At 67.5% G+C, this 56,367-nt stretch carries 52 protein-coding genes (1 of these 52 only partly in view); 25 read left to right on the plus strand and 27 right to left on the minus strand.

What is annotated here, in order from left to right; translation table 11 throughout:
- Positions 1–141: 141 nt before the first annotated feature.
- Positions 142–342 carry a hypothetical protein gene (locus tag ACP7EY_RS12165; RefSeq protein WP_426193833.1) on the minus strand — a complete coding sequence of 67 codons (201 nt, stop codon included), beginning with the start codon at positions 340–342 and terminating at the stop codon, positions 142–144.
- A 252-nt stretch (positions 343–594) separates the two neighbouring features.
- On the opposite strand from ACP7EY_RS12165, the gene ACP7EY_RS12170 reads away from it, so the two are divergent.
- Together ACP7EY_RS12170 and ACP7EY_RS12175 are read left to right on the plus strand one after the other, a co-directional pair.
- On the plus strand, positions 595–1,002 hold the full coding sequence (locus ACP7EY_RS12170; protein ID WP_426193835.1) for a hypothetical protein: 408 nt from the start codon (positions 595–597) through the stop codon (positions 1,000–1,002).
- Positions 1,002–2,009: a helix-turn-helix transcriptional regulator gene (locus tag ACP7EY_RS12175; protein WP_426193837.1), complete on the plus strand. Its 1,008-nt coding sequence runs from the start codon at positions 1,002–1,004 to the stop codon at positions 2,007–2,009. The genes ACP7EY_RS12170 and ACP7EY_RS12175 overlap by 1 nt, the downstream gene beginning before the upstream one ends.
- Here ACP7EY_RS12175 and ACP7EY_RS12180 read toward each other — a convergent pair.
- Entirely contained in the window at positions 2,000–2,143 is a 144-nt protein-coding gene (locus tag ACP7EY_RS12180) for a hypothetical protein (protein WP_426193839.1), read from the minus strand. The two genes, ACP7EY_RS12175 and ACP7EY_RS12180, sit on opposite strands and share 10 nt — an antisense overlap.
- A gap of 185 nt (positions 2,144–2,328) precedes the next feature.
- Here ACP7EY_RS12180 and ACP7EY_RS12185 point away from each other — a divergent pair, with 185 nt between their 5' ends.
- The 4 genes from ACP7EY_RS12185 (at position 2,329) to ACP7EY_RS12200 (ending at position 7,170) form a co-directional block, all read left to right on the plus strand.
- Entirely contained in the window at positions 2,329–2,571 is a 243-nt protein-coding gene (locus ACP7EY_RS12185) for a hypothetical protein (RefSeq protein WP_426193841.1), read from the plus strand.
- A complete protein-coding gene (locus tag ACP7EY_RS12190) occupies positions 2,568–4,424 on the plus strand; it encodes a PcfJ domain-containing protein (RefSeq protein WP_426193843.1) in 1,857 nt (618 codons plus the stop codon). The genes ACP7EY_RS12185 and ACP7EY_RS12190 overlap by 4 nt, the downstream gene beginning before the upstream one ends.
- Positions 4,403–5,233, plus strand: coding sequence for an SIR2 family NAD-dependent protein deacylase (locus ACP7EY_RS12195; RefSeq protein WP_426193845.1), 831 nt, complete (start codon positions 4,403–4,405; stop codon positions 5,231–5,233). Before ACP7EY_RS12190 ends, ACP7EY_RS12195 begins: the two co-directional genes overlap by 22 nt.
- A 242-nt stretch (positions 5,234–5,475) precedes the next feature.
- Positions 5,476–7,170, plus strand: coding sequence for a hypothetical protein (locus ACP7EY_RS12200; protein ID WP_426193847.1), 1,695 nt, complete (start codon positions 5,476–5,478; stop codon positions 7,168–7,170).
- A gap of 135 nt (positions 7,171–7,305) precedes the next feature.
- Here ACP7EY_RS12200 and ACP7EY_RS12205 read toward each other — a convergent pair whose 3' ends face one another.
- The 11 genes from ACP7EY_RS12205 to ACP7EY_RS12255 all read right to left on the minus strand — a co-directional run bounded on the left by ACP7EY_RS12205 (position 7,306) and on the right by ACP7EY_RS12255 (position 17,816).
- Positions 7,306–8,082 carry a PP2C family protein-serine/threonine phosphatase gene (locus ACP7EY_RS12205; protein WP_426193849.1) on the minus strand — a complete coding sequence of 259 codons (777 nt, stop codon included), beginning with the start codon at positions 8,080–8,082 and terminating at the stop codon, positions 7,306–7,308.
- A 270-nt stretch (positions 8,083–8,352) separates the two neighbouring features.
- A complete protein-coding gene (locus tag ACP7EY_RS12210; RefSeq protein ID WP_426193851.1) occupies positions 8,353–10,026 on the minus strand; it encodes a 2-isopropylmalate synthase in 1,674 nt (557 codons plus the stop codon).
- 12 nt (positions 10,027–10,038) lie between these two features.
- Positions 10,039–10,800, minus strand: a complete 762-nt coding sequence (locus ACP7EY_RS12215; RefSeq protein WP_426193853.1) for a class I SAM-dependent methyltransferase — start codon at positions 10,798–10,800, stop codon at positions 10,039–10,041.
- A complete protein-coding gene (locus ACP7EY_RS12220; RefSeq protein ID WP_426193855.1) occupies positions 10,797–11,789 on the minus strand; it encodes a TauD/TfdA family dioxygenase in 993 nt (330 codons plus the stop codon). Before ACP7EY_RS12220 ends, ACP7EY_RS12215 begins: the two co-directional genes overlap by 4 nt.
- A complete protein-coding gene (locus tag ACP7EY_RS12225; protein WP_426193857.1) occupies positions 11,777–12,400 on the minus strand; it encodes an alpha/beta hydrolase in 624 nt (207 codons plus the stop codon). Before ACP7EY_RS12225 ends, ACP7EY_RS12220 begins: the two co-directional genes overlap by 13 nt.
- Positions 12,397–13,110, minus strand: a complete 714-nt coding sequence (locus ACP7EY_RS12230) for a phytanoyl-CoA dioxygenase family protein (RefSeq protein WP_426193859.1) — start codon at positions 13,108–13,110, stop codon at positions 12,397–12,399. Before ACP7EY_RS12230 ends, ACP7EY_RS12225 begins: the two co-directional genes overlap by 4 nt.
- Entirely contained in the window at positions 13,107–14,642 is a 1,536-nt protein-coding gene (locus ACP7EY_RS12235; RefSeq protein WP_426193861.1) for a class I adenylate-forming enzyme family protein, read from the minus strand. Before ACP7EY_RS12235 ends, ACP7EY_RS12230 begins: the two co-directional genes overlap by 4 nt.
- Entirely contained in the window at positions 14,629–16,275 is a 1,647-nt protein-coding gene (locus ACP7EY_RS12240) for an asparagine synthetase B family protein (RefSeq protein WP_426193863.1), read from the minus strand. Before ACP7EY_RS12240 ends, ACP7EY_RS12235 begins: the two co-directional genes overlap by 14 nt.
- A gap of 9 nt (positions 16,276–16,284) precedes the next feature.
- A complete protein-coding gene (locus ACP7EY_RS12245) occupies positions 16,285–17,241 on the minus strand; it encodes a hypothetical protein (RefSeq protein WP_426193865.1) in 957 nt (318 codons plus the stop codon).
- A 15-nt stretch (positions 17,242–17,256) separates the two neighbouring features.
- On the minus strand, positions 17,257–17,487 hold the full coding sequence (locus ACP7EY_RS12250) for a hypothetical protein (RefSeq protein WP_426193867.1): 231 nt from the start codon (positions 17,485–17,487) through the stop codon (positions 17,257–17,259).
- Between the two features lie 62 nt (positions 17,488–17,549).
- Positions 17,550–17,816, minus strand: a complete 267-nt coding sequence (locus ACP7EY_RS12255) for a hypothetical protein (protein WP_426193869.1) — start codon at positions 17,814–17,816, stop codon at positions 17,550–17,552.
- 284 nt (positions 17,817–18,100) lie between these two features.
- Between ACP7EY_RS12255 and ACP7EY_RS12260 the strand changes: the two genes are divergently transcribed.
- From ACP7EY_RS12260 to ACP7EY_RS12290, 7 genes are all read left to right on the plus strand, one after another.
- Entirely contained in the window at positions 18,101–19,405 is a 1,305-nt protein-coding gene (locus tag ACP7EY_RS12260; RefSeq protein ID WP_426193871.1) for an aminotransferase class V-fold PLP-dependent enzyme, read from the plus strand.
- 10 nt (positions 19,406–19,415) lie between these two features.
- Positions 19,416–20,825, plus strand: a complete 1,410-nt coding sequence (locus ACP7EY_RS12265) for an amidase (RefSeq protein WP_426193873.1) — start codon at positions 19,416–19,418, stop codon at positions 20,823–20,825.
- Between the two features lie 12 nt (positions 20,826–20,837).
- Positions 20,838–22,340: a hypothetical protein gene (locus ACP7EY_RS12270; protein ID WP_426193875.1), complete on the plus strand. Its 1,503-nt coding sequence runs from the start codon at positions 20,838–20,840 to the stop codon at positions 22,338–22,340.
- A gap of 115 nt (positions 22,341–22,455) precedes the next feature.
- Entirely contained in the window at positions 22,456–22,854 is a 399-nt protein-coding gene (locus ACP7EY_RS12275) for a hypothetical protein (protein WP_426193877.1), read from the plus strand.
- A gap of 79 nt (positions 22,855–22,933) precedes the next feature.
- Positions 22,934–23,248, plus strand: a complete 315-nt coding sequence (locus tag ACP7EY_RS12280; RefSeq protein ID WP_426193879.1) for a hypothetical protein — start codon at positions 22,934–22,936, stop codon at positions 23,246–23,248.
- Positions 23,245–24,681, plus strand: a complete 1,437-nt coding sequence (locus ACP7EY_RS12285) for a TolC family protein (RefSeq protein WP_426193881.1) — start codon at positions 23,245–23,247, stop codon at positions 24,679–24,681. The genes ACP7EY_RS12280 and ACP7EY_RS12285 overlap by 4 nt, the downstream gene beginning before the upstream one ends.
- Positions 24,678–26,051, plus strand: a complete 1,374-nt coding sequence (locus tag ACP7EY_RS12290) for a multicopper oxidase family protein (RefSeq protein WP_426193883.1) — start codon at positions 24,678–24,680, stop codon at positions 26,049–26,051. The genes ACP7EY_RS12285 and ACP7EY_RS12290 overlap by 4 nt, the downstream gene beginning before the upstream one ends.
- A gap of 34 nt (positions 26,052–26,085) precedes the next feature.
- Here the strand turns inward: ACP7EY_RS12290 and ACP7EY_RS12295 are convergent, their stop codons facing one another.
- The 3 genes from ACP7EY_RS12295 to ACP7EY_RS12305 form a co-directional block, all read right to left on the minus strand.
- Positions 26,086–26,646, minus strand: coding sequence for a GNAT family N-acetyltransferase (locus ACP7EY_RS12295; protein WP_426193885.1), 561 nt, complete (start codon positions 26,644–26,646; stop codon positions 26,086–26,088).
- A 63-nt stretch (positions 26,647–26,709) separates the two neighbouring features.
- Positions 26,710–27,138: a TerB family tellurite resistance protein gene (locus tag ACP7EY_RS12300; protein WP_426193887.1), complete on the minus strand. Its 429-nt coding sequence runs from the start codon at positions 27,136–27,138 to the stop codon at positions 26,710–26,712.
- 64 nt (positions 27,139–27,202) lie between these two features.
- Entirely contained in the window at positions 27,203–28,165 is a 963-nt protein-coding gene (locus tag ACP7EY_RS12305) for a TerC family protein (RefSeq protein ID WP_426193889.1), read from the minus strand.
- A 118-nt stretch (positions 28,166–28,283) separates the two neighbouring features.
- On the opposite strand from ACP7EY_RS12305, the gene nhaR reads away from it, so the two are divergent.
- On the plus strand, positions 28,284–29,183 hold the full coding sequence (gene nhaR / locus ACP7EY_RS12310) for a transcriptional activator NhaR (RefSeq protein ID WP_426193891.1): 900 nt from the start codon (positions 28,284–28,286) through the stop codon (positions 29,181–29,183).
- A gap of 118 nt (positions 29,184–29,301) precedes the next feature.
- Positions 29,302–30,312 (plus strand): zinc-binding alcohol dehydrogenase family protein, encoded by a 1,011-nt coding sequence (locus tag ACP7EY_RS12315; RefSeq protein WP_426193893.1) that lies wholly within the window; start codon positions 29,302–29,304, stop codon positions 30,310–30,312.
- Positions 30,313–30,330: 18 nt separating this feature from the next.
- Here the strand turns inward: ACP7EY_RS12315 and ACP7EY_RS12320 are convergent, their stop codons facing one another.
- From ACP7EY_RS12320 to ACP7EY_RS12340, 5 genes are all read right to left on the minus strand, one after another.
- Complete coding sequence (locus ACP7EY_RS12320; RefSeq protein WP_426193895.1) at positions 30,331–32,868, minus strand: TonB-dependent receptor plug domain-containing protein; 2,538 nt, start codon at positions 32,866–32,868, stop codon at positions 30,331–30,333.
- A 197-nt stretch (positions 32,869–33,065) separates the two neighbouring features.
- Positions 33,066–33,962 (minus strand): DMT family transporter, encoded by an 897-nt coding sequence (locus ACP7EY_RS12325; RefSeq protein ID WP_426193897.1) that lies wholly within the window; start codon positions 33,960–33,962, stop codon positions 33,066–33,068.
- A gap of 125 nt (positions 33,963–34,087) precedes the next feature.
- The gene (locus tag ACP7EY_RS12330; protein ID WP_426193899.1) at positions 34,088–34,744 is read right to left on the minus strand and encodes a hypothetical protein; all 657 of its coding nucleotides are present in this window, start codon (positions 34,742–34,744) and stop codon (positions 34,088–34,090) included.
- A gap of 114 nt (positions 34,745–34,858) precedes the next feature.
- Positions 34,859–35,077: a TOBE domain-containing protein gene (locus ACP7EY_RS12335; protein ID WP_426193901.1), complete on the minus strand. Its 219-nt coding sequence runs from the start codon at positions 35,075–35,077 to the stop codon at positions 34,859–34,861.
- A 47-nt stretch (positions 35,078–35,124) separates the two neighbouring features.
- Positions 35,125–35,934, minus strand: coding sequence for a class II glutamine amidotransferase (locus ACP7EY_RS12340; protein WP_426193903.1), 810 nt, complete (start codon positions 35,932–35,934; stop codon positions 35,125–35,127).
- 152 nt (positions 35,935–36,086) lie between these two features.
- Here ACP7EY_RS12340 and ACP7EY_RS12345 point away from each other — a divergent pair, with 152 nt between their 5' ends.
- Both ACP7EY_RS12345 and ACP7EY_RS12350 read left to right on the plus strand, forming a co-directional pair.
- On the plus strand, positions 36,087–36,965 hold the full coding sequence (locus ACP7EY_RS12345; RefSeq protein WP_426193905.1) for an EAL domain-containing protein: 879 nt from the start codon (positions 36,087–36,089) through the stop codon (positions 36,963–36,965).
- 54 nt (positions 36,966–37,019) lie between these two features.
- Positions 37,020–37,499, plus strand: coding sequence for an acyl-CoA thioesterase (locus ACP7EY_RS12350; protein ID WP_426193907.1), 480 nt, complete (start codon positions 37,020–37,022; stop codon positions 37,497–37,499).
- An 87-nt stretch (positions 37,500–37,586) separates the two neighbouring features.
- Here ACP7EY_RS12350 and ACP7EY_RS12355 read toward each other — a convergent pair whose 3' ends face one another.
- The 6 genes from ACP7EY_RS12355 to ACP7EY_RS12380 all read right to left on the minus strand — a co-directional run bounded on the left by ACP7EY_RS12355 (position 37,587) and on the right by ACP7EY_RS12380 (position 46,581).
- Entirely contained in the window at positions 37,587–39,110 is a 1,524-nt protein-coding gene (locus tag ACP7EY_RS12355; RefSeq protein WP_426193909.1) for a tryptophan halogenase family protein, read from the minus strand.
- A gap of 50 nt (positions 39,111–39,160) precedes the next feature.
- Positions 39,161–40,159 (minus strand): cupin-like domain-containing protein, encoded by a 999-nt coding sequence (locus ACP7EY_RS12360; RefSeq protein WP_426193911.1) that lies wholly within the window; start codon positions 40,157–40,159, stop codon positions 39,161–39,163.
- A complete protein-coding gene (locus tag ACP7EY_RS12365; protein WP_426193913.1) occupies positions 40,143–40,862 on the minus strand; it encodes a SapC family protein in 720 nt (239 codons plus the stop codon). The genes ACP7EY_RS12360 and ACP7EY_RS12365 overlap by 17 nt, the downstream gene beginning before the upstream one ends.
- Before the next feature lie 22 nt (positions 40,863–40,884).
- Positions 40,885–42,402, minus strand: coding sequence for a tryptophan halogenase family protein (locus ACP7EY_RS12370; RefSeq protein WP_426193915.1), 1,518 nt, complete (start codon positions 42,400–42,402; stop codon positions 40,885–40,887).
- 99 nt (positions 42,403–42,501) lie between these two features.
- On the minus strand, positions 42,502–45,480 hold the full coding sequence (locus ACP7EY_RS12375; RefSeq protein ID WP_426193918.1) for a TonB-dependent receptor: 2,979 nt from the start codon (positions 45,478–45,480) through the stop codon (positions 42,502–42,504).
- 171 nt (positions 45,481–45,651) lie between these two features.
- Positions 45,652–46,581, minus strand: a complete 930-nt coding sequence (locus ACP7EY_RS12380; RefSeq protein ID WP_426193920.1) for a glycoside hydrolase family 16 protein — start codon at positions 46,579–46,581, stop codon at positions 45,652–45,654.
- 346 nt (positions 46,582–46,927) lie between these two features.
- On the opposite strand from ACP7EY_RS12380, the gene ACP7EY_RS12385 reads away from it, so the two are divergent.
- The 8 genes from ACP7EY_RS12385 to ACP7EY_RS12420 form a co-directional block, all read left to right on the plus strand.
- A complete protein-coding gene (locus ACP7EY_RS12385) occupies positions 46,928–48,193 on the plus strand; it encodes an ABC transporter substrate-binding protein (RefSeq protein ID WP_426193922.1) in 1,266 nt (421 codons plus the stop codon).
- Between the two features lie 7 nt (positions 48,194–48,200).
- A complete protein-coding gene (locus ACP7EY_RS12390; RefSeq protein WP_426193924.1) occupies positions 48,201–49,130 on the plus strand; it encodes a carbohydrate ABC transporter permease in 930 nt (309 codons plus the stop codon).
- On the plus strand, positions 49,127–49,990 hold the full coding sequence (locus tag ACP7EY_RS12395) for a carbohydrate ABC transporter permease (RefSeq protein ID WP_426193926.1): 864 nt from the start codon (positions 49,127–49,129) through the stop codon (positions 49,988–49,990). Before ACP7EY_RS12390 ends, ACP7EY_RS12395 begins: the two co-directional genes overlap by 4 nt.
- A 2-nt stretch (positions 49,991–49,992) precedes the next feature.
- On the plus strand, positions 49,993–51,066 hold the full coding sequence (locus ACP7EY_RS12400; protein ID WP_426194158.1) for an ABC transporter ATP-binding protein: 1,074 nt from the start codon (positions 49,993–49,995) through the stop codon (positions 51,064–51,066).
- Positions 51,067–51,090: 24 nt separating this feature from the next.
- On the plus strand, positions 51,091–52,113 hold the full coding sequence (locus ACP7EY_RS12405) for a LacI family DNA-binding transcriptional regulator (protein WP_426193928.1): 1,023 nt from the start codon (positions 51,091–51,093) through the stop codon (positions 52,111–52,113).
- Between the two features lie 97 nt (positions 52,114–52,210).
- Positions 52,211–53,548 (plus strand): GH1 family beta-glucosidase, encoded by a 1,338-nt coding sequence (locus tag ACP7EY_RS12410; RefSeq protein ID WP_426193930.1) that lies wholly within the window; start codon positions 52,211–52,213, stop codon positions 53,546–53,548.
- A gap of 124 nt (positions 53,549–53,672) precedes the next feature.
- Positions 53,673–56,183, plus strand: coding sequence for a glycoside hydrolase family 3 N-terminal domain-containing protein (locus ACP7EY_RS12415; RefSeq protein WP_426193932.1), 2,511 nt, complete (start codon positions 53,673–53,675; stop codon positions 56,181–56,183).
- A protein-coding gene (locus ACP7EY_RS12420) for a glucokinase (protein ID WP_426193934.1) crosses the window boundary here: on the plus strand, positions 56,180–56,367 show its start. The gene runs 802 nt beyond the window's last position; the window shows 188 of its 990 coding nt (coding positions 1–188); its start codon is at positions 56,180–56,182; the stop codon falls past the right edge of the window. The genes ACP7EY_RS12415 and ACP7EY_RS12420 overlap by 4 nt, the downstream gene beginning before the upstream one ends.

The following is a 56,367-nucleotide window of genomic DNA, read 5'->3' on the forward strand; positions in this document are numbered from 1 at the left end:
ACGGACCTGCTTGCCTTGTGCCATGCTGCTCTCCCATCACCTTGGTGGAGCAGGTTTGACCTCAGCAATTCAAATCGGTTCGGGGTCGACCCACAGCAAACGGTGAAAGCGCCAAAAATTTCGGGAGAACGGGTTGCAAACTCAGCTATTCCGAATCAACGACGCCAGGGTATTGCCCGACGACACCCAGCAAAGATGCCGGTCAACTGTCCAGTTCGTTCGTGGGTCGTAATAGCCGATGGTCACGCATTGCGCTGTCTTCGCGGTCTGCTTGCCGCGCGCGTCCGTCTCGATGTAAGCGATTGTTCGGGAATCTGCATCTTTCCAGGTTTCTGTTGCCATCGCTCATCCTTTTTCGCTTTCAGCTCAACCTTGCACTGTAATGGGCACTGCGACAAGCAGCGTCGCAGGATGCGACATCCGTTCCTGCGACACGGATTGTCGCCAGCAAGGGGCATCATGGCCAGCAACAATCGGCCTCAAAAATATCCACATGGCAATGTTTAATTATGGAAATTTGTTAGAATGGCTGGCAGAACAGCCTGCATCCACGCTCCCATTCATTCGCGACGCATTTTTCACCTGCCCAAGGCCATGCCTGCACTGATCGACCATATCGACGCCATCGCGCGCGCCCAGCAACGCGCCGTGCTCTGGCTTGAATTTCATCCGCACGAGGACTGGCGCCGTTATCGCTTCGAGACCGACGCCACGCGCGAGCGCGTGCTGGGCTGGCTCGACCAGCAGCAGTTCGGCTGGCGTGCGTGCGGCCCGTTTGCCGACCCTGACGCGCCCCAGCGCCACCTGGGCCAGGTCTGCCTTGACGTTCCGTTCGATGACAGCGTGCCCGCTTACTGCGCGCTGCGTGACTACCTCGAGTTCGCCGACGGCAGCATGCGCCACGCCGGCGTGCGCTTCAACGTGATGCCGCTCGACTATGCCCAGCGCAATGCGGCGCATGATGCGCCCGGCTTCTGGGAACGCTACTGGGACCTGCCCTGATGGCGACGAATCAACTGTCGCTGCTGCGCCAGTGGAACATGCTGCGCCTGCTGCCGCGCGCGCCGGGCAAACTGTCGGTGCGCCAATTGTGCGAACGGCTGCGCGACAGGGATTTTCAGGTGACCGAGCGCACCATCCAGCGCGACCTGATCGAACTGGCCACGGTGTTCCCGCTCGTCGTCGATGACCGCAACAAGCCGTTTGGCTGGAGCTGGCAGAAAGACGCCGCCAGTTTCGATTTGCCCGGGTTGTCGCTGCCGGAAGCGCTGACTCTCACGCTGGTCGAACAGCATCTGGGCAATCACTTGCCGCCCAATACCATCGCCGCGCTGCAGCCGCATTTCCAGTCGGCGGCGCGGGCGCTCGCGTCGGTCGATGGGGCGACGCTGTCGAAGGCCTGGCTGAACAAGGTGCGCAGCATTGCTCCGCAGCAGCCCTTGCTGCCACCGCCGCTGGACGCCGAGTGCCAGCGAATCGTCTATCTGGCCTTGCTGCACGATCGTCAACTGACGCTGCATTACAAGAAGCGCGAGGCCAGCGCGGCGACGGTGTATGCGGCCGTCCACCCGCTGGCGATCGTCGAGCGGGGTGGCCTGATTTACCTGGTCTGCATGTTTGCCGACTACGACGACGTGCGCACCCTCGCGCTGCACCGCGTCCAGCAAGCCGAGATGCGCCACGACGACGCGCGCAGGAAGCCCGGCTTCGATCTCGATGCCTATATCGCCTCCGGGCAGTTCGGCGTCATCGCGGGCGCACCGATCACATTGCGCGCCGTGTTTTCGCGCGCGGCCGGCGAGCATCTGTTCGAGACCCCGCTCAGTCGTGACCAGGTTCTCAGCAGCGCTGCCGATGGCCGCCTGCAGCTGGCCGCGTCGGTGCCGAACACGCGCGCGCTGGTCTGGTGGCTGCTGGGCTTTGGCGACGGCGTAGAAGTGCAGGCGCCCGCAGCGCTGCGCGAAGAGATGGCCAGCATCGCCCATCGAATGGCCGCTGCCTACGGCTGAGCGCTGGCACGCTGGCAGGCCTTGGCCTTGACCTCGATGAGCAGCAGGCAACCATCGGGCGCCAGCACGGCGACGTCGATTTCGCCGTAGCGGTCGTGCTCGCCGTGCAGCCAGTGCAGCCAGTGCAGCCCCATGCTGTGGAAGACCTCGAACTGGGCCGGTCAATGCTCGCGCAGGCGCTCGAGCACATCGAGTTCGCGAAACCGCCCCATTTTCAGTTTTAAATACTGTTAAACCAACACTACTTTTTGCTGCGACGCAATTTGTCGCGCCCATCGGGTAAGCTACTCTTCGTCAATAATTGCCAGCAAGGATCACCGTGACGCATACCGCCCGCCGTACCGGCATCGTGCCCGACCGCCTCGCCACACGCGCGTGGCGCCTGCGTGCCGCTCATGCTGGCCAGCACGGCTTCCAGGTGATGGCGATAAGGCAGTGCGCGGCCCGCCTGGCCGGCGGTGTGATGTGTCCGATCGACACCGCCACGCTGCGCCAGGCGGTGCTGGCAACTTCGGGGCAAGTGATCGAACTCGCACGTGTTGCGCACCCTGGCGCGGCATGAGCGAGGCACCTGTCACCGATTGGCAGATCCTGCGGCACTGTGCCCGCTGGGACTACCGCTGCTATCCCGACGGACCGCTGGCCCATGTGCTGATGCACGTGGTGGTCGATCCGCGCGCACTGCTCGGTCACGGCACGCACGGCACCGCGCGGGCCAGCGTGCGCTTGATACTGCGCGATGGCACGGCCTGGGGCGCCGTGGTCACCGCGCCCCGGTCTGCACTGGACGAGATGATGGGCATCGGGGACATCGCGGGCATCGCGGGCCTCGCGGGCACCGTCCTGGCCGGGCAGCGTTACGACGAGGCGGCGTTCAAGGAGCGCGATGCCGCCTTGGCAGCGGCGCTGCTCGATGCGGGCCAGGGTGCGGCCAGCATCGCACTCGAACACCGGGCCGGCATGCTGCCGCGACCGCTGCTCACGTCCGCTCAGATGTGCCGGCTGGTGTGGTGCGCCGTCCAGCGGGCAGATGGCGAGGCTGGCGAGGCAGCAGCTGGGCCGGCGCTGCGTGCCAGTATGGATCGGGCTTGCAGTACCGACGATCCGGCCGTGCTGGCCTACCGCGCCGCACTCGACGCCCATGCCTTGGCGTATGGCGCAACGGCGCCGGCGGCGCATGGCATGGAGCCCGACCGCCTCGAGGTCTATAATTTTATTGCAGCCAGTTCAGGGAACGCCCGCAACCGCGCGCAGGCCATGGCGACCCTGCCATGGCTGCTGCCGATGCTGACGTCCCACGCCAGCGGAACGAGTCTGGCCGAAGCGCCTGGCATCCTGGCGGCGATCGACGCGGGATTGCCGCTGCACGACGCCGTCGCGCGCACTTTTGGCGTGCCGCGCGAGGTGGTACGCTGGACCGCTCGCCGCAGCTTGCCGGCCCACTGGCTGGTCGACCCCGGCAGGCTGCGACGATTACTGGCGTTGCTGTCGTGGCTGCCACCAGAACGCCGCCCGCAGACGCTCGCCGCATTCGGCCAGCTCACTGCGCGCGCCGGTGCACTGACGGCGCCACTCGAGTTCATCGCCAGCGAAGACGGACCGGAAGCGCTACACCGGCTTGCACCGTGCATGCGGCGTTGGCTGGCACAGGGGCAGCCCGATGAAGTTGCCGGCTCGGCGTCGGACTTGCGTGACGCGAAGGATTTTTTGGCAGCCCTGTTCGAAGCACGCCAGCGCCTCGATGGGCAGGACGCCGCCGCCGCCGATGCCACGGTGCTGGCCTGGTGCGCCAGTATCCGGGTGGCGCGCTTGCTCACCCTGTCGCGCGCATGGCACGCGGCCATCGCTGCGCAGTCGCCGGCGGCGCAGGGCAGTGACAGCATGGCGCACTGGCCGGCCGTGCTGGCCAGCCCGTGGCAGTTTGAAGCGCGCACGATCGTCGAATTGACCAGCAGTGCCCAGTTGCGCAGGGAAGGGCAGGTGATGTCGCACTGCGTTGCCAGCTATGCCGCGCTTTGCCACAGCGGCAACAGCGTGATCGTCTCGATGGCTACCTTGTCGGGCGTGCCCATGTCAACTGCGCAGCTCCACCTGCACGATCACCTGCCGCTCGTTTGCGCCGGGCAGCACCGCGCCGCTTCGAATGCAGCGCCGGGCGCTGCCTGCGTGCGGGCGCTGCAGGCGCTACTGCACCACCTCAATGGCGCTGGCGAGCAACATCTGCTGCTGCGCCGTCGGCAGTTTCAGCGCGAGCAAGATACGCAGCGCAGCCTCGGGCGCGGCGCGCCTCGCTTCAATGATTTTTCCCAGCGTGCGGCGAGGCAGCTGGGCAGCCAGGCCGCTCGTTTCAGCTGGCCTGAACGTGGCAGCATGGCCGGGACAAGGGAGCAGGGATGCATCACAAGGACATATTGATTGAACAAGCCGCGCGTCTCGTGCGCGACGCCGACGCCATCATCGTCGCTGCCGGCGCCGGCATGGGGGGCGATTCAGGACTGCCGGACTTTCGCGGCAACAGCGGATTCTGGCAGGCATACCCCGCACTGGCGGCGGCCGGCATGGATTTTCAGGCCGCCGCCTCGGCCGATAGCTTTGTCCATGATCCCGTGCGTGCCTGGGGCTTTTATGGGCACCGGCTCGCGCTGTACCGCCGGACGGTCCCGCATGCGGGCTTTGCCTTGCTGCGCAAGTGGGCCAGCGCCAAGGCGCATGGCGGCAGCGTGTTTACCAGCAATGTCGATGGGCAATTCCAGCGTGCCGGCGTCGACCGCGATCACGTCCACGAGTGCCACGGCTCGATTCACCACCTGCAATGCACCACGCCGTGCAGTGACGAGGTCTGGTCGGCCGGTGGTTTTTCGCCCGTGGTCGACGAGCAGACCTGCGCGCTGGTCGGCGCGCTGCCCGTGTGCCCGCGTTGCGGCGCCGTGGCGCGACCGAATATCCTGATGTTTGCTGACTGGACCTGGGTCGACGCGGTATCGGAGGCCCAGCGCGCTCGCCAACAGCGATGGCTCGAGCACGCCCGCAACCCCCTCGTGATCGAGATCGGTGCCGGGACGGCAGTGCCGACGGTGCGCCACTTTAGCGAGCGGATGTGGCGCCGGCATGGCGCGAGCCTGGTACGGATCAACATGCGCGAAGCGGGCGTGGAGGGCGGTCATGGTGTGGGACTTGCCTTGGCGGCGCTCGATGCCCTGCGAGCGATCGACCGTGTATTGTGAATCGCCCACCTGAACCGTGTTCAGATGTAGGAAAGACGATGGTGAATGGTCAAAAGCCATGAAAAATCGTTGAGGCGATGGTCGCTGGCGTGTTTTGACAGGTGTAATTTGTTGGAGTTGCAAAAAATTAATTAGTTGTCGCAATCAAACTAAATAGCAGGCAAGATACGTTTTCGCTCTTGCGGCGGCCCCTTGGTGGCCAAATCGCGCCGTACTTGAATTGGTGGGTCATGGGTCATTTAATGTCTGTCGTGTTTTACGCGCTGCGCCGCAATCTGACGGCGTTCGTCGTCATCGTACTCGTTCTTTGGGCGGGCAATTGGGCGCGCGATGAATGGCACACGATTCAAAGTACCGTGACCGAGTTGCCGTCGCTGGAGCGTTCGCATCGCGAAGTGGTGGCCTATCGAGGCGATATTTCTCGGCAGGTAGAAAGTGCTCTTGCCAAGCTATCGGCCATTTCGCTTGCGCAAATCGACAGCCAGATTGGCATGGTGGACGACAGCATCGCCCGGACCAAACGCGAACAGACGGCATGGATGGCGTTATCGGTCAAACATATCGGTGCCCTGCCTCAGCGCTTGGGCCAGGCAGCAAAATTGGAACTCTTGCTGGAAATACTCGCGCAAGAGCGCAACTATCTGATCGAATTTCGCCCCCGGGCAGAGATGCTGTTGCACCGCCAGGCGGCGCTCGCCAGGCTGGAGCGATTGCGCCTGGCGCAGCTTGCCGCTTCCGCCGCTTATCAAAGTGCATTGGGCAGCCGACCGGTGGGGCAACTGGCGTCTTTATTGTCCCGACTCCCGTGGACGCAAGCGCACGCTGCACAGACCAATCTCGTCAGGCTCAAGCAGCAAAGCGACATGGCACATGCACAATGGACATCGCAGCAGCAGTTGCTCGCTTCGCTGCCGGCATTGAAAACCATGGGCGCCTTCCGGATCGATGCGCAGCGCGTCGACGCCGCTGTCGCCCCGCTGACGGACCAACTTGCACGGGCCCGGCGCCTGGCCACCGGGAGCTTTGCGGTGCGTGCCTATCAGGCTGTTTCGCCCTTGATTCCGGCGGCGCTTGCCGTCCTGGCGGGGGCCTTGCTGGTGCCCCTGGCCATCCGCGCCATCTTCTATTTCTTGTTGGCCCCGGCCGCATCGCGGCTAGCGCCGATCGTCATCGGCATGCCGAATCAACAAACCGCATTTTCGCTGGGCCGGCAGGGCACGCCCCCGCGGGACGGCTCGCGCATTTCCGCAGTCTCGCAAAAAATCAGGCTCGCTCCTTCGCATGAATTGCTGATCCGCCAGGGCTACTGCCAGAGTCAGCCGGCAGACGTGCGCATCGTGACGCAATGGCTTTTCAGCAAACGCTACGTGCTATCGAGTGTGGCCTCCTATCTGTGGCTGCTCAACCGCATGCGCAGCGCGCATGCAGTCGATATTGTCGTGTCCTCGACCGTCGATCCGCTCGAGGAGGTGGCGCTGCTGGACATCGCCGCCGGCGAGTCGTTCGTGCTGCAGCCGCGCAGCCTGGTCGGCATCCTGCACCAGTCGGGCCGCCGTCCGCGCATCCGCAGTCACTGGCGGCTGGGCACCGCGCACGCATGGCTGACACTGCAATTGCGCTACCTTGCCTTCGAGGGCCCGGCGACCCTGATCGTCAAGGGCTGTCGCGGGGTGCGACTCGAAAGTGCCGAAGCGGGCCGCCAGATCAGCCAGGATGCCACCCTGGGGTTCAGCGGCAACGCCGCCTATTCCACGACCCGCGCCGAGCCGTTCATTCCCTATGCCAGGGGCAGGCAAACGCTGCTGCAAGACCGGTTCGCCGGCCAAAACGCTTATTATCTCTACGAAGAGGTTCCCCGCAACGGCCAGCCCGGCCAGGCGCGGCGCAATCCGTTCGAACTACTGGTCGATGCGGGCCTGAAGGCGTTGGGAATTTGATGGTGTGCAGGCGCGGGCCTTCGACCTGTCGACGTATTCGCAGGACAAGCTCGGCTCGGTCATGGGTCGCCACTGGTCGTTCATCTTCCGCACCTCACCTTGCGACAGCATCGGGCCAACACGGTGAACTGGCCCTCAATGACACAGCGTGAGCAGCACCGTCATATTATCCTGCCCGCCATACTGCTTGGCCATCTCGATCAGTTGCGCGCACAGCGATTCGAGCTGGTGCGCCTGCGCCCCTGCCAGCAGCTGTTCGATCTCGCCATCGGCTACGCTGCCATGCAGGCCGTCGCTGCACAACAGCAGCAGGTCGCCCGGCATGACCGTGTGCGCGCGCACTTCCGGGGCCACGCTTGCCGACGGGCCCAGCGCCTGCAGCAGCAGATTGCGCGCGGGCAGGCGGTCGAGCGCGCCCGCTTCCAGCGCTTGCTGGTACACGGTCTGGTCGCGCGTGAGTTGCTCGAGCGCGCCGGCGCGCAGGCGGTACAGGCGGCTGTCGCCCACGTGGAAGGCGATGAGCAGCGCTCCGGCGTCAGCGGGGCGCCAGAAGCCAGTGAGGGTGGCGCCCATGCCACCCTCAAGCTGCTTGCGCGCGCAGTTGCGGGCGTACAGCCGGGTGTTGGCATGTTCGACGGCGGCGTGCAACAGGCGCACGGCAGCGGCCGGGGCGGACCAGGCCGCGTGCACGGCGAGGTAGTCGCGCAGTTCCGTCAGCGCGGCGGCGCTGGCCACGTCGCCGGCGGCGTGGCCACCGAGGCCGTCGGCCACCATCGACAGGCCGAGCGCCTCGTCAAACAGGAAATTGTCCTCATTGCTTTCGCGTACAGGGCCGATGTCGGTGGCGCCGAAGGCCAGCGCCCGGGGCATGTGGTGCAAGCGCATCGGGCACAGGGGAATGGGCATCGTCATCGGCGCTCTTTCAGGGTGGTGTAGGCGAGCCCGCCGGGAGGCGGACGATGACGTCGATCGGGCAAGCGTTATCGCATCGCCAACGCAGTTTTTATCTTACAGCAATGGCGGCGCACCACGGCGCCGCCATTGCTGCACGGGGGCAGCGGCCCCAGTCGGTCACGGCATCGACCATCGGCGCCCCATTGTGTCACCCGTGCGCGCCGCGTCGGGCCAGCGTGGCGCCGGCAAGGGTTGCCGCGCCCGGTCGAAATGACGGGCCCGCCTGCTTCAGCGCGCCGGCGCATGCGCCGGCGGACCCGTAAGAAACCTGTCGGCGATCGAGCGGATGGTGCGCAGGTATTGCGTGTCCAGGCCGGTGTCGGGCAGCGCCTGCCGCGTGTGCGCCTCGATGAAGACAAACAGTTCGAGCATGCCGATCGAATCGATGACGCCGTCCTCGATCAGGTCGGCGTCCAGGCACAGGCTGTCCGTGCGCACGCACGTCATATCGGCCAGGAACTGGCGCAGCAGGGCGATCGAGGAGGCCCCGGCGGCGGCAATGGCCGTCTCCGGCGCGGCGGTCTGGTCGCCCGTCTCGAGCAGGCTGGCGTTGTAGTCGCCGGCCAGCACATGGTTGACGTAGAGGCCGCTGCCACCCAGCACGCGGTAGCTGTGCTCGGCGCCGGCGGGAATCAGCATGGATGCCGGACTGTGCAATTCGCGGACTTCGCCGTCCAGCAGCACTTCGACGCGCAATCCCGTCAGTCCGACTTCCTTGCCGATGAACAGGAACAGGCTGTCGCAGCCATGCCGGTGCGGATCGACATGGGCGGCGGCGGGCGTGTGCTGGGGCGGAATGTCACGGACGATACAGTACTGCCGCGCATCGTCGACGAAGCGGTCGTCGACCATCACATACCGCGAGCCCGGGCCGGCGCGGTGATACTTCAGTTCGGTCGCGCTGATCACCTGCGGCGCCACCACCATTGCGTCGATCGTGCGCGGCGCCGGCGGCGGCGCCAGTTGCACGACGCGGCCGCAGCGCTGGGCATCGAACACGGCATACGAGAGCCCACTGCGCTGCATGGCCTGGGTGTGCAGCCTTGCCGTGTGGGTGAAGGCGTTGCGGCCGACCACGGGACGGCGGTGGTCGGGCGCGGAGCGGGTGGCGGCGGCGACGTAGGCCGACAGATGTTGCAGCGCCTGCGCCTGCCGCAGGGGCTGCTTCGCCTCGAGATCGAGGTTGGCCAGCAGCAGCGCCAGGTCGGTGATGCCGCAGCGTTCGCCGATGCCGTTGACCGAGGTCGAGATCCAGTTGGCGCCGGCCTCCAGCGCGGCCCAGGCGTTGGCCATGGCGAAGCCGCGGTCGTCGTGGATGTGCACTTCCAGGTCGGTGCCGGGCAGGGCGGCGCGGATCGCCGCCACCTTGGCGCCAAACACGCCTGGTGTCATCGCGCCCAGCGTGTCGGCATAGCAGATGCGGTCCGCGCCTTCCTCGACGGCGGCGCGCAGCACCCGGATCACCAGTTCGTCCGGCGTGCGCGAGGCATCCTCGACCGTGTAGCGCACGCCCAGCCCCAGCGACTTCGCATACGCCACACTGCGGCGCACCATCTCCATCACCGAGGCGGCCGGACGGCCGCCCAGCCGGGTCAGGCGCGAGACCCGGTTGATGCCGCAAAAAATGCCCACCCACTGCGCGCCGCTGGCGCTGGCCGCGTCGATGTCTTCGCGTTGCGCGCGGGCGTGCGAGAGCAGGGGCGTGGGCAAGCCGAGCGCGCGGATCGCGCCGATGCGAAGGCGCTCCTGCTCGCTCACGCGCGCGTGGCCGCATTCGATCATGTCGACCCCCACCGCTGCCAGCAGGGTGGCGATATGGCAGGCCTGCTCGACTGAAAATCGGACGCCCGGCGCCTGGTTTCCTTCGCGTAGGGTGGCGTCGACGATGCGGATCGCTTGCATGCTTGTCCCCGATCAGTGCGGATCGATGCGTCCGGCGACGATCGCCAGCGGCATGCTGATGTGCAAGGGGCCATCTGGCTGGAAGCGCGCATGCGCCGCTGCCACCAGCGCGTCCAACTGGCTGGCGACGTTGATGTCCAGCATGGCTTTTTTATACGACGACCAGGTTTGCATGTAGCCGATCAGCTGGGCGACGTCCCAGCGTTCGTCGATTGCCAGCGGCGGCGGCGTGACGTGCTCGAACGGGAAGGCGATGTCGGCATCACGATAGCCGTCCCACAAGATGCGGTTGTTGCTCGCCCAGTAAGGCGCTACCAGCTCGCGCAAGGGCATCACCAGCGCGGCCATCACGTCCGGTTCGCAGTCGAACCAGGCGTAGCCCCAGGCGCAAAACAGCGCGCCCGGCTTGGCCACGCGGCGCACTTCCGGCCAGAACGCGGCATAGTCGAACCAGTGCAGCGCCTGGGCCACCGTGACCAGGTCGAAGCTGTGCGCGGCGAACGCGGTGCGCTCGGCCGGTTGCGCCGAATACACGACATTGGGCGCGGGCAGGCCCTGGGTGACTTGTTCAGCGCTGAGGTCGGTCGCCATCACCTGGTCGTAGTAGCGCGCCAGGTCGACCGCGGCCTGGCCGTTGCCGGTGGCGCAGTCCCAGGCCAGCGCGTGACCGCTGCTGTGCTGGCTCAACCAGTCGAACAGCGCCTGCGGGTAACGCGGACGCGCCAGTGCGTACTGGTCCGAGCGCTGCGCGAACGTGTTGGTGTGCGGTGTCATGGAGTCTCCTTTGAATGGATATGGTCGGTGTTGCCCAGTTGGTTCAGATACGCTGCCCCGCGGCCGACGCCGCCGCGAAAGCTGCCCGCGATGCACGAGCCGGCAAGCGGGTGCAGCGCCAGCGGCAGCGGCGCGCTGTCGAACGGCGCCACCCACGTGCGCAGCGCCAGCCGCCCGGCGTCGTGCGCGGGCACGTCGACATAGGCGCTGCGCGCATGCATGACGCGGTAATTGTCGAGCAGTAGCAATTCGCCCGGGTGCGGGGCGAAGCTGTGCGCCGCCCGCAGTGCCTCGAGCGCGCCATCCCACTGGTCCAGCGCCTGCGTCTGGCGCGCGTCCAGGCGCGGACAATCCGCATGGCGCTGCGAGTCGGCGATGAAGCGGCGGATGTAGTGGCCGCAGATGGTGCCGTCGCGCTCCCACAGGATCGGCCGCCAGTGCCACAGCAGCGACGCGAAAATGCGCTCTTCGCGCAGGTCGACGGGGAAGCCGTCGAACAGCACCTGCAGCGCCGCCGGCGCCTGGACGCGCAGCCGCCCGGCGGCCTGCGCATACGGCAGCACGCTCAGCTGTCCACCGTTGCTGCTGGTGCGCACATACAGCAGCAAGTTGACATCGCAGCGATCGCTGTGAAACGCCAGCGCGTGGTTGGTCTGGTGGCCGCGGGTGCCGGGCAGCGCATAATCGCGCCGCTCGTCCTGCACGTGGGCCAGCTCGCCCTCGGCATACGACTGGGGCAGCACGAAGCCGATCTGGCGCGAGACCAGCAAGAGCAGGTGCTCGAGCCGTGCCAGCGCATGCTGGCCGGGCTGCTCGACTAGCGCCAGGCGCGCCACGCCGTGCCGCGCCAGTGGCGCAGCGACGGCCTCGACGACATTGCGCGCCAGCTCGGCGTCGGCGTCGGCGCCGGCCGCGGACCCTTGCGCGAGCCAGCGCCGGACCTGCGCGCGCAGCGAGGGGGAGGGCAGGGCACAGGTCAAGGCAGGCATGGTTTGCGTTCCCGGTTGGCGGCCTCGATCCAGGCCGGTGAAAAAGCGTGCGGCAGATCGGCCACGACATGGTGGTCGACCGCGCCGATCTCCAGTGAGCGCAGCCATTCGGCGGTGCGCTGCACCGCCTCGTGCGGCACGAACGGATCCGGTGCCGACGAGTACAGCGCCAGCGCCACCTGTGCGCGCCCGCCGGCGTCGGCGCGCGCCATGCGGGCCGCCATGTAGGCCGCCGGCAGGAAGGCGGCGAAGGCGTCGGCGCGGACGATGTGCAGGCGCTGGCGCGCGGCCAGCGCCAGCGCCAGCATGCCGCCCTGCGAGTGACCGACGACGCCGATCGGCGTCTCCGGCGCCAGCCCCTCCCGGCTCAGCTGCTGCGCCACCAGCGCTTCGAGCCGGGGCACGCAGTCGCACAGCGACGCGGCCAGCCGGTCGTGCCGGCCGGTGAAGGCAAACCAGCGCCGGTTGCCGCTGACCGGCTCGGCTTCCAGGCCGTCCAGGAACAGCCGCTCGGGCGCGCCATGGCCGTCCACGGCGTCGGCGGTGGCCTCCCAGTGGGCCTGAAACTGCCGCGCCGAGCTGCCCCAGCCGTGCAAGCAGATCGAGATCATGCTGGCACGATCTGCTCATGCCGGTCGCCCGGGCCGAGCGCCACGGCCGGCTCGTTGAGGTCGGCATGCGCGCAGCGGGCGAACGCCAGTACCAGCCCGATGCGCTCGTGGTCCGAGTTGTTGGGGCCGCTGGAATGGACGGTGCGCCGGTCCATGACGATGCAGTCGCCGACGTCGGCCGTCACCGCTTCCGGTGCCGCCATGGCGCTCACGTCCATGACCTTGTGAAACGGATGGCGCAGGTCCCACCCCAATTTTCCCGGCGGGGCGCGGTGGCTGCCCGGCAGCAATTGCAGGCAGCCGCTGTGGCGCGGCACCGGCGTCAGCGGCACCCACGCCGTCAGGCCCGCCTCGCACGGATGGCCCCACAGGTCGGCGTCGCAATGCCAGCCGACGAAGGTGCTGCTGTGGGGGTATTTGATGAAGGCGGCGCTGCGGATCAGCAAGAACTCCGGCCCCAGCAGCGCGCGCGGCAATGCCAGTACGCCGCTGTCGAACAGGAAGTGCTGCCAGAACACGGGATCGCAGTTCCACAGCTGGCGCAGCTTGATGGGCAGTCGATTGTTCCGGTTCAGCCGATCATGGGTGCTGGCCACGTCGGTGCGATCGCGGTGGGTGACAATCCAGCGCGCGGCGGCGGCAGCGGCGGCGTGGCCGATGGCGCCGTCAAAGCGCGCGTAGCCGCGGTCCTGGTAGTGCTCGGGGCTCATGGTGCCACCCACTGCGCGAGGGTGCCGTCGAGGTGCATGCGCGCCAGATCGTTGCGCAGTATCTTGCCGTTCGCGTTGCGCGGCAGGCCGCGCGCCGACACGTACAGCGCGTTGGGCACCTTGGTGCTGCCCAGGTGGTGGCGTATCCACTGCAACAAGGGCGACGCCGTGGTCGGTGCACCCATCTGCACCACCACGCACAACTCGTCGCCGGACGGCAGGTCGCGGCCCTTGAAGGCGCAGGCGTCGACGACGTCGGGCGCGCGACGCAGGTAGTGCTCGAGCTCGTGCAGGTAGTAGGTGGTGCCGCCCCGCAGCACCACGTCCTTCTGGCGGCCGCGGATGGTGTAGCGGCCCGCGCTGTCGCGCTCGGCGAAGTCGCCGGTCCTGAGCCAGCCGTCGTCCCAGCTGGCGCGGCTGGCGCCTTCGTTGTGCACGTAGGCGCCGGTGGCCATCGGGCCGCTGAGCTGCAGTTCACCCGTGGCCGGTCCATCGAGCAGGCGGCCGTCGGCGTCGGCCAGCCGGGCCGCGATGCCGCGCGCCGGGCCAATGCTGGCGCTGGCCCGGCCATCGTCGCCGCGGCTGCCGAAGAAGACGGCAAAGGTCAGCTCGGTCAGGCCGTAGCAGTTGAACACCTGCACCGGGAAACGCGCCTCGAGCCGCTGCAGCTCCTGCTCGGCGACCGGTGCGGCGGAACAGAAGGCCAGCAGCGTGGCCGCGCCGGCGGGCGGGCGCGGGGGCAGGGTATTGATCAGTCGCACCAGCGGCGGCACCAGGTAGACGAAGTCGGCGCCATCGTCGAGCACGGCGTCCCAGCTCGCTTGCGCATTGGCCAGGGAGAAGCTGGGGAACACGCGGGTGCCGGCGCCCACTTCGCGTGGCAGCAGGAAGCACACGCCCAGCACGCCCAGCGAGTTGATGTCGAACAGGCAGGCGCAGCGCTGCACGGCGCTGAAGTCATGACAGTCCAGGCAATTGCGGTAGGCGCGGCGGATCTGGCGGTGCGTGATCGCCACGCACTTGGGATTGTCGGTGGTGCCGGAGGTGGTGGCATACAAGGCCACCTGGTCCAGGCCGTGCTCGTGCGTGGCGGCAGGGTGGGGCGCGGCGGCCGCGTCCCAGGTGGGAAAGGCGTGCCGGCGCAGGCCTGGCAGCAGGCTGGCGATGGCGTCTTCCGTCTCGGCGAACACGCTGTCGCAGTCCAGCAGCGTCAGCAGATCGTCGACGATGGCGGCGCGCCAGTTGCGGTCCAGTAGCAGCACGCCCGCGCCGATGCGCCACAGGGCGTTGAGCAGCACGTGGAAGGACGCGCTGTTGGCGCAGACCAGCGCCACCACCTGGCCGGGGACGATGGCGCCGTCGAACTGGCGGGCGACGGTGGCGACCGCCGCCTCGAATTCGCGCCAGACCAGGCCGGCACGGCCGTCGGCGCGGCGCAGCGCGCACTGTTCGGGGCGCAGGGCGGCCCAGTGGCCGACGACCTGGTCCAGGCGCAAGGTGGCCGGGGCCCGCGCGCTTTCAGGGGTTTGCATCGAGCAGCTCGCTTTCGAGTAAAAACGTCAGGGACATCAGCAGGCACAGGACATCGGCGTCGAAGCCGCCAGCGGTGCGCAGGCGGTCGAGCGCGCGCGCCACCGCGCCGGCGTCGAACAGCCGGGCGCACTGGCGCACGATGCGCTGCGCCATGTCGTCGCGGGCCAGGCAGCGCAACAGCATGGCGTCGGACGATTTGAAGCGCACCTTCGGGCGCTGGGCGCGCGGGCCCAGCTCGGCGGCGTAGGCCTGGCGCAGGAACGTCTTGCCCAGGCCGCTGGTCAAGGCGCGCCAGTCCAGCCCCAGCGCCAGGTCGGGGATGTGGTTGTACAGGAACGGCACCCGGCCTTCGATCGAGCGCGCCATCAGGCACACGTCGCTGCGCAGCAGCAGCCGGGTCAGCCGCATCTGGGTTTCGATCGCCCGCAAGTCGGGGCAGTCGCCGTATAGCTGGGTAAAGCGCTGCTCGACGGCGCCGCTGGCCTCGTCGCCGAACAGGCAGCGGACCAGCGCGCGCCGGGCGGCGTTGCGGTAGTAGGCCTGCACCGAGGCCGGGTCGTCAACCTTGGCGTAGCTGCCGTAGCCGCCGAAGTATTCGTCCACGCCCTCGCCCAGCAGCATCGCCCGCACGCCGTGGGCGGCGGCGGCGTCGGCCAGTTGCTGATACAGGGGCAGGCTCGACATCGTGGTGGGCTGGCCGAAGGCGCGCGTGGCGCTGGCAAAGCCGGCCAGGAAATCCTGATCGCCGACCGGCACCACGACATGCTTCCAGGTTTGCCAGGCGCCCGGGGTGGGCAGGCCCAGTTGCGCCAGCGTGGCGAGGTCGTCGTCGCCGTCCTCGGTACGGACGGTGACGCAGACCAGGTTTTCCACGCCCTGGGCATTGAGCTCGCAGGCGAGGATGCTCGAATCGAGGCCGCCGCTCAGGGCCAGTCCCAGCGGCCCGGCACCCTGCGCGCTGCGCCGCACCGACGCCGCGATCGCCTGGCGCAGCGCGGCGATGCTAGGCGGCGCCGGCGGGGCCGGGCGCTGCGCGCGCTTCGGTGTGCGCCGCAGGCCGTGGGCATCGATGGCCACGTCGTCTTTCCACACCAGCGACACGCCGGCCGCGCAGGTCTGGTCGCCCAGGTACCAGCCGTAGGCGAACAACTCGGCCAGCGCGCCCTGGTCAATCCGCGCGGGCGCTCCCTGCCGTAACAGCGCCGTCATTTCCGACGCGAAGACGATCTCGTCGGGAAGCTCGCGCACGAACAGCGGCTTGATGAAGTGCCAGTCGGTCGCCAGCGTCAATTGCCCCTGGCGGGGCGCATAGCGCGAGTAGGCGTACATGCCGTCGGCGCCGGGGCTGTGCGCGGCCAGGGCGATTTCATTGTCGAGGCCGTCCACGGCGGTCAGATAGCCGCTCCCGGCGTGCTGCCCGTAGACCTGGCCGTTGTAGGCCGACACGGCGTCGGCATGGTGCACCGGCAGGGCCACCTCGGCGCCGCGAAAACGCAGCCGGTGCATGCCCAGGGCCAGGCGCTGGTGGCGAAACACGCCCACGCCATCGAGGCCACGGTGCTTGATGCCGTCGAAGACAGCGTCGAACACGCTGGCCGAGGCGGTGCCGAATGATCCTGCGATGCCGCACATGGCGCGCTCCTATTGGCAGGTGGTGACGGCGACGGCGCCGCACGAGAGCGGCCCGCACAGGAACAGCAGCACCGCATCGGTGTCGCCGACGAGCTGCGCATGCTGCAAGTCCGCCAGGTTGATCAGCGGATCGAATGGAATATGCCCCAGCTGTCCCACATTTTCCAGGAACGCGCGTTGCGGCGGAAAGCCCAGCAGCCTGGAGTAGGTCAGCGTTGTGCTGCGGTTGTAGTCGCCCAGTACCACCCAGCGAAAGTCGCCGGGCTGCATGCGGCAGGCATCGTAGCAATCGGCCGCGGCGTGCTTCATGGAGCGGAACATCTCCAGCAGCCTGGCCGCCATGTCGGCCCCGGGCACGATATTTTTGTACGGCGACATGCCGATGAAATCGAGGCGGAACGCCGTGCCCGCCGGTGGCGCGGCGCTGACCACGCAGGCCGCCACGCCGTCGCCGGCGATGGAGACCGCCTCGTCCATCAAGCGCGATTCGAGCGTGGCAAAGCGCTCCGCCGCCACCAGCAGCACCTGCCGGGCCAGGCCTTGCTGGACGAGCGAGCTGGCCAGCAGGCTCGCTTGCAGGAAATTCGTGCAGCCGCCATAGGTCGCGCACAGCAGCACCGCCCTGGTGATGCCGAGCCCGTAAAACAGATCGTAGCAGCGGTTTCGTATCTGGCGAAAACTGAGCGCGGTGCGGCCGTCATCGAACAGCTCGGCGAAGCTTTCCGTGACCAGGATGACGCTGTCGATGGCATCGCCGCGCAAGCCGGACTTGTCGAGCGCACCCTGAACGCAGTCGGCGATCACCTGGTCGAGCGGCCGCGCCAGCCGCGCGAACGCCTGCACGCCCTTGTGGAGCAACTCGTCCACCGTTTCGACGGCGATGCCGTGGTCGATCAGGCCCGCGACCGGCACCGCGCAGCCGGCGGCGTAGTCGATCGAATGCAAAAAGGCGCGGTTAGCGGGCATGCGTGACTCCTGGGCTTATTTGGGCGCGCACGATGGCGTCTCCAGCAAGGACACCAGCGCGCCGATGGTGTCGCACTGCGCGACCTGGTCGAGCGTCAGCGACTCGTCCAGCGATTGTTCGAGAAAAAGGAAAAAATCCAGAAACGTCAGCGAATCGAACACATCCGCCAGCGCGGTCGATGGCTGCAAGGCCAGCTCCGGCATGCGCTGCTTGAAAAATGACATCACCGCGTGGTCGTGCAACATGGCTCGTTCTCCGGTAAGACAGACGCTGGCAAGCCAGCGTCCACAGTGCTTGCCTGGCGCGCTTACTTCGTCGCCAGCGACGAGGAGACACCGCGGGCCGAACTGATGACGCCGTTGAGCGACGCCGTGACACCACGCAGCGATGCGTTCAGACCCGCCGTCGATGCCGTCAGTCCCTTCGCTTGCAGCGAAGCGGCGGTGCCGCGCATGGAAGCGATATGACCGCGCAGGGACGCGATATGGCCACGCATCGAACTGGCCTTGCCGGCGGCCGATTGGACTAACTTGGTGAATTCCTGCTCATTCAAATCTCGACTAAATTCAGACATGATTCCTCCAGGGAGTTAAACAATAAAAAGCGGCATCGTGCGGGGCCGGCGTGACACGGTGTCGAGTCAGCCCCAATACTTCCGCGCCATGCCCGGAAGTATTGGGGCGAGATTAAAGCCGTCGAATTTTAATGTCAACATCATTCTTCCGTTTAATCAGACCGGATTAAATAGGATATCAATATTTTCCTGATCGAAATTTCTAGTTGGTAATTTGAATCGGCGCTGCATAATCGGATGGAGATAGGCAGATCTGCACGCAAAAACGTGCTACGGTATATTCATTGACTTCGTTGGCCAATTTTTTAGCGTCGTTATTCGATGGAGATGCAATGGAGACCACGCGCATGGGAAAACGGGCGGCGGACGCCGGCGAAGGGCGGTGGCGCGATATTGCCAGCGCCTTCCATTTCAAACCCGGGTTGATCTACCTGAACTCCGGCTCGGAAGGATCGTTGCCTGTGGAAATGCAGGCGCTGCTGGCCGCCTCCATGAAGCGCTGGGCTTCCAGCCCCTCGCAAGCGTTTTTTGACGACGTCAACCTGGACAGCAAACAGGTGGCCAACCGCCGCCGCGTGGCGCAATTCGTGGGCGCCGATCCGGCTGACCTGGTATTGACCGACAACACCACCATGGGCCTGGCAATGGTATTGCTTGGACTGCCATTAAATGGCCCTTGCGAAATAATAACAACGCAACAAGACCATTTTTCGATGTATTCGCCGCTGTATGTATTATCCAGGCGTCATGATATAAAAATAATAAAAGTTTCGCTGCCGGTGCCGGCCAGGTCGAGCGAGGATGTTATCCGCATATTCCGGCAGGCGATCACGCCGAGAACCCGGGCTTTATGTTTTTCCCATATTAATTATGCAGTCGGCTTGCGCATGCCAGTGCGCGAATTATGCGCGCTGGCACGCGAGCGAAATATATTGACGCTGGTCGACGGTGCGCATGCCCCAGGTATGCTCGATATTAATCTGCGTGAATTGGGTCCCGATTTTTATGCAGCCTCAGGTCACAAATGGCTCAATGGTCCGCCCGGAACAGGGATGCTGTATATCCGTCACGCGCAAGCCAATCCCTGGCACTTGCAAGCCATCGTTTCAGAGCGCGCGATGGATGTCGGCGACGGCCTGACGATTGCCGACGCCCTGCAGGCGCGTGCCAACCTGAACGGGCCGGCGTTCTACACGCTGGCACGGACCGCTGAGTTCTTCGAGGGCATCGGCAAGGCCGCAATCGAACAGCGCATCCTCACGCTATCGGCCGAGGTCGAGCGCAGCGCGGTCGCGCGCTGGGGCCGCGACTGCCTGCTGAGCCCGTCGAGCCAGGCCGCTGCGCTGCGCTGCGGCTTGACCGCCTTCGTGCCTTCGCGCAATGGCGCGCTGGCCTACGACGCCGCCCGCATGCAGCAGATCGCCCAGCGCCTGTGCGACCAGGCCGGCATCTGGGTGCTGTGCACCGCGACGCCGGGTCCGGATGGCGGCCGTGGTCCCCAGATCAACGCCTTGCGGGTATCGACCCACATCTATAACTTTCCCGACCAGATCGACCGCCTGTTTGCCGCGCTCGACGAACTGGTTTGATGGACGCGCCGTGAACACCTGCCTCGAATGGGCCCGCCTGCTGGCGCAGCGGCAGATCAGCTCGGTCCAGCTGACCACGCTTTTTCTGGACCGCATTGCGCAGCTGGACCGGTATTACGGCGCCTATCGGCTCGTCACGGCCGAGCTGGCGCTGGCCCAGGCACGCGCCGCCGACGCTGCCATCGCCGCTGGCATCCGGCTCGGCCCGCTGCAGGGGGTGCCGTACGCCGCCAAGGATGTGTTCGACGTGGCCGGCCTGCCGACCAGCGCCGGCTGCGACTTGCTCAGCGGCCGTCCGGCGCCCGCCTCGGCGCGTGTCATCGACCTGCTGCAGGCGTCCGGCATGGTGTTGTTGGGCAAGACCAACCTCGTGCAGTTTGCCCACGGTTCGCTGGGCGTGAACACCAACCAGGGCACGCCACGCAATCCGTGGTCGCCGGTGTTGCGGCGGGTGGCGGGCGGTTCCAGCAGCGGCTCGAGCGTGGCGGTCGCCACCGGCATGGCCCCGATCGCGCTTGGCACGGACACCGGTGGTTCGGTGCGCGTACCGGCGGCGCTGTGCGGCACCATCGGCCTGAAGACCACGTACGGGCGGGTCAGCCGGGCCGGGGTCTATCCGCTCAGCCCGACCCTCGATTCGGTGGGCATCATCGGCAACAGCGCCGACGACATCGCGGTGCTGCTGCGCCTGATTTCGGGCGCCGCCGCGGATGCGGATGTGCCCGTGGCGGCGCCACCCTCGCTGCAGGGCATGCGCCTGGCGTTCGCCGACAGCCTGTTCGTCGATGCCGATCGCGCCGTCGCCGAGGCGGTGCTGCGTGCCGGCGCCCGCCTCGGCACGCTGGGGGCGGGCGTTTCGCATATCGCTTTTGCGGAAGCGTGCGAGGCCGAGCTGATCAACCCGAACGGCTTGATCAGCAAGGTCGAAGGCTATGCCTACAACCAGGCCTTGCTCACGAGCGGGTCGGCATGGCTGGACCAGAAGGTGGTGGAAAGCTTTGACGGCGGCGCCACCGCGACGGCGACGAGCTACTGTGGCGCGCTCGCCGGCATGGGGCCCTTGCAGCGGCTGGCGGCGACGACGATGGCCCCGTTCGACGCCTTGCTGGCGCCAGCGGCGGCCGTTACCGCGCTGGCACTCGATGGCGTGGCGCAGTCCGGAACGGCCTTCACCAGCGCCAACAGCCGTTACACCGCCTGTACCCGTGCCGTCAACGTGCTCGGCCTGTGCGCCTTGAGCGTGCCGTGCGCGCTGTCGGCGGAAGGCTTGCCGATCGGCCTGCAGATCATCGGCCGGGCCGGCCAGGACGAGCACATCCTGGCCATCGCCCAGGCCTGGATGGCGGCCACCTACCAAGGCGGCATGCCGCGCCCACCGCTAGCGCGCGACGTACACGGTCTCGCTTCCCCTCCCGGCTGAAAGGATTTCATCATGCGTGCATTCTTGTTACTTGCCTTGTTCGTCGTCACCGTGTGCCAGGCGCAGAAGGGGGAAACCACGCCCAACAACATCGGCTACGACATGTACTTCAATGCCATGGTCGTCAACGATGTCAGCTGCGCCATGGCGGCGCCGAACGGGCGCGTCGTCTTCACCGGGCCGGTCACCAATCCCGCCATGAGTTGCCCCGATCTGCTCGCCTGGAAGCTGTATATCGACGTGATCGAGCAGGATTTCATTGGCGCCTGGGTCAGCGCGGACCTGCTCTGGCCCGCCTCGCCCTTGCCGCTGTGTACTGCGGCGGGCCAGAAAGACTGCTGCACGCCGGGCAGCGCCACCAACCCCGGCTACGACAATCCCAGCTATCCCAGCCGCTTCTGTCCCTTCGCGCCCGACGGCAAGGACGGCAAGGTGCTCACGCAAACGCCACGCCCGGGAGCGCGGCGCGACGCCTCGCGCAAAGTGGGACTGCCGGAAATGCACGGGACGAGCGCCGTGGCGACCTTGCCGCTGACCTTTTATAACAAGCCCATGTTCGATTACGTGTTCAAGAACAGCCTGTATCACTCGAACGGACTGATGGCGGTGCTGAACAATGCCAACGCCGACCTCGACAGGAACTCGCCGTTTCACCGGGTGAGCACCAGCGGGCATCTGACCTCGGTGAACTTTCCCATCGATGGCTGGATGATGCGTTCCCAATGGATCAGCAAGAAGGCGGCGCTGGCGGCCGGACTGGCCGACGATCCGGCCGCGCCCTTCGTCAAGATCCTGGTCGGCGATCGCCATCAGTACAACTTCAATCCGGACGTGTTCAAGCCCGGCGAATACTGGCTGATGTCGTTCCACCTGTCGACCAAAGACACGCCGCCCTGGTTCTGGGCCGACTTCGAGCACGTCAACAGTCCCGGCCGCTGCGATTTCACCGGCTGTAACGATGGTTATGGCTTCGACGCGCCGCCCCCGGTGGGTCCCGGCCTGAGCCGGAACTTCACCAGTCCGGCCACGCAGACCACCGCCAAGGGACAGGCGTTCATCGAGAACGCCCGCTATGCCAGCGGCGCCATCACGCCGGCACTGCAGCAGTTGTTCGACCAGGCCGGGATCGGCACCGGCGCGCAAGCGGGCATCCGGCCCACGCCGCAGAGCAAGGGCTGGCGCAGCTACCGCCTGCGCGGCTCGCAGTGGGCCTACACCGACCAGGCCGGGCGGCCCAGCTACCTCGGTTCCAGGCCATCGAATGGCGGCATCGTCGCCGGCTCCTCGTGCATGTCCTGCCACGCGACGGCCGGCACCATGGCGGCCGGCGTGTCGCCGCAGGTGCTGGGCTTGTATATTAATTGGGCCGGCACACCGAACCCGGGCAATTTCAACCTGAACGCCCGGCCGGCCACCAACAGCCTGCTGCAAAACGATTTCGTCTGGGGTTTCATTCACACCATGCCGCTCCAGACCGACCGCATGACCGAGGCCACGTCCGGGACGCGCAAGTGACGCGCAAGTGACGCAGCGGCGGCCGTTGCCGGCAGGCCAAGCGTGACTGGGCGGCAGCCGACGCGCCGCCCTGTCGCGCACTGGGCCGCTGCCACCGTATGCTAAGATCGTTTTCGTGAACATCCTGGTCCGCTCCCTGTTGGTCTACCTGTTGTTGCTGGCGCTGCCCTTCCAGGGCGTTGCCATGGCGACGATGCTGCCGTGCGCGCCAGCGCAGGTGGCCCCGTCGATGGCGCCGCACCATGACCACCAGGCCATGCTGGCCATGCAGCGCGCCGCGCACGCTCCCGCGGCCACCGGGGCGATTGTGGCGGCCGCCGCCGACGGCGGCAGTTGCGCCCACGCCGCCGGCAAGTGCGATGCCTGCGCCGCCTGCTGCCTCGGTGCCATGGTCTGCGCCACGGTCCACGTGGCGCTCGACAGTCCGCGGGGCGCCGCCATCGCCTTCGACACCGGTTTCGTGGCGGCGGTCGCACTGGCCTTGCCCGAGCGCCCGCCGCAAGCTTCGCGCTGATTACCGCCCGTTTGCCATGCCCAGCCGCTTGCCGCAAGTGGCTGGGGCTCGATCCTTGCCTGTCATTCAAGAGACTTCCATGAAACACCTGCTTTGCCTTGCCGCGGCCTTGGCCGCGCTGCTGGCCGGCCTCGCCAGCGACGCCAGCGGCCAGGCGCGGCCGGCCGATCCGGCCGATGCCGACGCCCCCGTGCCCCCGATCCACCATCGACCGGCCCTGGCGCCGGCCGCGCTGGCGCCGACGCCACCGCCGCTGCGGCAGTGGCCGGCCCTCAATGCGCTGGTGGGCGCCTACCAGCCGATGGCGCCGGCGCCCGCCGCCACGCCCGCCACGCCCGCCACGCCCGCGCCGGCACTGGACCCGCACGCCCATCACAAGGGGGCAGGCCAATGAGCCCGCTGGCTGATGTGGGCCGGCGCGCCGGCGGTTTGCTGGCGGCGTTGCTGGCCGCACTGAGCAGCGGCTGCGCGTCGGTGTCTAGCGAGCCGGCCTTCGCGCCCGTCAGCGCGCTGGCCGCCCAGCGGCTCGACAGGCAGGTGCGGCAGGTGGTTACCGACAACGAGGCCGCCGCGCTGGCGCAGATGATCGGGCAGGTGCTGCGCCAGCCCCTGCAAGCCGATGACGCCGTCCAGATCGCGCTGTTGAATCACCGCGGCCTGCAGGCGGCGTACTGGCAGGTGGGCATCGCCCAAAGCGAGCTGGTGCAGGCCGGCCGCTTGCGCAACCCGTCGCTGGGCTTTCAGCGCAGCGGCGGCGGCGGCGCGCTCGACATCGAACGCTCGGTCACGCTCAACCTGGCCAGCGTGCTGCTGGCGCCGCTGGCCACGCGCATCGAACAGGGCCGCTTTGAACAGACCTGGCTGCTGGTGGCCGGCCAGATGCTCGACCATGCGGCGGCCACCCGGCGCGCGTGGTTCGAGGCGGTCGCCGCGCAACAGGCGAGGCTCTACGCGCTGCAGGTTCATCGCGCCGCCGCAGCCAGCGCCGCCCTGACCGAGCGCATGGCCAATGCCGGCAATACGAACGCGCTGGAACTGGCGCGCGAGCGCCTGTTTCGGGCCGAGGCCGCCGCCGCGGTGGTGCGCGCCGACCAGCGCGCGCTGGCCGCGCGCGAAGCGTTGACGCGCCTGATGGGCCTGTGGGGCGCCGCCGCCGCCGACTACGTGCTGCCCCAGCGCCTGCCCGATCTGCCGGCGGCGCCGCTGGAACTGCCCGATGCCGAACGCATCGCCGTGCGCGAGCGCCTCGATATCCGCGCTGCGCAAAGCGCGGCGCGCCACACCGCGGCGGCGCTGGGCCTGAGCAGGACCACCGGCTTCATCAACGTGCTCGACCTCGGCTACCTGCGCAAATCGGCCGACGGCCATAGCACGGGCGGCTACGCCATCTCGCTCGAACTGCCCCTGTTCGACTGGGGCACGGCGCGGGTGGCGAAGGCCGAGGCGACGTACCGGCAGGCGCTCGAGCAGGTGGCGCAGACGGCCGTGGCGGCGCGCAGCGAAGCGCGCGAAAGCTATCTCGACTACCGCAGCGCCTACGATCTGGCCACCCGCTACCGCGACGAGGTGATACCGCTGCGCAAAAAAATCGCCGACGAGACGGGCTTGCGCTACAACGGCATGCTCATCAGCGTTTTCGAATTGCTGGCCGACGCGCGCGAGCAGGCCGCGGCGGTGAGCAGCGCGATCGAGGCCTACAAGCAGTTCTGGATCGCGCACACCCGGCTCGAGGCGGCGCTGGGCGGGCGCCTGCTGGACCATCCGTCGTCCCCACCACCTTCACCTTCACCTTCACCCTCACCAGCGCCCGGGGCGCCACCACCATGAGCAATCGCAGAGACTTTCTCACCCGCGCCGGCGCCGCCCTGGTGGGCGCCGCCGCCGTCAGCCGGGCCGGCGCGGCCAGCCTGCCGGAAGCACCTACCCAGTCGTCGGCCGCCACCGTGGCGCCGCCGGCGCCGCCCAACGGCCGCCCGTACCGGCCCGTGGTGACCTTGAATGGCTGGTCGCTGCCGTGGAGCATGAAGGACGGCGTCAAGCAATTTCACCTGGTGGCCGAACCGGTGGTGCGCGAGATCGCCCCCGGCATGCACGCCACCATGTGGGGCTACAACGGCCAGAGTCCGGGGCCCACCATCGAGGTCGTCGAGGGTGACCGGGTGCGCATCTTCGTCACCAATAAACTGCCCGAGCACACCAGCATCCACTGGCACGGCCAGATCCTGCCCAACGGCATGGATGGCGTGACGGGGCTGACCCAGCCCGGCATCCTGCCCGGTAAAACCTTCGTCTACGAATTCGTCGCCCGTCACGCGGGCACCTTCATGTACCACCCGCATGCCGACGAGATGACGCAGATGGCGATGGGCATGATGGGTTTGTGGATCACCCACCCGAAGCTGCTGTCGCAGCACGCCGTCGAGCGCGACTTCGCCTTCCTGCTGGGCGCCTTCGACATCGCTCCCGGCGCTTCCACGCCGAAGGTCAACACCATGCTCGACTTTAATCTGTGGACCTTCAACAGCCGCGCCTTTCCCGGGATCGACCCGATGGTGGTGCGGCTGGGCGACCGCGTGCGCATCCGCGCCGGCAACCTGACCATGACGAACCACCCGATCCACCTGCACGGCCACCGCTTCGCCGTGACGGGCACCGATGGCGGCTGGGTGCCGCCGGCGGCGCGCTGGCCGGAAGTGACCACCGATATCGCCGTCGGCCAGATGCGCGCCATCGAATTCGTGGCCGACAATCCGGGCGACTGGGCCTTCCACTGCCACAAGTCGCATCACACCATGAACGCCATGGGCCACGATGTGCCGACCCTGATCGGGGTCGACCACCGCGGCATCGCCAGCGAAATCAATGCGCTGATACCGGGCTACATGGTGATGGGCGACAAGGGCGGCGCGATGGGCGGCATGCGCATGCCGCTGCCGGAGAACACCCTGCCCATGATGAGCGGCGAGGGGCCGTTCGGCGGCATCGAGATGGGCGGCATGTTCACCACGCTGAAAGTGCGCGCCGGCCAGGGCCGCGACGACTACGCCGACCCCGGCTGGTACCAGCACCCGCCGGGCACGCAGGCGCGCGAGTGGACGGGAGCGGTGCCAGCGGCGCCGTCAGCGCCGTCGGCGCCGTCGGCGGGCGCCGCTGCCACCGTCACCGTCAAGCGGGGCGGGGCGCACGGCGGCCACTGAACTATTATTTCAAATTACTAGCAATTATGAAATTTTAATTCAAGGCAGCGCGGGCCAGCCAGGCCTCGCGCTCGATCGCGTACACCGACGTGTCGATGTCGTACCAGCGCTCGATGCCGCGGTAGCTCATGCCGAGCCGTTGCATGACCCGGGCCGAGGCGCTGTTGTCCTGGTTGCACACGGCCAGCAGGCGCGGCACCCGCAGCACCTCGAAGGCGTGGCCCGCCATGGCGCGCGCCGCTTCCGAGGCGTAACCCTGGCCCCAGGTCGCGGGCAGCAGGCGCCAGCCGATTTCGAGGGGATTGGCGGCGTCGCGCGCCAGATGCTGGATGCAGCCGGCGCCGATCAGCTGGCCGCTGGCGTGGTCGATGAACGCCCACCAGCCGTAGCCGAAGGTGCGCCAGTTGTCCTTGACCCTGGCGATGATGGCCACGGTTTCTGCGGCCGTTTCCGGCCGCCCGCTGATGTAGCGCATCACCTCGGGCATGCTGTTGAGGTGTTGCAGGCCGTCGTAATGGCAGTCGTCGAGCGGTTCGAGGCGCAGGCGCGCAGTGCGAAGGACGGGAAAGGGCGTGCTGGGGTCGGCTGACGTCATTGCATACATGAATGATTTACAAAGAGTTCGCAATATAAATCATTCGCCGGCCCGCCGCACGCTTCACAGCGCTGCCGGCGCCGGACTGGCCAGCGGGGCGCCGTTCGCGAAGCCCGTCTCGGCGCCCCACAGCATCGATGCGCGCGCCAGCAGCACCGCCTCGCCGTCGGCCAGATAGCCATCGGCGTCGGCGATGTGCCACATCGCCTGCAGCAGGCGGCGGCGCAGGGCGGGGTCGGCAATGTCGAGCAGCAGGCTGTCGAGCACGGCGGGATCGAGCTGGATCACGCCATGGTGGGCGCCGGCCAGCAGGTCTTCGCACAGGTCCTGCAGCAACTGGCGGAAGCTGTCGCGGTCAAGCGCAATATGGGCCAGGATGCGGCTGTGATCGAGCGCATCGAGTTCGCTGGGCAGCACGTTGCCGTCGACCACCATGGTCAGGGCCAGCAGGCGGCCGGCGGCCTGGGGACTATTGCTTGGGTAGTTGCGCATGATAAAACTCCTTGTAAAGTCGGTCGATGGGCCGGCGGCAGGGTGCCGCCGGCCTTGCTTGCAGTTACTTGCCATCCTTGCGTGCCACCAGCAGGCTGGCCACCACGCTGGCCCCGATCAGCACCGCCACCACCGTCAGCGACGCTTGCACGGGCACGTGGTACCACGGCATGATCAGCATCTTGACGCCGATGAAGGTGAGCACCATCGCCAGCCCATACTTGAGCAGGTGAAAGCGGTCGGCCACGTCCACCAGCAGGAAGTACAGGGCGCGCAGACCCATGATGGCGAACAGGTTCGAGGTGAACACGATGAACGGATCGGTGGTGATGGCGAAGATGGCGGGAATCGAATCGACCGCGAACACCAGGTCGGTCACCTCGATCAGTATCAGCACCAGCAGCAGGGGCGTCACGTAGCGCACGCCGTTCTGGCGCACGAAGAAACGCTCGCCATGGTCGCCCGCGGCCACCCGCAGATGGCGCCGCGCCAGCCGCATCACCCAGTTGTTGGCCACGTCGGGCGGGGCGTCGCTGGCCACCATCATGCGCACGCCCGTCACCAGCAGGAAGGCGCCGAACAGGTAGAGCACCCAGGAAAACTCGCTGACCACCCAGGCGCCTGCCAGGATCATCACGGCGCGCATGGCGATCGCCCCCAGCACGCCGTAGATCAGGACCCGGCGCTGGTACTGGCGCGGCACCTGGAAGGCGGTGAAGATCAGCAGGAACACGAAGACGTTGTCGACCGACAGGGCTTTCTCGATCAGGTAGCCGGAGAAGAACTCGAGCGCCTTGGCGTCGGCCACGGCAGCCCCGCTGGTCTCGCGCAGGTACCACCACAGGCCGCCATTGAACAGCAGCGCCATGCTCACCCATACCAGCGACCAGATGCCCGCTTCCTTGACGCTGACCTTGTGCGCCTTGTTGCCGCCAAACACAAATAAATCGAGCGCCAGCATCAGCAGCACGAAGGCGATGAAGCCTGCCCACATGGGGGCGCTCGCAATGCTTTCCAAACCGTTCATGGGACTCTCCCGCAGCGTTAATCGAATCGTGACAGCGATCGTATAGGCAGTCAAAGCATCGTACAATGCGAATTCAATACATCATCACATCGAATATTTCGATGTATTAAGGGAATCGGTGGCCAATCTCAATTACAAGCACCTGCGCTATTTCTGGACCGTGGCGCGCACCGGCAGCATCGCCCGCGCGGCGGCGCAGTTGCACCTGGCGCCCCAGTCGATCTCGGGGCAGCTCAGCGAATTTGCCGACAGCCTGGGGGTGGAACTGTTTCGCAAGGCGGGCCGGGGGCTCGAATTGACCGACATGGGGCGGCGCATTCTCGGCCATGCCGACACCATCTTCGGCGCCGGCGACGAATTGCTCGAGGCCGTGCGCGACCAGGGCGCCAGCGTGGCCGCGCCGTTCCGGGTCGGCTGCGCCGATTCGGTCTCGAAGCTGATCGCCAGCCGGGTGGTGGAGCCGGCGCTGCACCTGGCCACGCCCGTGCGGCTGATCTGCCGCGAGGGCCGGCTCGACAGCCTGGTGGCCGAACTGGCGGTGCACCGGCTCGACCTGATCATCGCCGACCGTCCCATGCCGGCCCACTTCAGCGTGCGCGGCCACAGCCACCTGCTGGGGCAGAGCGGGATGACGGCATTTGCCACGCCGGCGCTGGCGGCGCGATTTGGCAGCGATTTCCCCCACTGCCTCGACGGCGCGCCGATGCTGCTGCCGGGCGAGGATTTCGCCATTTACCACCGCCTGCTGCGCTGGCTCGACGAGTCCCGCGTGCACCCCCGCATCGTCGGCGAGTTTGACGACAGCGCCATGATGAAAGCATTCGGCCAGCGCGGCGCCGGGGTTTTTTTTTCTCCCACCGTGATCGCCCCGCAGGTGAGCGAGCAGTACGGCGTGACGGCGCTGGGGCAGGCCGATGCGCTCGTCGAGCAGGTCTACGGCATTTCCACCGAGCGGGGCCTGCGCCATCCGGCCAGCGTGGCAATCGGCGCGGCGGCGCGCGCGACCTTTGTTACCTGAGCGTGCACGCCAGGCCTTCGCCTGCACGCCGGCGGCGCAAGCGCTATGATCGTGCCAGAGCGTCGCCTGCAAGCGGCGCCGCCGATCACTGCACCACCTGATGAGAACCGGACGCCCCATGAAAGCTGTTGGATATCACCATTGCCTGCCCATCGATGACCCACTGGCGCTGGAAGACCTGGTCTTGCCGGCGCCCACCCCGCTCGCGCGCGACCTGCTGGTGCGGGTGCGCGCCGTGTCGGTCAACCCCGTCGACACCAAGATTCGCCTGCGCCGCGCGCCGGCCGATGGGCAGACGGCGGTGCTGGGCTGGGACGCCGTCGGCATCGTCGAGGCCATGGGTGCGGACGTGACGGGCTTTGCCATCGGTGACCGGGTGTTCTATGCGGGCGCGCTTGACCGCCCGGGCAGCAACAGCGAGCTGCAACTGGTCGACGAGCGCATCGTCGCCAGGGCGCCGGCCAGCCTGAGCGACAGCGAAGCGGCCGCGCTGCCGCTGACCGCCATCACCGCCTGGGAGTTGCTGTTCGACCGCCTGCGCATGCCGCTGGGCGGCGCCAGCGGCAAGACATTGCTCATCGTCGGCGGCGCCGGCGGGGTCGGCTCGATCCTGATCCAGCTGGCGCGCCAGCTGACCGGGCTGCGGGTGGTGGCCACCGCCTCGCGCGCGGCCACGCGCGACTGGTGCCTGGCACTGGGCGCACACCTGGTGCTCGATCATGCCATGCCGCTGGCGCCGCAACTGGCCGCGGCCGGCATCGACGCGGTCGACGCGGTGGCGTCGCTGACCCACACCGAGGCCCATTACGCCGACCTGATCGCCTGCATCCGTCCGCAGGGCCAGCTGGCGCTGATCGACGATCCCGCGCAGCTCGACGCCGTGGCCCTCAAGACCAAGTCGATTTCACTGCACTGGGAACTGATGTTTACCCGCTCGCTGTTCCACACCGACGACATGGCCGAGCAGGGCAAGCTGCTCGCCCGGGTCGCCGCGCTGGTCGACGAGGGCCGCATCCGCACCACCCTCAATGCCAGTTTCGGCACCATCACGGCGGCCAACCTGCGCCGCGCGCACGCGCTGCTCGAGAGCGGCACGGCGCAGGGCAAGGTGGTGCTGGCCGGTTTCTGAGTCCGCCGGCCCCACCGCTCAGAAGCGGTAGTTCAGGCGCGCATACACGTAGCGGCCGGCGCGCCCGAACGGCGAGCGGTTCGCGTAGGGCACCGCGCCGGTGGTGTTGAGGGAGGCGGGCAGGGCGTCCGGGTAGATATCGAACAGGTTGTCCGCACCGAGCGCGATTTCGGTCGCTGCGGTGAGCCTGTAGCGCGCCTCGGCGTTGACGATGGTTTTCGGCGTGAGCACGAAGTCGAGCGCCTCGGTCGTGCCGGCCGACACCACCTCGCCGTAGCGGGTGACGTTGAGCGAGCCGCCCCAGGCCTCACCCTTCCAGTTGGCGCCGGCGCTGATCTTGTTTTTCGGCTGGCCCCGTTCCAGGCTGACGATGTTGGCGCGGCCGAACAGGATGGGCGCCGGATTGAGCGCCGATAACTGCGCCGTGGCCGGGGTGCGCGTCACCTCGGTCTTGTTGTAGTTGCCGGCCAGGGTCAGGTCGAGGCGGCCCCAGCTTTGCTTGCGCAGCGGCCAGTTCAGCACCACGTCGATGCCGTCGGTGCTCGTGTCGACGCCGTTGATGAAGAAGCGCCCGCCGCCCACGCCCGTCAGGCCCAGGGTTTGCAGGTACTGGCGCACGCCGGTGGAGGTCAGGTTTTCCGACAGCACGATGCGGTTGTCGATGTTGATGCGGTAGGCGTCGGCGGTGATGCTGACCGGGCCCAGCTTCCACACCGCGCCCAGCGAATAATTGACCGATTTTTCCGCTTCCAGCGGCTTGGCGCCCAGCGCGATGGCGGCCGCGTCGCCCGGCTTGAAGGTGGCGATATTGAAGGCCACGCCGTCGATGAAGGTCATCGAGGTGGAGGTGTAGTACTGCTGCTGGGGAGACGGCGCGCGAAAGCCGTTCTGCACCGCGCCGCGCAGGGCGAAGGCGGGCGTGAACTCGTAGCGCAGGGCCAGTTTGCCGGTGAGGTTGCTGCCGAAGTCGGAGTAGCGCTCGGCGCGCGCCGCCAGCGAGGCCAGCAGTTCAGGCCGCAGGCGGGTTTCCAGGTCGATGAAGGCGCCCACCGAGTGGCGGCTGGCATCGACCGCGTTGGCCGGCGTGTAGCCGGGGAAGACCTGGGCGCCGGCGGCGGTGGGCAGGCCGCTGGCCAGCACGGCGCCGCCGTAGCGGTAGGAATCGGGTTCACCCGCCCACAACTGGTAATTTTCGCCCCGCAGCTCGGCCCCCAGCGCCACGTTCAGGGGCGCCGCCAGGCCCACCTCGACGGGACGCACCGCCGAGAAATTGCCGGTCAGTTGCTGGTAGCCGAAGCCGCCCGCGTAAAACGCCGTCTTGCTGGTGGGGCCGATCGAGCGGTTGAGCGAGTTGCTGACGTCAAAATCGAGCTTGTTCTTGCCGTACACCACCGAGGTGTCGAAATCCCAGCCATTGTTGGTCCAGCTGGTGCCCAGCGCGGCGCTGTAGTCGTCGACGATGCTGCCGATCAGCGGCAGGTAGCCGTCCGGATACAGGGCGACGATGTTCTCGTCCTGCAGGGGGCGGCGGAAGAAGCCGGCCGAATCGGACTGGCGCCGCTGGTAGCTGGCCCAGGCGTAGAGCTTGCGGCCGTCGTCGAGGGTGCGGCCGGCGTTGGCGAACAGGGTCGCCTGTTTCAGTTCCGGCTCGCCCGACCAGGTGTCGAAGCGATTGGCAGTCAGTTCGCGCGGATCGAAGGCGCCGTTGACCTTGGCGTAAAACTGGCGCACATCGTAGCCGCTGCGTTCGGAATGCTGCTGTTTTTTCAGTTCTGCCGACAGGGTCAGGAAGCCGTCCTCGCCCAGGCTGAAACCCTTCCAGCCGCCGACGGTGACGGTGCCGCCGTCGGTGCGGCTGCGTTCTGTGGGCGCGTTCAGCGCCAGGCCGGCCGGGGCGGCGCCGGGATTGAAGCCGTACGTCGTGTCGCGCACGCCCGCATTGACGGACAGGGCGCCGCCGCTGCGGTTTTCGCGCAGGCGGAAGTTGATCACGCCGGCAATTGCGTCCGAGCCGTACTGGGCGGCGGCGCCATCGCGCAGCACTTCGACGGTGGAGATGGCGAAGGCGGGGATGGTATTGAGGTAGACCGAGGCCGAGCCGCGGCCGACGGTGCCGTTGACGTTGACGAGCGCGGAAGCGTGGCGGCGTTTCGAATTGACCAGCACCAGCACCTGGTCGGGCGCCAGGCCGCGCAGGGTGACGGGGCGCACGGTGTCGGTGGCGTCGGTCAGGCCGGGACGGGGAAAGTTCAGCGCCGGCAGGGCCGCCGCCAGCGCCTCGGCCACTTCGGTGACGCCGCGATTGGTGAGGGCCTCGGCGGAGACGACGTCGACGGGCGAGGCCGTATCGAGCACCGAGCGGTTCGACACGCGGGTGCCGGTGACGATGATGCTGGCGGTGGGCTCGCCGGGCTCGCTGGCGCGCTGGCCGGCGGCGTGCGCGGCCAGCGGCATGCCGGCGCACAGGGCAGCGATGGCGCAGCCGATGGCGTGCAGCCGGAACAGCGGGTTGGTGGGGGTGGTGGTGCGCGCTTGCGCGATGCCTGCGGAAATCATGCTGCCCTTTTGTCTGGTAGAACGGCGCGCGTCGGCGGCGCCGGCAGTGGCGCGATTGCGCACTGCCGACGCAGTTTATCGTTGCAGTCGGGAATTTCTAACGATTGATTATCGATATGTAAATGCGTTTTTTGTGGCGCATGTCGGCGCCCGCCGTGCCTGTTCGCCACGGGCGCGCGGCCCACCGCTGCCAGCGCTCAGTCGATGGCGGCCGGCCTGGCTGGCGGCCGTGGCGGCGCCTGCGGTGTGCCGCGCGCGGCGAGCACGATGGCAGACAGGATCAGGGCGGCGCCGGCCAGCACGCGTGGCGCCGGCTGCTGGCCGAACAGCCACCAGGCGCAGCCGATGGCGTAGACGGGTTCGAGCGAGAGGATCATGCCGGCGCCGCGCGCGCTCAGGCCCGCCAGGCTGGTGACGAACAGCCATTGCGCCAGCCCCGTGCAGAACACCCCCAGCAGGGCCAGGAACCCCCAGTCGGCCTGGCCCAGCGCGCCCAGTTTGCCCAGCGCAAACGGCGCCAGCACCGCGCAGACGACGGCGTTTTGCCAGAACGCCACCTGCATCGCCGCCATGCCCCGCGCGCCGCGCCGGTTGGCGATGGCCAGCAGGGCAAACGACAGGCCGGAAGCGATGCCCCACAGCAGGCCGGCGGTGCCATGGTCACGGTAGTCGAAGGACGGGGTGACCAGCAGCAGTCCCAGTGTGACCAGGCCCAGCAGCGCGGTCTCGGTGGCGCCGATCCGTTCACGAAACACCAGCACATCGAGCACGGCGATCAGGGCGGGAAAGCTGGCAAAGCCCAGCGTCGCCACGGCCACGCCGCCCACCTTGACGGCGACAAAAAAGCTCACCCAGTGGGCTGCCAGTAGCAGGCCGGTCAGGCCGAGCACGCCCAACTGCGGGCCGGACAGGCCCTTGAGCAGGGGGCGGCGGCGCAGCCGCGCGATCAGGGCCAGCGCGGCCACGGCAAACGCGGCCCGGCCGAAGGTGATGACGCTGGCGTCGGCGTGGATGAGGGCGCCGAAGATGCCCGTCAGGCCGAACAGCACGGCGGCGAGATGCGCCGCCGTCAGCGCCGTACGATGGGGGGACATGCGGGTTCACTTTCCGGTGGCGGGCGGCGCCGTGGTGGCGCGGCCGGTCCGGTACTATAAGCGATCGGCGCTGCGGCGGGCGACAAAGGCACGCCGCCCCGCGGCATGCCGCAGGCCGCAGGCCGTCAGAAACAGGTGCTGGCGATGGGCGCCGTTGCCCCCGGCAGATAAAAGTCGATCGCCGCTGGTCTGACGGGCCCGTCCGGTCGCTGCGGCGCCAGTTGCACCAGCGCCGCCACCTGGGGCTGGCCGTCGTAGCCCAGGGTGAGGAAATCACCGCGGTAGCCGGGCGGATTTTCCCTGACAAAGATGGCGATGCGGTAGCGCAGCGTGGGAAAGAACTGCCTGGGAAAGAACTGGGACGGCGGTCCCAGCTGGAAAGCGCCGCGCGCCGCCTGGACCACCAGCGGCGTTTGCGAGGACATGGGCTCGCTGGAGACATTGATGGTGTCGGGCGTGCCGATGTCGTAACGGGCGTTGCCCGCTTCGACGAAAAACCGGTTGGCGTCGTAGTTGAAGCCGGCCAGGCTGCTGCCCTGGACGTCGATCGAGCAGATATCGAACAAGGCCCAGAAACTGCCTGGATTGACGCCGCCGAGCTGGCGCTGGGTATTGTTGACGCTGGCCTGGAAAGACCGGACATTGGCGACATGCTGGTATTTGATGGCCACCGCTTTTTTCAGATTGGCGTCCAGTTCGGCGCAGCCCGACAGCAGGGCGGCACCGGCCAGCATGGCCAGGAAGCAACGCGCGTTGCGGGTGCGACTCGGTCGTGCGCTCATGGTCGTGCCTCCGTCGGTGAGATCTGCCCAGGGGCCGATGCGCCCTTGAAAACAGTCTGCCGGCCGGCGCGCTCGCGCGCTTGATGCCGCTCAATCGGGCGCAGTGGCGACGGCTTATGCGATTTTGGCCAGCGACACATCGGTCGCCTTGACGAGCGCGATCACTTCGCTGCCCACCTTCAGTTCCAGGTCGGCGATCGAGCGCGTGGTGATGATGGAGGTGACGATGCCGTTGGCGGTTTCGACGTCGACTTCCGACACCACCGAGCCGCGGATGATTTCCTTGATGATGCCGCGAAACTGGTTGCGGACGTTGATCTCTGAAATAGACATACTGTTTTCCAATGGGTTGAGGGAAATACGACAAGAAAGGCGTTCAATTAGTAACTGAGCAGCAGGCGCCGCTTCTGGTGCGCCGGCGTGGGCGCATGCTGGGGCACGCCGTCGGCAAACATGCTCAGCTGCCCGGGCGCCAGCGCCAGCCACTGCTCGCCGCTGGTAAGCGGTTCGGTGGCGACCACCACCATGCGGTCATCGAGGTGGTTGTGGCGGTTGAAATCGATCTGCAGGTCGCAGTCGAGCAGGCGGGCCTGGGCGAACGGGTACTGGCGGATGACGTAGTGCAGGCGCGTCGAGCAGTGCGCCAGCAGGATGTCGCCGTTCGAGAGGATGAAATTAAAGGTGCCGTGGCGGGCGATGGCGCCGGCGATGGTGGCGACGGCGTCGAACAGGGCGCTGCGCCCCGGCTGCGTGGCAAAGCGCGTGGCCAGCGCGCCCATCAGGTGGCAGAAGGCGCGCTCGCTGTCGGTCTGTCCCACCGGCGTGTAGGCGCCGGTGCTGGGGGGCGCGAAGTCGACCAGGTTGCCATTGTGCGCGAACGACCAGGTGCGGCCCCACAGCTCGCGGGTAAACGGGTGGCTGTTGGCCAGCGAGATGGCGCCCTGGGTGGCTTTGCGGATGTGCGCCACCACGTTGCGCGCCCGCAGGCGGCTTTCCTTGAAGGCCTGCACCAGCGGCGAGTCGCTCGAGGCACGCTGGTCGATGATCAGGTGGCAGCTTTCGGCGCCGTGAAAGGCGATGCCCCAGCCGTCACTGTGTTCGGCGGTGCGCCCGCCCCGCTCGGCAAAGCCGGCAAAGCTGAAATCGAGGCCGGCCGGTTTACTGCTGTTCATTCCCAAGAGTTGACACATCTGCACATCCGGTGAATTCGATGCCTGAGCTTATCCGCTGCGGGTGCGGGCGCGAACGAAGGTTTCCAAGTATCGATATGTGGATCGCTTCGTTGGACGGCGGGGGCGGCGGCCGTAGACTGCATTTCTTTACATTCGCGGCAAGCTATCCCATGGCATTTCCCGCTCTGAACGACTACCTGGCGCGCCTTGGCGATGCCCCTTCGGCCAGTGCGTCGGTCTGGCGCAGCGCCGATGGCCGCGTCCACGAGCAATTTTTCAATTGCACCCTGACCAGCGCCTTCCAGCCCATCCATGCGCTCGGTGCCGACGGTGCCGCGCCGGCCGCCCTCGAGGCCCTGGCGCGGGGGGCGTCCGGGCACGATGCCGGCTTGTCGCTGTGGCGCATGCTCGACCATGCCGCCAGCGACGACCAATCGGTGGAACTGGACCGGCTGTGCCGCATGCTGCATGCCATTAATTTCTTTCGGCAGGCCGAGGCCGGCGACGGCGACCTGTATTTAAGCGTGCATGACCGCCTGCTCAGCGCCGTCAGCAGCAATCACGGCTACGCCTTCCGCCGCATTCTCGCGGCGCTGGGCTTGCCCGCCGAGCGCATCGTGCTGCAACTGCCGGCGGTGGGCGCGGCCAGTCGCTGGCTGGCCAATTATGTTGCCGACAATTACAGGCGCAATGGCTTTCGGCTGGCCTTCAACGCCGCCAGCATCGCCGATGCGATGGACGCCATCGGCCAGTTCCAGCCCCACGCCGTGAAGATCGATGCGCGCGTGCTGCGCGACGGCGCCGCCTTGCCCGCCTTGCTCGAACTGGCGCAAGGGGCGGGCGTCACGGTGATCGTCAAGCGGCTCGACAGCGCTGCCGGGCGCGCCCTGATCGAGCGCGCCGCCGCGCACAGTGGCGCCACGGCCTGGGCCCAGGGCTACCTGATGGACACGCCGCGCGCGGCCTTGTCCGCCTTGCGCCAGGGGCCGCTGCCGGCCGCGCCGCCGACCCGGACCGCGCGCGGCGACGAGGTCGGGCAGGGCGCTTGACAGCGCCGGCGATTTTTCGGCTACGATATGCTTTTAGGCAACAGGATGCAATCCATGGCAGACCACCCCCACCGGGCCAATCACGAGCTCACGATGACGGTGCTGATGACCCCCGACATGGCCAATTTTTCCGGCAACGTGCACGGCGGCACCATCCTCAAGTTTCTCGACAGCGTGGCCTACGCCTGCGCCAGCCGCTATTCGGGCCGCTATGTTGTCACCCTGTCGGTCGACGAGGTGATGTTTCTGCAGCCGATACACGTCGGTGAACTGGTCACCTTCCTCGCCTCGGTCAATTACACGGGCACCAGTTCGATGGAAATCGGCATCCGCGTGAACGCCGAAAACATCCAGCAGCGCACCGTGCGGCATGCCAACAGCTGCTATTTCACGATGGTTGCCGTCGACGAGGACCGCAAGCCCCAGCGTGTGCCCGTGCTGGTGCCCGAGACGGACGAGCAGCGCGCGCGCTTTCGCAAGGCCGAACTGCGCAAGCGCTCGCGCCAGGAACTGCACGGCCGCTCTCCGAACTGATGCGCGTGGCAGGGGGGCGCCGGCGCGCCGGCCCTTGCCGCACCGGGCCAGCGGTGATCAGTGAAAATCAGTGAAAATCAGTGAAAATCAGCGGCTGGCGGGCGGCGCCGGCGCGCCGCAGTAGCGCTCGACGTAGTCCTGGTGGCCCGGTAGCTGCGCCACGGTGCGCTCGACGCCGCCGCGGATGTTGTCGAGGAACGCGCGCAGTTCCTCGTCGCCCATCAGGTCGGCGCTGGGATGGTGCTGGCGCGGGTGGATGCCCTGGCCCAGCATGACCTGGATCCACGAATTTTCGGCGAACAGTTCATTGGGCGCGCGGAACACCCGGCCGCTGTCGGCGAACAGGTCGATGCGCTGGCGCAGCGAGGGCGGCAGGTCCAGGCTGGCGCAGGCGCGCCAGAACGGCGTGTCGCGCCGCTCGGTGACGTGGTAGTGCAGGATGATGAAATCGCGGATATGTTCGATCTCGGCGGCCGTCTGGCGGTTGTATTCGTCGATATCGGTCTGAAAAATGCCATCGGTGGGGAACATCTGCATCAGGCGCACGATGCCGCGCTGGATCAGGTGGATGCTGGTCGACTCGATCGGCTCAAGAAAGCCGCTGGCCAGCCCCAGCGCGACGCAGTTGCCGGCCCAGGTGCGCGCGCGCTGGCCGGGCTTGAAGCGGATCACGCGCGGGGTGGTCAGCACGGCGCCGCCGATATTGGCCATCAGGGTCGCTTCGGCGGCGGCGTCGTCGACGTAGGTGCTGGCGAACACGATGCCGTTGCCGACCCGCTCCTGCAAGGGGATCTGCCACTGCCAGCCGGCGCCGTGGGCGATCGAGCGCGTGTAGGGCACGGCGGGGCGGGTGGCCGCCGTCTGCACGGCGATGGCGCTGTCGGCGAACAGCCAGTGCGACCAGTCCTGGTAGGGCTGGCCCATGGCCTGGCCGATCAGCAGGGCGCGAAAACCCGTGCAGTCGATGAACAGGTCCGCTTCGATGCTGCTGACCGAGTCCAGCTGCAGCGCGGTGATGTCGCCGCTGGCCGGGTCGCGCCGGACGGCGTCGATCTTCGCCTCGACGCGCCTGACGCCGTAGCCTTCGGCGAACTTGCGCAGGAACCTGGCGTAGCGCGAGGCGTCGAGGTGGTAGGCATAGTTCATGCCGTTCTTGGGCAGGTGGGCGAAGCGGTTCAGCTGCGCCGCCTTCAGTTCCAGGCAGTAGTCGCCGTAGGCGCCGGCCAGTTCGCGCTCGCGCCCCTTGTGCCAGAAATGCTGGAAGCCGGCGGTCCAGTGATCGACCCCGGTCATGCCGAACGAGTGGATGTAGTCGGCGCCGACGGCGCGCCAGTTCTCGAAGCTGATGCCCAGCTTGAAGGTGGCCTGGGTGGCGGCCATGAACTCCTGCTCGTTGATCTCGAGCAGGCTGTGGAAATTGAGCAGGGTGGGAATGGTTGCCTCGCCCACGCCCACCGTGCCGATCTCGTCGGACTCGATCAGGGTGATGTCGAGGCGCTGGCCCAGTACTTTCGAGATGGCGGCGGCGGCCATCCAGCCGGCGGTGCCGCCGCCGGCGATGACGACGCGCCGGACCGGCCGTGGTGGAATGCTGCTGCGATCGATCGTCATGCGGTCTCCTTGCACCGTTTTTTACGGTGGTATTGTTATCAGTTTAATTGTTATCGGTTTAATTTTTTCAGCAGCTGCGCGCGCAGCACGCGGGTGGCGTCGTCGTCCAGTGGCGCCAGGATGCCGCGCGCGGATGCGGCGATGTGGGCGACGCCGGCCTCGTCGGCCTCGAACACGTAGTGGCGGAACTGCGCCTGCCAGGCGGCCCGCTGTTCGGGCGGCAGGCCGCGGATCGTCATCATCGCCAGCAGCAGCGCGCTGGTGGGGGTGTCGACGTAATCGGGCACGCCGCGCCACCAGTAATTGACCAGCACATTGAAGGGCTCGAGCGCTTCGACGTGGTGCCACCACATGCTGGGAATGAAGATGGCGTCGCCGGGCCCCAGTTCGGCCACCTGGGCGTGTTCGAGCGCGCGCGCGAAGCGGGGATGGCGCGCCAGGTCGGGCCGGCGAAAATCGACCAGGCTGATGGCCTGGCCGGCCGGGGTGAAGTCGAGCGGACCCACGTACAGGTTGTCCAGCTGCCCGGGCGGGAACACGGTGAAGCGGCGGCGCCCGGCCGCCACGCAGGCGATATTGTCGGGCACGTCGTAATGGGCGGCGATGCGGGTGCGGTTGCCGATCCAGATGCTGGCGAGCGCGTCGCGCCCGCCCAGGTCGATGTCGTTGAGCGCGCGCAGCCCCGGCAGGCAGGTGTCGACCGTGGTCGAGCCCACGTAGATGGCCGGTGCCGGATCGCTGGCGGCGTGCTTGTCGAGTTCATCGAGCACCTGGTCGAGGCGCACCCGCAAGGGCGCAAAATTAAAGCCCGACAGATCCTCGTTGTAAAAGAAGCGGCCGTCGATGGCGGGCGCGCCCAGCATGGCGGTGACGGTGGCGTCGCGGTAGAAGCGGCGCAGGTAGGCGCTGGCCTGGCCGGCCCGCGCCGCCGCCACCAGCGGCCACTGGCGCACCAGGCCGCGCAGCAGCAGCGGTTCGCTTGAACTGAGCCAGGCCTCGTCGAGCGCGTCGGCGGCAATCTCGCGCATCGGCCTAGGCGATGCTGGCATGGGCGCGGTTTTTGGCGTTTTTGCGCTCGATCAGGCCGCGCAGCTTCGACAGCGAAGCGAGCGCCATGAAGATCGCCTGCAGGTAGCCGGCCCGGTGCAGTTCGCCCAGTACGCTCGCCTCGAGCGCGCCCAGGCGCTCTTCGTGGATGGCATAGAAGCCGGCCAGCCGGCCTTCGCTGCCGTCGTCGAGTTCGATGTCGAGCACGAACGATTCGAGCAGGTCCAGCGCCAGCAGCGCGTCCATGAACAGGGGCGTGGCCTGCAAACCCTGGTGCAGCGTCAGCAGGGTGGAATTGACCTGTTCGAGGAAGTCGGTGGTGCCGCCGTGCGGCAGGAACACCGCTTCGCCGTCCTCGTTCGAGCAGCGCGGGCTGTCCAGGTCGACGTGCACCAGCAGCGTCTCGCCATCGACGCCGATCAGGAAGGGCTGGCGCGCCACCGCCAGCGGGATCACGGGGGCATCCCAGCCGCCGTTGGCGAGGAACAGGTTTTCACCTTCCACGAAGCCGAACAGGGCGACCGGCTCGAAATGGGTGCCGTCGTCCGATTTTCGGAACACGATCGGGTAGCAGGCCTGCAGGTCGCGGAACTCGGCGGGGAAGGTGGGTGCGAACATCTGCCGCTCGGCCAGCGCGGCGGCGTGGCCGGTGCGGATGCGCAGGTGCTTGTGGTCGACGTTGTTGAGCAGGACGGGCTTGGACATCGTGGTGCTTTCGGTGAAATGGTCAGATGGAGGGCAGGCCGTGGCGGGCGATGTGCGCCAGCAGCGTGCGGTTGTCGGGCAGCGCCGGCAGCATGCGCTCGGCCAGCGTGGCCGCTTCGCGGAAGTACTGTTCGGCCACGCCGGCATGGTCGGCGCCGCGCGCGCGCGCCTGGCCGTCGAAGCCCATGCCATACAGGATGTACTGGTAACTGGCGGCGGGGAACACTTCGCCGGTGCGGGGAAAGTCGCTGCGCGCGGGCGCCCGGTGGCGCCACAGCTGCAGCAGCTCGGCCAGGCGCTCGGGGATGCTGGCGCTGTCGCGGTGGTCGCGCCAGAAGTCGCTGTCGGTGCGCCGGCTGAGCACATAATGGAGCTTGAGGAACTCGATCACCCGCTCCCAGGAATAGGTAAAGCGCTCGTTGAAGCGGCGCCCGACGATGTCCATGGTGGCGCGCTCGAACGGCAGGTCGTCGCTGATGGCGATCGCCGCCATCTCCACCAGCGCCAGCGCGGACGCCTCGAGCGGCTCGATGAAGCCGCCCGCCAGGCCGACGGCGACGCAGTTACGGTGCCAGAAGCGCTCGCGGTAGCCGGGCGTGAAACTGATCTTGCGCGGGGTGGCGATATCGCGTTCGCCGATGTAGGCGCGTAGGGCTGCCTCGGCCTGGGCGTCGTCGCAGTGGGCGCTCGAATACACGTGGCCGACGCCGCGCCGGCTGGGCAGGCCGATGTCCCAGATCCAGCCGCCCGCCTGCGCCGTCGCCGTGGTCTGCGAGGCGATCGGCGCATCCGGCTGCGGGTAGGGCACCTGCACGGCCAGCGCGCGGTCGTTGAACAGGATGTGCGCCTGTTCGCGCAGCGGCACCTGGTAGTGCCGCCCCAGCAGCAGCGACTGCATGCCGCTGCAGTCGATGTACAGGTCGCCGGCCAGGTCGCCGTGGGCGGCCGTGCGCAGCGAGGCGATGTCGCCGTTCTCGGCGCTGTTGATGGCCACCACGTGGTCGAGCAGGTGGCGCACCCCCAGCTTTTCCACGCAGTGGGCTTTCAGGAAGGCGCCGAACTTGCCGGCGTCGAGGTGGTAGCCGTAATTGGCCACCGCCGCGAACTGCGGGGTGCTGGCCTGCTTGGGCGCGCGCCCGTGGGCGCACAGGCGCGGCTGAAAACTGACGGTGTCGGCGAAGGGGCGGGCGCCGACACCCTGGTGGCGCTGCCAGTGCGCCACCAGGTCGGTTTCGCCGAAGCCCTGCGGCAGCACGAAGGGGTGATAGTAATGGTCGTCCCCCTGGCCGGTTAGCCAGCCGTCGAAGCGCGAGCCCTGCTTGAAGGCGGCGTCGCAGCAGCGCAGGAAATCGCTCTCCTGCACGCCGATGCGGCGCAAGGTGTCGCGCATCGACGGCCAGCTGCCTTCGCCGACGCCGATCGGGGCGACGTCGGGCGACTCGATCAGCGTCACCTGCACGGCGCCGGCATGATCGGCGGCGATCACGCCGGCGCTGAGCCAGCCGGCCGAACCGCCGCCGACGATGACGATCTGTCTCAAATTCGATGGTTCCATAATTGCGTAAAAGGAAACGAAAGTCTAACCGAAAACGGCCGCTGTGAATCAGCGGCCGCGTTCGTACAGTTTATGCTGCCAGCATCAGAACTTGTAGCGGGCGCCCACCATGTAACGGGGCCCCGACTGGGTGGCGTACAGCACCTCGGTCTTGGTGCGGCCGTGCACGCGCGAGGTTTCGTTGGTCAGGTTGATGGCCTCGACCTGGAAACTGAGCTTGTCGGTGTAGGCATAGGTGACCGACAGGTCAAGCTGGCCATAGGCCTCGGTGTACTGGGGATTCGGGCCGTAGCTGTCGAAGTTCGACGAGAGGAACTCGCCGCGCCAGTTGTAGGCCGCGCGCGCGGTCCACTTGGCGTTCTCGAAGATGCCGATCAGGTTGGCTGAATTGGACAGTCCCAGCAGGGCAAACTGCTCGCCCTGCGAGGCGTTGTCGTACTTCAGGCCCGAATGCACCCAGGTGTAGTTGGCCTGGACGCCGAAACCGCTGTTGCCGAACATGTGCTGCAGATTGACTTCGGCGCCGTGCAGGCTGGCGTCCTTCTGGTTGGCGAAGGAGTTGATCTTGAAGTTGGCGATCGGGTCGCCCGGCTGGCCGACGATATTGCCGGTGGCGTTGCCCGCATCATCGTCCTTGCCGCGCGTCACGCCGGGGGCGGTCGGGTGGTTGCGGAAGATGAAGTTGCGGATGCAGACGGCATCGCTGCCGCAGCCGCTGGCCGACGCTTCGTTCCACAGCGCGCCGCCGACGGGCGTGTGCAGGTTGAACGGCTGGGCCGTCACGGTCGACTGGCCGGCGTAGTCCTTCAGGTCCTTGTGGAACAGGCCCAGCGAAGCGAAGCTCGCTTTGCCGAAGTACCATTCGAGCGAGACGTCGAGGTTCTTCGACTTGACCGGCTTGAGGGCCGGATTGCCCTGCGAGCCGGAGCCGCCGTTCACACGGGCGAGCTGGTCGAGCGTCTGGCCGCCCTGGATCTGGTCGTAGCGGGGACGGCCGATGGTTTCGCCGTAGCTGGCGCGCAGTTTCAGGTCCTTGCGCAGGTCGATGTCGAAGTCCAGGCTGGGCAGCACATTGTGGTAGCTGCCACCGAGGTTGGTAAACAGCGGGTTGCCGAAGGCCACCGAGAATTCATTGGCCGAGACCATGGTGATGCTCGTCGCGCTGGGCACCAGGGCGGCCGACGATACATCGGTTTTCTCGTAGCGCACGCCGATCCCCGTGTGCATCGGCATGGCGGTGTCCCAGTCGGTGTTGAACTGGAAGTAGCCGCTTTTCGATTTTTCGCCCGTGCGGCGGTCGGTGTCGAAGGTCGATTTCGGCGTGTACAGGGCGGGCAGGCCGGACGCGGTGGCGGCCAGCTGGCGTACCTGGGCAAAATTAAAGGTGTAGAACTGGTTGAACAGTTTCGGGTTGTTGCTGCCGTCGATCTGGTCGAAATACTGGCGGATCGTGTCGGCGTGCCAGACACTGCTCGGGTAGTCAGCCGGGCTGGTGGCGCCGCCCCAGGTGTCGCGCTGCTGGTTGGAGAAGGCCGAACGGTTGTCGACCTTGGTGGCGGCCAGGCCGAAGTTCAGCTGCGACGATTCGCGCACTTTCCAGCGCGCGCTGACCTGGGCCTGCTCGACCTCGCCCTTCATGTACGCATTCTGGAACGACGAACCGGTGACCTGCTGGCGCGCCTTGACGAAGTCGGCGCCTTCGATCGACAGCACGGGGAAGTCCTGGGTGAAGTCGGCGCTGGTGGTGCCGCGCGAGAAGCTGGCCGTGCCCAGCGTGTTGGACGAGCCGAACGGGCTGTCCGCCTTCGATTCGGCGACCGATTTGTGGGCGTCGAATTCGAGTTTCAGGTCCGGCGTCGCTTTCCACGCCAGGTTGATGCCCAGCGCATTGTTCTGCGTCTTGGTGGCGAAGTCGGCGCCGCCCATGGCGATGTCGCTATTGGCTGGATTGATGATCTCCGTGTAGACCAGGGGACCGGAGACGGGGCCCTTGCTCCACGAACTGGTCGAGGGGCCGAAATTGAACCAGGCCGAGATGTCGTTGCGCTTGGTCTGGATCTTGTTTTCCGAGTAGCTGTAGTCCAGCGTGGTGACGAATTCCTTGACGGGGGCGAACTGCAAGGTCAACTGGCCGTTGGTGCGCTGGCGCTTGATGCCGGTCATGCTGTAGTTCAGATTTTGCGGGACCGAATAGACGTCATTCGGGCCGGGACGGTTGGTGATGCCAGCCGAGCCGTAAGGGCCGGGCGTGCCCGGCTGGGCGATCGTGCCCCAGTTGTTCTCGTCGCCCTTGAACGGGCCGTGCCAGCCGCTCGAGACGGAGGCCTGGTTGTAGCCGGAATTGCGCTCCTGGTAGCTGCCGGAGACGGCGATGCCGAAGCGGCCGTCGGCCGAGGTATTGCTGTAAATGCCAGAAATTTCCGGCGTCGTCGATTTGCTGGCCTTGACATCGCCCGGCAGATTGTTGTTCGAGGTGTCGCTCACCGCTTTCACGCCCACGCTCGAGAGCAGGCCCGGGCGCTCGAGCGGGCGCGCGGTCATGACGTTGAGGGTGGCGCCGACACCGCCGGTGGGCGAATCGGCGCGGCTGGTCTTGTACACCTGGATCTGCGAAATCGCTTCCGAGGCGACATTGGCGAAGTCGAACGAGCGGCCGTTCAGGTCGCCCAGGTTGGAGGTGGCCATCTGGCGGCCATTGAACAGCACCATGTTGAAGTCGGGGCCGATGCCGCGCACGGTGACCTTCTGGCCTTCGCCGTTGACGCGGTCGATCGACACGCCGGAAATGCGCTGGAGCGCTTCGGCCAGGTTGGTGTCGGGGAACTTGCCGATGTCTTCGGCGACGATGCCATCGACGATGCCGTCGGCATTGCGCTTGAGGTTCAGCGACGACAGCAAGCTGCTGCGCAAGCCGCTGACCACCACGGTCTGCAGTTCGCCGCTAACGGGGGTGGTCTGGGCGCCCGTGCTCTGGGCGTGGGTCAGGCCTGGGGTAAACAGGGCCGCGCAGGCACTGGCTACCGCAAGGCTGAGTAAAGTCTGCTTTGCCTTTGGATGTTGCATCTTGTCTCCTGAATGATGAATGCCGGCATGCTCGTTGGTGATCCTGGCTGCCGGTTCTGCTGTTACCCGAAATTATCTTACTGCCTGCTTCGCCTCGCTTTCTTTGGAATGGAAACGTTTCCATCCAAGGTTTCGTGAATATTAAGTATCTTGAAAAAGATTGTCAATCGATTATTGGGACTGCGATGATGCGGCGGGCTGTTTTGGCGGGGAAGCAACAGTGGCGGCCGCCCGTGCCGGCGCCTGGAACACCCGCACGTAGTCTATTTCCAGTTGCTGGGGCAGGCTGGCATCGTCGACCGCGCCACCGAGGTCGCCGCCGATGGCCAGGTTCAGCAGCAGGTACTGGGGGCTGGCGAACGGCCACTGGCGGTAGTCGCCGTCGCCGCCCTTGCGCAGGCTGTTGTAGGGGCGGCCGTCGACGCCGATGACGAGCTGGTCGGGCGTCCACAGCAGCTGGTAATTGTGAAAGGCGTGGCAGGCATCGTCGACGCGGATGGCCTTGCTGTTGGGGGTGTTCATGGGCCAGTTCTGCGCGCCCGTGTAGATGCTGCCGAGAATCTCGCCGCGCTTGTTGCCCACGTGTTCCATGATGTCGATTTCGCCGTCGCCAGGCCAGCTGCCGCGGCTGCCCAGCATCCAGATGGCCGGCCAGGTGCCGCCGCCGCACGGCAGCCGGGCGCGCACCTCGAAAAAGCCGGTGGTCCAGCTGGCCAGGCCGCGCGTGAACAGGCGGGCCGACGAGTAGGGCTGGCCGCCATGGTCGGGCAAGTCCGCCAGAGCTTCCTTGCGGGCGGTGATGATCAGCTTGCCGCCGGCCACCCGGCTGTTTTCCAGCCGTGCTCGCGCATAGTACTGGCGCTCGTGGTTGAACCAGCCCTGGCGGTTGAACGCCGTGTCGTAGTCCCAGCGGGTGGGGTCGGGCAGGCCGTCGGTGTCGAACTCGTCGGACCACACCAGTTGCCAGCCGGCCGGCACGGCCAGCGGCACCGTCAGCGGGGCAGGCGTGTTGGCCGCCAGCGCGGTGGCCGCCAGCGCGGTGGCCAGCCATGCACTGAGCATGACTGCCGTGGTGGTGCTGCCGAACATCGTCGTCCGCATGGTTGGAAACCTTTCCAATTTGATTGGGCCGAATATAGCACCGAACTATTTTTGAAGTCAATTTGCAGTGCCGCATGGGAGTGCTGCGTTGGCGGGCGCCAGGGGAGGGCGCCAGAGGGGATGCCCGTGGATAAAATATTTTTTGAAACTGTTGCGTTTTCAACAGTCCAGACGATCCGGGTCGGCTCGCGTTGGGTGGGCGCGCCCCGATCCATGGCACAGTACGCTAGCAAGCGTTGACAGGCATTTTGGCCCGGTGCTATAGTCGGGCCGGAAAAATGGGAACGTTTCCATTTTTCACACACAAAATCAGAGCGGACCCCAGGTCCGCCATACAGGAGACGGGATGAATCCCATTCGCATGAGCGCGCTGTCCATGGCTGTGGCGCTGGCCCTGGCGCTGGCCGGCGCCGCGCACGCCGCCGCGCCGGTGGCGGTCGGCGCCGGCCCCACCGCCGAAGTGATCCACTGGTGGACCTCGGGCGGCGAATCGAGCGCCGTCATGCAGGTGGCGCAGGCCTACCGCGCCGCCGGCGGCAGCTGGATCGACACCGCCATCGCCGGCGGCGACCAGTCGCGCGCCGTCACCATCAATCGCATCGTCGGCGGCAATCCGCCCACGGCGGCCCAGTTCAACACCTCCAAGCAGTTCCTCGACGTGATCGAGCAGGGCATGCTCAACAACGTCGACGACGTCGCCGCCCGCGAAGGCTGGGAGCAGATGCTGCCGGCGCCCATCGTCAACGTGATCAAGGTCAAGGGCCACTGGTACGCGGTGCCCCTGAACATTCACATGCAGACCTGGATCTGGTATTCGCAGGCGGCGTTCAGGCAGGCCGGCATCGCCCGCGAGCCGGCCACCATGGACGAGCTGTTCGCCGCCCTCGACAAATTGAAAGCGGCCGGCCTGGTGCCGCTGGCGCACGGCGGCCAGGCCTGGCAGGAAACCGTGCTGTTCTCGGCCATCCTGGCCAATATGGGCGGGCGCGAACTGTACCTGGCGGTGATGCGCGAGCGCGACCCGAAGGCCATCAGTTCGGACGCCTTCAAAAAAGTGCTGCTGGCGTTCAAGCGCATGCAAGGCTACACCGATGCCGGCGCACCGGGGCGCAACTGGAACGACGCCACCGCCATGCTCATTCGCGGCAAGGCCGGCGTGCAGATCATGGGCGACTGGGTCAAGGGCGAGTTCACCGCCGCGCGCCAGGTGGCCGGCAAGGACTACGGCTGCATCGCCGGGCTGGGGCCGGCGGTGCCTTACCTGATCCAGGGCGATGTGTTCGTGTTCCCGAAAACGAGCAACCCGAACGCCGTCAAGGCGCAAAAACTGCTCGCCAGCGTGGTGGTGGCGCCCGCCACCCAGCTCGCCTTCAGCCAGCTCAAGGGCTCGATCCCCGTGCGCATGGATGTCGACACCGCTAAACTCGACGCCTGCGCCCAGAAGGGCATGGCAGTCATGCGCGACAAATCGCGCCAGGTCGGCGTCTCCGAGGTGTACCTCACGCCCGACCAGAACGGCGCCATCCAGGATGTACTGACGGCCTACTGGAACACCGCCATGCCGGTCGAGAAAGCGCAAAAGAACTTTGCCGCAGCCCTCAAGAACGGCTGAGCGCGCCATGCCCCGCTCCGGCCCCGCTGCTTCCGCTCCCGCGCCCGTCGCCGCCAGGCGCGCGCGCGCGCCGAGCGCGCTCGCCTCCTACGCTGCGCTGCTGCCGATGGCGCTGACGGTGCTGGTGGCCTACCTGGGCAGCGTGCTGTGGACGCTGCGCACCTCGCTGACCAATTCGCGTACCTTCGCCTCCGACCAGTTCATCGGCCTGGCCCAGTACGAGCGCCTGTTCGACAACGAGCGCTGGCTGCTGTCGCTGCACAACCTGGCCTTCTACGGCGTGCTGTTCATCGTCGCCTGCCTGGTGCTGGGCACCCTGCTGGCGATCTTCATCGACCAGCACGTGACGGGCGAGGGCGTGCTGCGCACGATTTTCCTGTACCCGTACGCGATGAGTTTTGTCGCCACCGGCCTGGTCTGGCAGTGGCTGCTCGCGCCCGGCCTGGGCATCGAGCAACTGTTCCTCATGCTGGGCCTGGACGGCGTGCGCTTCGACTGGATCGTCGACCAGGACCTGGTGATCTACACCGTCGTCATCGCCGGCGTGTGGCAGGCCGCCGGGCTGGTCATGGCGCTGCTGCTGGCCGGCCTGCGAGGCGTCGACCCGGAAATCTGGCAGGCGGCCCGGCTAGACGGTATTCCCGCCTGGCGCGTCTACCTGTCGATCGTGCTGCCCATGCTGGGCCCCAGCTTTGCCACCGTGCTGCTGCTGCTCTCGACCGCCGTCGTCAAGCTGTACGACGCGGTGGTGGCGATGACCCAGGGCGGCCCTGGCATCGCCAGCGAGGTGCCCGCCAAGTTCATCATGGACCACCTGTTCCTGCGCTCGAACATCGGCCTGGCCTCGGCGGCGGCGATGGTGCTGCTGGCGCCCGTGCTGGCGATCCTGGTGCCGTATGCGTATGGCCGCAGCCGTAGTCGTGGCCGCGCATCATGAGGGCGTCCGCCACCGGCCGCATCGGCCGCATCGGCATCTACCTGTTCCTGCTGGGCGCGGCGCTGTTTTTCCTGCTGCCCCTGTACGTGATGCTCGTCACCTCCGTCAAGAGCATGGACGAGATCCGCGCCGGCGGCGTGTTCGCGCTGCCCCTGTCCGTCACGTTCGAGCCGTGGCGGCTGGCCTGGAGCGAAGTGTGCACGGGCGCCTCCTGCGAAGGCGTGCGCGCCGGTTTCTGGAATTCGGTGGCGATCGCCGTGCCGGCCACGCTGCTGCCGATCGCGCTGGGCGCCGTCAACGGCTACGCGCTGTCGTTCTGGAAGCCGAAAGGGGCCGGCGTGCTGTTCGCGCTGCTGCTGGCCGGTGCCTTCATTCCCGTCCAGGTGATGCTCTACCCGATGGTGCGCATGATGGCGGCGATCGGCGTGTTCGGCTCGCTGCCGGCCATCGTGCTGGTGCACACGGTGTTCGGCCTGCCCCTGATGACGCTGTTGTTTCGCAATTACTATGCGGGCGTGCCCCATGAACTGTTCCAGGCGGCGCGCATCGACGGCGGCGGCTTCTGGCGCATCTTCCTGCAGGTGATGCTGCCGATGTCGACGCCGATCATCGTCGTCGCCGCCATCATGCAGGTCACCGGCGTGTGGAACGACTATATTCTCGGGCTGGTGTTCGCCGGGCGCGACAACCTGCCGATGACGGTGCAGCTCAATAACGTCATCAACACCACCACCGGCACCCGCCTCTATAACGTCAACATGGCCGCCACCATCCTCACCGCGCTGGTGCCGCTGGCCGTGTATTTTCTGTCCGGCCGCTGGTTCGTGCGCGGTATCGCCGCCGGCGCTGTCAAAGGGTAATGATGTCCAACGTCGTCTTGCGCAATCTGTCGATCACCCTGGGCGGCAACGCCGTCATCCGCGGCCTCGACCTCGAGATCCACGCGGGCGAGTTCCTGGTCCTGCTGGGCCCTTCCGGCTGCGGCAAGTCGACCCTGCTGCACAGCATCGCCGGCTTGAACGAGATCAGCGGCGGCAGCATCGCCATCGGCGGGCGCGACATGACCGGCGTCGCCCCCAGCGAGCGCGGCATCGGCATGGTGTTCCAGTCGTACGCGCTGTATCCCACCATGACGGTGGAAAAGAACATGAGCTTCGGCGCCCGCATCGCCGGCCTGCCGAAGGCGCAGATCGCCGCGCGGGTGGCGCGCGTGGCGGCCATGCTGCAGCTCGACCAGCTGCTGGAGCGCAAGCCGGGCCAGCTGTCGGGCGGCCAGCGCCAGCGCGTGGCGATCGGCCGCGCGCTGGTGCGCGAGGCGGCCGTGCTGCTGTTCGACGAGCCCCTGTCGAACCTGGACGCCAAGCTGCGCGCCGAACTGCGGCGCGAACTCAAACTGCTGCACCTGCGCCTGGGCGCGACCATGATCTACGTCACCCACGACCAGGTCGAAGCGATGACGCTGGCCACCCGCATCGTCGTCATGCGCGACGGCCAGGTGCAGCAGGTGGGCAGCCCGGCCGACGTCTACGAGCGCCCGGCCAACCTGTTCGTCGCCGGTTTTCTGGGCGCGCCGGCGATCAATGTCGTGCACGGCGAGGTGGGCGACGACGCGGTGTTTCGCGCCGGCGCGCTGCAGGTCACACTGCGCCAGGCGCTGCCGGGGCGGGCGGTGCTGGGGGTGCGGCCCGAGCACATCCGCATCGACGCCGCCGGCGCGCTGGCCGGCACGGTGGCGCTGGTCGAACCGATGGGCAATCACCAGGTGGTGTGGATCGACTGCGCCGGTCAGCAGCTTTCTTGCATCGTTCAGGAGCGCCGCCAGTTCGTGCCCGGCGAGGCGCTTGCCTTCGATATCGATGGCGCGCGCGTGTCGCTGTTCGATCCGGACAGCGGAAAGGCCTTATCATATGCGGTTGAACAATTGCAGCGCGCCTGACGGCGACGCTTGATCGGATTATTTGTGGCCACTATCAAGGATGTAGCCCGCCTGGCGGGTGTGGGGCTGGGCACCGCCTCGCGCGTTGTCAGCGGCAAGGGATCGGTGTCGCCGGCGACGCTGGAAAAGGTGCGCAAGGCCATCGAGGAACTCGGGTTCCGGCCCTCGCACGCGGCCCGCTCGCTGTTATCTGGCAGCAGCCAGATGGTCGGCGTGTATATCCCGGTCCTGTCCGGCACCTTCTACACGCCGATCCTGCAGATCATCGACACGGAACTGCGCGCGGCCGGCCTGCACATGGTGGTGGCCTTTGGCGTGGGGCTGGGCGACGAACGGCGCCAGGCCATCGACGGCATCGAGTTCCTGATGGAGCGCGGCTGCGACGGCCTGATCGTCATGACCAGCGCGCTGCAGGACGAAGACGTGGCCGCGCTGGGCGTCAAGCAGCGCGACATGATCGTGCTCAATCACAGTTTCGCCAGCATCGCCGAGCAGTGCTTCACGGTCGACCATCACCTGGGCGGGCGCCGCGCCGCCCGCGCCTTGCTCGACTTTAAACACCGCGACATCGCCGTCATCGCCGGGCCTTCGCGGCTGGCCGACAGCGTCGCCCGGGTCGAAGGCTTCATGGCCGAACTGACCGAGAACGGCATCGACACGGCCGGCATGTGGGTCGCCGAGAGCGACTTCTCGCCGGCCGGCGGCTGGAACGCGGCCAAGGAACTGGTCGAGTCGGGCAAGCAGGTCAGCGCGCTGTTTTGCGCCAACGACGAGATGGCGGTGGGCGCGCTCAGCTACTTCCAGGAAGCCGGCATCCGCGTGCCGCACGACCTGTCCGTGATCGGCTACGACGACACCCCCAGCGCCGAGTTTTCCGCGCCCCGCCTGACCTCCGTGCACATGCCGTGGCGCGAGATGACCCTGAACGGCGTCAACGCGCTGCTCAACCGCTGCTACGACCTCGAACGCCCGGTCGCGCGCAATTTTTCCGTGACGATGACGCTGCGCGCCTCGCTGGCCCAGGCGGCGCCGCGAAAGAGCGCATGAGGCTTTTTTTTGGTGCGACACTGGAAACCTTTCCAATTGTGTCTGCAATCTGTCAGAATTGACCATCCCTTTATTTCACGTCCACCCTTCGACGCCCATGACGACACCCTCTCTTGCCCCTTTCCACGCGCCGCGGCGCAGCGATTTCGCCAGCGACTTTTTATGGGGCAGCGCCACCTCCTCGTACCAGATCGAGGGCGCCGCCCGCGCGGACGGCCGCGTCGAATCGATCTGGGACCGCTTCGCCGCCACCCCCGGCCGGGTCGCCGACGGCGCCAGCGGGGAGGTCGCGTGCGACCACTACCACCGCTGGCCGGAAGACTTCGACCTGGCGCGCCAGATGGGCACGCGGGCCTACCGCTTTTCGATCGCCTGGCCGCGCATCTTCGGTGCCGATGGCGGCGCGCCCAACGAGGCGGGACTCGATTTTTATTCGCGCCTGGTCGACGGCATGCTCGAGCGGGGCCTCGAGCCCTGGGCCACCCTGTACCACTGGGACCTGCCGCAGGCGCTGCAGGAGCAGGGCGGCTGGAACGCGCGCGCCACTGTCGACGCCTATCTCGCCTTCGTCGATGCCGTCACGCGCCGCCTGGGCGACCGCGTCAAACACTGGATCACCCACAACGAGCCGTGGTGCACCGCCATCATCGGCAATTACGAAGGCCTGCACGCGCCCGGCCTGACCGACTTCAAGACCGCGCTGCAGGTGTGCCACCACGTGCTGCTCTCGCACGGGCGCGCGGTGCCTGTGATCCGCGCCAATGTTGCCGAGGCCCGCGTCGGCATCGCCCTGAGCCTGCACCCGCTGCGCGCGGCCAGCGCCAGCGCGGCCGACCAGGCGGCGCTGGCGCGCCACGACGGCCTGCGCTACCGCTGGTTCCTCGACCCCCTGTTCGGGCGCGGCTACCCGCAGGCGATCGTCGAGCCGGGCGACATGGAGGCGATCGCGGTGGCCACCGATTTCCTCGGCGTGAACTATTATTTTCCGGAGACGGTCGAACATGCGCCCGGCGACGGCCCCCTCGAAACGCGGGTCCAGCCCCCCGCGCCCGGCACCGCCATCACGGCGCTGGGCTGGCCGGTGGCGCCGCAGGGCCTGACCGAACTGCTGCTGCGCATCGAGGCCGACTACCACCCGGGCCCCATCTACATCACCGAAAACGGCTCCTGCTACGACGATGTGGTTGACGCCGACGGTGCCATCGACGACGTCGAACGGCGCGACTACCTGCAGCGCCACCTGGCCGCGCTGAAGGACGCCATCGCCGCCGGCGTGCCCGTCAAGGGATACTTCGCCTGGAGCCTGATCGACAATTTCGAATGGGCCGAGGGCTACCGGCGCCGTTTCGGCCTGGTCCACGTCGACTTCGCCACCCAGCAGCGGCGCCTCAAGGCGAGCGGCCGGTGGTATGGCCAGTTCCTGGCCGGGGCATGAGGCGGGGCGCGCTTTTCGGTTGACGGACACGGCCTTTGCGGGCAAAATTGGAATCGTTTCCAAAGGGCTCATCGAAGCGCGGGAAACGCGGCGTTTTCCTCCCATAATCATCAGTGAGACAAGCATGACAACTCAATTGCGTTCCCTGGTGGCCGCCTGTGCGCTGGCCTGTGCCAGCCTGGCGACCCAGCCTGCACTGGCAGGCGCCGACTGGCCGGCCGTTCACAGCAGCGTCGCCCGCGACGCCGCCCTCGAAGCGCGGGTGGCGGCCATCGTCGGCCAGATGACGCTGGCGCAGAAAATCGGCCAGATGACCCAGCCGGAAATCAAGAGCGCCTCGCCCGAGGACGTGCGCCGCTACTACCTCGGTTCCGTGCTCAATGGCGGCGGCAGCTGGCCCAACAACGACAAGCACGCCAGTGCGCGCGACTGGGTGGCGCTGGCGCAGCGCTACCACGAAGCCTCGATGGCGACGGGGCTGGCCACGCCGGTGCCGGTAATCTGGGGCATCGACGCCATCCACGGCAACAGCAACGTCTACGGCGCCACCCTGTACCCCCACAATATCGGCCTGGGCGCCGCCCGCGATCCGCAACTGGTGCGATCGATCGGCGCCGCCACCGCGCGCGCCGTGCGCGCCACCGGCATTGCCTGGGTGTTCGGTCCCACCATCGCGGTGGTGCGCGACGACCGCTGGGGCCGTACCTACGAGAGTTTTTCGGAAGACCCCGCGCTGGTGCGCAGCTACGCCGGGCCTTATGTGGCCGGCCTGCAGGGCCGCCTGGGCAGCGCCACCGGCGTGGTCGCCACGGCCAAGCATTTTATCGGCGACGGCGGCACTGACCAGGGCAAGGACCGCGGCGTCACCCTGGCCGACCAGGCCACGATGATTGCCGTGCACGGCGCCGGCTACGCGCCCGCGCTGGCGGCCGGCGCGCAAACCGTGATGGCCTCGTTCAATAGCTGGAACGATGTCGCCGGCGGCGTCGACTACGGCAAGATGCACGGCAGCCGCGCCTTGCTGACCGATGTGCTGAAAACGAAAATGGGTTTCGACGGCTTCGTGGTGAGCGACTGGAACGGCATCGGCGAAGTGCCCGGCTGCCGCGACGACAGCTGCGCCCAGGCGATCAACGCCGGCATCGACATGGTGATGGTGCCGGATGCCTGGAAAGCGTTCATCGCCAACACCATCGCCCAGGTCGAGCAGGGCGCCATCCCGCTGGCGCGCATCGACGACGCGGTGTCCCGCATCATTCGCGTCAAGCTGCGCGCGGGCCTGTTCGGGACGGCGCCGGCGGCCAACCGCCTCGCCGGCCGCCAGGACGCGCTGCAGGACCGGGCGCTGGCCCGGCGCGCCGTGCGCGAGTCGCTGGTGCTGCTGAAAAACGACAGCGTCGCCTTGCCGCTGGCCGCTGGCAAAAAAATCCTCGTGGTGGGCAAGAGCGCCAACAACCTGGCCAACCAGACCGGTGGCTGGTCGCTGACCTGGCAGGGCAACGACAACGTCAACGCCGACTTCCCCCACGCCGACACCATCCTGGCCGGCATCGTCGAAGCGGCCGGCGCCGCCAACGTGCGCTTCAGCGCCGACGCCAGCGATGTCCACGTGCGCGCCTTCGACGCCGTCATCGCCGTCATCGGCGAGCGCCCGTATGCCGAAGGCGACGGCGACATCGGCCCGGCCGGCACCTTGCGCCACAGCAGCCGCTATCCGGAAGACCTGGCGGTGCTGCGCGCGGTGGCCGGCAAGGGCCGCCCCGTGCTCACCGTGTTCGTGGCCGGCCGCTCCCTGTTCGTCAACGACCTGCTCAACCTGTCGGACGCCTTCGTCGCCGCCTGGCTGCCCGGCACCGAGGGCGGCGGCGTCGCCGACGTGCTGTTCGCCGGCCGCCGCCACGCGCCGTTTCGCGGCAAGCTCAGTTTCAGTTGGCCGAAGTCGAGCTGCCAGGTGGCGCTCAACGTGGGCGATACCGGCTACGCGCCCCTGTTCGCCTACGGCTATGGCCTGCGCGAGGGCCAGCGTTCGGCGCTGGGCCAGCTCGACGCCAGCCATGCGCCGGGCGGCTGCGGCGTCTCCAACAGCGTGCCGATCCACGGCCAGGCCGACCGCGCCAGCTTCCCCCTGTCGATCAGCGGCGGCGGCCAGCGCCGCGCACTGGGGGCGGACCTGAACGCCACCGTCAGCGTGCCTGGCCTCGTGGTGCAGACGGCGCAGATCAACACCCAGCAGGATGCGCGCCTGGCCAGCTGGAGCGGCGCCGCCAGTTTCGAAGCGCGCGGGGCGGCCCCGCTGGCGCTGGCGGCCACGGCGGCCACGGCGACGCGTGCCGTGCTGCGCTTTGACACCATCGTCAGCGTGGCGCCGGCCGGCGCCGTCACCATCGGCATGCAGTGCAGCACCGGCTGCGGCGCTCCGCTGCCCGCCACGGCGCTGTTTGCCGGCCTGGCCGGCAAGGGCAAGCAGACCGTGAAAATTCCCCTGTCCTGTTTCAAGGGGCTCGACCTGGCCGCCATCGACGTGCCGTTCGCGGTGGCGGCCGACGCGCCGTTCGCCGCCGCCTTCGCCAATATCGAGGTGATCACCGACGGCGCCAGCGCGGCCGACAGCGTGCGCTGCGAGGCGCTGCGATGACGGCGCCGAAGCTGCTGGCCGATATCGGCGGTACCAACGCCCGCTTCGCCCTGCAGGTGGGCGAGCGCTTCGAAGCGATCGACGTGCTCGCCTGCGCCGGGCACGCCACCCTGGCCGACGCCATCGACGCCTACCTGGCGCGGGCGGCGGCGCAGGGGCACGCGGTGGGCGCGATTGCCCACGC

The sequence above is a fragment of the Massilia sp. DWR3-1-1 genome (assembly GCF_049898325.1).
Lineage (GTDB): Bacteria > Pseudomonadota > Gammaproteobacteria > Burkholderiales > Burkholderiaceae_D > JAFCUW01.

Excerpts from the sequence above, each read along its gene's own strand:
- ACP7EY_RS12375 (WP_426193918.1), bottom strand. The coding sequence starts at position 45,480 with ATGCAACATCCAAAGGCAAAGCAGACTTTACTCAGCCTTGCGGTAGCC.
- ACP7EY_RS12190 (WP_426193843.1), top strand. The coding sequence starts at position 2,568 with ATGAGCGAGGCACCTGTCACCGATTGGCAGATCCTGCGGCACTGTGCC.
- ACP7EY_RS12255 (WP_426193869.1), bottom strand. The coding sequence starts at position 17,816 with ATGTCTGAATTTAGTCGAGATTTGAATGAGCAGGAATTCACCAAGTTA.
- ACP7EY_RS12330 (WP_426193899.1), bottom strand. The coding sequence starts at position 34,744 with ATGAGCGCACGACCGAGTCGCACCCGCAACGCGCGTTGCTTCCTGGCC.
- ACP7EY_RS12300 (WP_426193887.1), bottom strand. The coding sequence starts at position 27,138 with ATGCGCAACTACCCAAGCAATAGTCCCCAGGCCGCCGGCCGCCTGCTG.
- ACP7EY_RS12200 (WP_426193847.1), top strand. The coding sequence starts at position 5,476 with ATGTCTGTCGTGTTTTACGCGCTGCGCCGCAATCTGACGGCGTTCGTC.
- ACP7EY_RS12340 (WP_426193903.1), bottom strand. The coding sequence starts at position 35,934 with ATGTGTCAACTCTTGGGAATGAACAGCAGTAAACCGGCCGGCCTCGAT.
- ACP7EY_RS12320 (WP_426193895.1), bottom strand. The coding sequence starts at position 32,868 with ATGATTTCCGCAGGCATCGCGCAAGCGCGCACCACCACCCCCACCAAC.
- ACP7EY_RS12270 (WP_426193875.1), top strand. The coding sequence starts at position 20,838 with ATGCGTGCATTCTTGTTACTTGCCTTGTTCGTCGTCACCGTGTGCCAG.
- ACP7EY_RS12355 (WP_426193909.1), bottom strand. The coding sequence starts at position 39,110 with ATGACGATCGATCGCAGCAGCATTCCACCACGGCCGGTCCGGCGCGTC.
- ACP7EY_RS12175 (WP_426193837.1), top strand. The coding sequence starts at position 1,002 with ATGGCGACGAATCAACTGTCGCTGCTGCGCCAGTGGAACATGCTGCGC.
- ACP7EY_RS12295 (WP_426193885.1), bottom strand. The coding sequence starts at position 26,646 with ATGACGTCAGCCGACCCCAGCACGCCCTTTCCCGTCCTTCGCACTGCG.
- ACP7EY_RS12170 (WP_426193835.1), top strand. The coding sequence starts at position 595 with ATGCCTGCACTGATCGACCATATCGACGCCATCGCGCGCGCCCAGCAA.
- ACP7EY_RS12290 (WP_426193883.1), top strand. The coding sequence starts at position 24,678 with ATGAGCAATCGCAGAGACTTTCTCACCCGCGCCGGCGCCGCCCTGGTG.
- ACP7EY_RS12220 (WP_426193855.1), bottom strand. The coding sequence starts at position 11,789 with ATGCCTGCCTTGACCTGTGCCCTGCCCTCCCCCTCGCTGCGCGCGCAG.
- ACP7EY_RS12205 (WP_426193849.1), bottom strand. The coding sequence starts at position 8,082 with ATGACGATGCCCATTCCCCTGTGCCCGATGCGCTTGCACCACATGCCC.
- ACP7EY_RS12240 (WP_426193863.1), bottom strand. The coding sequence starts at position 16,275 with ATGTGCGGCATCGCAGGATCATTCGGCACCGCCTCGGCCAGCGTGTTC.
- ACP7EY_RS12315 (WP_426193893.1), top strand. The coding sequence starts at position 29,302 with ATGAAAGCTGTTGGATATCACCATTGCCTGCCCATCGATGACCCACTG.
- ACP7EY_RS12230 (WP_426193859.1), bottom strand. The coding sequence starts at position 13,110 with ATGAGCCCCGAGCACTACCAGGACCGCGGCTACGCGCGCTTTGACGGC.
- ACP7EY_RS12235 (WP_426193861.1), bottom strand. The coding sequence starts at position 14,642 with ATGCAAACCCCTGAAAGCGCGCGGGCCCCGGCCACCTTGCGCCTGGAC.
- ACP7EY_RS12350 (WP_426193907.1), top strand. The coding sequence starts at position 37,020 with ATGGCAGACCACCCCCACCGGGCCAATCACGAGCTCACGATGACGGTG.
- ACP7EY_RS12365 (WP_426193913.1), bottom strand. The coding sequence starts at position 40,862 with ATGTCCAAGCCCGTCCTGCTCAACAACGTCGACCACAAGCACCTGCGC.
- ACP7EY_RS12215 (WP_426193853.1), bottom strand. The coding sequence starts at position 10,800 with ATGACACCGCACACCAACACGTTCGCGCAGCGCTCGGACCAGTACGCA.
- ACP7EY_RS12285 (WP_426193881.1), top strand. The coding sequence starts at position 23,245 with ATGAGCCCGCTGGCTGATGTGGGCCGGCGCGCCGGCGGTTTGCTGGCG.
- ACP7EY_RS12180 (WP_426193839.1), bottom strand. The coding sequence starts at position 2,143 with ATGGGGCTGCACTGGCTGCACTGGCTGCACGGCGAGCACGACCGCTAC.
- ACP7EY_RS12395 (WP_426193926.1), top strand. The coding sequence starts at position 49,127 with ATGAGGGCGTCCGCCACCGGCCGCATCGGCCGCATCGGCATCTACCTG.
- ACP7EY_RS12385 (WP_426193922.1), top strand. The coding sequence starts at position 46,928 with ATGAATCCCATTCGCATGAGCGCGCTGTCCATGGCTGTGGCGCTGGCC.
- ACP7EY_RS12335 (WP_426193901.1), bottom strand. The coding sequence starts at position 35,077 with ATGTCTATTTCAGAGATCAACGTCCGCAACCAGTTTCGCGGCATCATC.
- ACP7EY_RS12360 (WP_426193911.1), bottom strand. The coding sequence starts at position 40,159 with ATGCCAGCATCGCCTAGGCCGATGCGCGAGATTGCCGCCGACGCGCTC.
- ACP7EY_RS12165 (WP_426193833.1), bottom strand. The coding sequence starts at position 342 with ATGGCAACAGAAACCTGGAAAGATGCAGATTCCCGAACAATCGCTTAC.
- ACP7EY_RS12390 (WP_426193924.1), top strand. The coding sequence starts at position 48,201 with ATGCCCCGCTCCGGCCCCGCTGCTTCCGCTCCCGCGCCCGTCGCCGCC.
- ACP7EY_RS12345 (WP_426193905.1), top strand. The coding sequence starts at position 36,087 with ATGGCATTTCCCGCTCTGAACGACTACCTGGCGCGCCTTGGCGATGCC.
- ACP7EY_RS12280 (WP_426193879.1), top strand. The coding sequence starts at position 22,934 with ATGAAACACCTGCTTTGCCTTGCCGCGGCCTTGGCCGCGCTGCTGGCC.
- ACP7EY_RS12305 (WP_426193889.1), bottom strand. The coding sequence starts at position 28,165 with ATGAACGGTTTGGAAAGCATTGCGAGCGCCCCCATGTGGGCAGGCTTC.
- ACP7EY_RS12415 (WP_426193932.1), top strand. The coding sequence starts at position 53,673 with ATGACAACTCAATTGCGTTCCCTGGTGGCCGCCTGTGCGCTGGCCTGT.
- ACP7EY_RS12245 (WP_426193865.1), bottom strand. The coding sequence starts at position 17,241 with ATGCCCGCTAACCGCGCCTTTTTGCATTCGATCGACTACGCCGCCGGC.
- ACP7EY_RS12250 (WP_426193867.1), bottom strand. The coding sequence starts at position 17,487 with ATGTTGCACGACCACGCGGTGATGTCATTTTTCAAGCAGCGCATGCCG.
- ACP7EY_RS12210 (WP_426193851.1), bottom strand. The coding sequence starts at position 10,026 with ATGCAAGCGATCCGCATCGTCGACGCCACCCTACGCGAAGGAAACCAG.
- ACP7EY_RS12400 (WP_426194158.1), top strand. The coding sequence starts at position 49,993 with ATGTCCAACGTCGTCTTGCGCAATCTGTCGATCACCCTGGGCGGCAAC.
- ACP7EY_RS12325 (WP_426193897.1), bottom strand. The coding sequence starts at position 33,962 with ATGTCCCCCCATCGTACGGCGCTGACGGCGGCGCATCTCGCCGCCGTG.
- ACP7EY_RS12410 (WP_426193930.1), top strand. The coding sequence starts at position 52,211 with ATGACGACACCCTCTCTTGCCCCTTTCCACGCGCCGCGGCGCAGCGAT.
- ACP7EY_RS12380 (WP_426193920.1), bottom strand. The coding sequence starts at position 46,581 with ATGCGGACGACGATGTTCGGCAGCACCACCACGGCAGTCATGCTCAGT.
- ACP7EY_RS12195 (WP_426193845.1), top strand. The coding sequence starts at position 4,403 with ATGCATCACAAGGACATATTGATTGAACAAGCCGCGCGTCTCGTGCGC.
- ACP7EY_RS12225 (WP_426193857.1), bottom strand. The coding sequence starts at position 12,400 with ATGATCTCGATCTGCTTGCACGGCTGGGGCAGCTCGGCGCGGCAGTTT.